The following is a 56,102-nucleotide window of genomic DNA, read 5'->3' as shown; positions in this document are numbered from 1 at the left end:
CGAAGGTGATTCCGACGTGGCGTTGGAGGCGGCGCAGCTCGTTCTGCATCTGCTCGCGCAGTTTCTTGTCGAGCGCGCTGAGCGGTTCGTCCAGCAGCAGCACCTTGGGTTTCAGGATCAGGGCGCGGGCCAGGGCCACCCGTTGGCGCTGCCCGCCGGACAGGGCATGGGCGGCGCGGGCGCCGTAGCCCCCGAGGCCCACCATGTCGAGCGCCTCTTCCACCATGACCTGGCGGGCCTGCTTGCTCAGGTCGCTGCGGCGGCGCAGTCCGAAGGCGACGTTCTCGGCCACGCTGAGGTGGGGAAAGATCGCATAGCTTTGGAACACCATGTTGGTGGGCCGCTTGTTGGCCGGAACGCCCGACATGTCCTGGCCCGAAAGCAGGAGGGTTCCTTCGGAGATGTCCTCGAACCCGGCGATGGTGCGCAGCAGGGTCGTCTTGCCGCAGCCCGAGGGGCCGAGCAGCGAGAAGAATTCGCCTTCGCCGATGTCGAGGTCGATGCCGCGCAGGGCGTGGTAGGTGCCATAGTATTTCTGCACCGCGCGTAGGGAAACGATGGGCGGTGGTGGCGAGGTGTCTTTCACAAAAAGCCTCCGGTGTCTTTGCCGCCCGCGCGTGCGATGCCGCGACGGCGGGCGATTTCGGCGATGGTGAGCAGGATCACCGACAGCGCCACGAGGATCGTGCCCAGGGCCATGACCACCGGGATCTTCTGGGGAAACCTGAGTTGCCCCCAGAGATAGACCGGCAGGGTGGGTTCGGTGCCGGTGAGGAAGAAGGCGATGATGAACTCATCAAGGCTGATCGTGAAGGAGATAAGCAGCGCCGAGATGATGCCGGGCATGACAAGGGGCAGGGTGATCAGCCGGAAGGTGGACCAGCGGGTTTCGCCGAGGTCGAAGGCGGCTTCTTCCAGCGAGGCATCGAGGTTGCCGAAGGCCGAGTTCAGGATCGCGATGCAGAAGGGGGTGCAGATCAGCGTATGCCCCAGGATCACCGTCCAGCCCCCCAGCGGCAGGCCAAGGGCCAGCAGCACCACCAGCAGCGAAACGGCAACGATGATTTCCGGCAGCACCAGCGGCAGCATGATGAAGCCGAGCATGGGCGCCTTGCCCGGAAAGCTGTATTTCGCCCCGGCACGCGCCGCGCAGATGCCCAGCGTGGTCGACAGCAGCGCCGTGGTGACGGCGATGATCAGCGAGGTCTGTACCGATTTCACCAGGGCGGGGGTGTTGGGGATCTCGGTGAACCACTGGGTCGTGAAGCCCGAAAGCGGAAAGGCGATGATCGTGCTGTCGTTGAAGGCGAAGATCGGCAGCAGCACGATGGGCGCATAGAGGAACACGAGGTAGAGAACGGCATAGCCGCGCAGCCAGGTCATGTCTTGCGCCCTTTCAGCCAGCGGCGGTTGAGGAAGATGAAGATCAGCGACAGGACCGTGACGATTCCCATGGCGATCACGGCCAGCGTCGCGCCCATGGGGGCATTGTTCAGCTTCAGGAACTGGGTCTGGATCATGTTCGCGATCATCAGCCCGTTCGGCCCGCCCACGAGGCGCGGTGTGACGTAATCGCCGATGGTGGGGATGAAGACGATCAGGGTGGCGGCCACCACCCCAGGCACCGCAAGGGGCAGGGTGACGCGCAGGAAGGTCATCACGGTGTTTTCGCCCAGGTCGCGCGAGGCTTCGAGAAGCGAGCGGTCGATCTTTTCGAGGCTGACAAAGATCGGCAGGATCGCGAAAGGCGCGAAGGCATGGGCCAGGGTGATGACCACGGCATTGGCGTTGTAGAGGATGAAGGTCAGCGGCTCGTCTATCACCCCGAGCCCGAGCAGCGAGGAATTCAGCACGCCGTTGTAGCCCAGGATCACCTTCCACAGGAAAACCCGGATCAGGTAGCTGGTCCAGAAGGGAATCGTGATCAGGAAGATCCAGAGGCTCTTGCGGCTGGGCGCGACATGGAAGGACACGAAATAGGCGATGGGAAAGGCCAGCACCACCGTCGCCAGTGTCACCGCCCCGGCGATCAGCACCGAGCGCAGCAGAAGTTGCGCATAGAGCGGTTCGCTGAACGCCTCGCGGTAATTGTTCAGGGTCGGGGTATAGTCGATCGTCAGGAAATCCTGCGACCAGAAGCTGAAGGCGAAGATCGCCAGCAGCGGCACGGCCAGCAGCAGGAGTGCATAGAGCGCGGGCGGAGCGATGAGCGTCAGCCCTCGCGCGGTTTCAGAATTGCGAAACACCGGTCCTGCGTCCCCCCGCCGTGTTGTCCATTGGCGATGCTTCAACGACTGGGGGAAAAGTGCAACCGGAATCCTTCGGCGGGGCCGCGAAGCCGGGGGGTCAGGCGCCGGGTTGCGCGCCGGCAGTGCGGTTCGCCTCGGACATGAGCGCGATGAGGATCTCGACGTGGCGGGCGACACTGTAGGTGGCATCGCCCTGCCTGCGGCGCGCCTCGCAATCGGCCTCGCGCGACAGGAGGGGGGGCAGCGGATCGGCATCGGGCCCGGTATCGGGCAGGATGCGCGACAGGGTGCGGGTACGGTTGTAATCGGCCAGGCCGAAGCGCGCCGCCCGGATCAGAAGTCGCGGCCGGCGCAGGGCGGAAAGGGGAAGGTGGCTGGGCTGTGTCATCGGTGCGCTCCGTGGAATATGGCAAATCCGTGGCGCAAGATTGGCACAACCGTGACGTGTGTTGCGCGAATGGCGCAAAGGCCGCGCGGTGGGCTACGCAATCGTTTACGTTTTGGTAGCAATCTCCAACCTGCCGGCCGTTTGTTAACGATCTGATAACAAATGCAACCAAGGGTTGTTCGCGTCGGGGCAGAAGCTGTGGATAACTCAGCGCCCGACGGCCGGTCTAACGAGGGGACGCAACGATGTTTTCAGTATCGCCGACTGCGACGGCGCCGACATGGGTACCGGATGAGGTGAGGCTCTACCTGGCCCATACCGAGCACGGAACCTCGATCCGTGCCCTGGCGCGGGCGGCGGGGTGCCATGCCTCGACCGTGATGCGCCAGATCCGGCGATACGAACAACGCCGTGACGATCCTCTGATCGACCATGCCCTGCGCCGTCTCGGCGCCATGGGCATCGGGCAGCGCCTGCCCGATCAACCGACCGGAGATAGCATGATCCATCCCAGAACCGACCGTTCGACCCCTGTGCCGGACGATGCCCTGATCGAGAAGGAAGCCCTGCGAATCCTGCGACGGCTGGCCGAACCGGGCGCTTGCATGGCTGTGGCCACCGGCATGGAAAATGCCGTTGTGGTGCGCGAAGGCGCCGATGGGCAGACCGTGCGCACCGCCGTGGTACAGCGCACCGTGGCCGAAGCGCTGGCCCTGCGCGACTGGATCGCGGCGGGGCAGGCGGGCAAGATCGCGCGCTATCAGCTGACCCTGGCGGGGCGCGCCGCGCTGAAACGTCTGCTGGATGCGCGCGAGGAACTGGCGGTGCCGGCGCCATCGCGCGGGCGGGCGCGCTATGGTGCGGCGGAAAGCCCCCTGATGGTTCTGGCGCGCCGGCGCGGCAAGGACGGCGCGCCCTTCCTGAGCGAGGCCCTCCTGGCGGCGGGCGAACGGTTGCGCGAGGATTTCGAACTGGCCCAGATGGGCGGGCGCGACAGCCGGAACTGGGATCTGATCGTCGCCCAGGGCACCGAGGAGACGGCGGGCGATCCGCGCGGCACCGGCCCCGAGGCGGCGCGTCTGCGCGTGGCGGCGGCGCTGGCCGAACTGGGTCCGGGCCTGGGCGACGTGGTGCTGCGCTGTTGCTGCCGCCTTGAAGGGATGGAGACGGTCGAGCGGCGCATGGGCTGGGCGGCGCGGTCAGGCAAGATCGTGCTGCGGATCGGGCTGCAGCGCCTGCGCCGCCACTTCGATGAGACAGGCGGAAAGTGGTCGCCGCTGATTGGTTGAAGCGGTGAGAGGGTGCGTGTGCGCCGCCCCGGGCGATGCCCGGTCGGCGCGGGGGGAAAGGGGGGCTGTCTGCCCCCCTTCTTGCCTTCGGCAATTCAACCCCCCGAGGATATTTGAAGACCAAAGATGGCAGGGGCCTTGCGGGGGCTGCAACCCGGTCATGCAGAGGATCAGGGGATTGGACTTGGACAATGCGATCCTGTAGGGCTGTGGCAACCGACGATGAGGTTCCCATGGCTCGCGATCTGAAGATTCCCGAACAGCGCCACCCCGAAAAGGCGCGCCGTCCCGACAATGCCCAACCCAAGAAGCCCGCGTGGATCAGGGTGAAGGCGCCCGGCGGCGAGGGATACAGCAAGACCCGCAACATCATGCGCGAGCATAATCTCGTCACCGTCTGCGAAGAGGCGGGATGCCCCAACGTCGGCGAGTGTTGGTCGCAGGGCCACGCCACAATGATGATCATGGGCGAGGTCTGCACCCGGGCCTGCACCTTTTGCAACATCGCGACGGGCAAACCGCCCGAGGCGCTTGACGTGTTCGAGCCGGGGCGCGTGGCCGACGCGGTGAAGAAACTTGGATTGAACCATGTCGTGATCACCAGCGTCGATCGCGACGACGTGGAGGATGGCGGGGCCGAGCATTTTGCCCAGACCATCCGCGCCGTGCGCCGCCAGTCTCCGAAGACCACGATCGAGATCCTGACGCCCGATTTCATCCGCTGTGCGCCCGATGCCCTTGAAAAGGTCGTGGCGGCCAAGCCTGATGTCTTCAACCACAATCTGGAAACGGTTCCGGGGCTCTACCCCGAAGTGCGCCCCGGCGCGCGCTATTTCCATTCGCTGCGCCTTCTGCAGCGGGTCAAGGAACTGGACCCCGAGATATTCACAAAGTCGGGGATCATGGTGGGCCTTGGCGAGGATGCCCAGGCCGTGCGCCAGGTGATGGACGACATGCGCGCCGCCGACGTGGATTTCGTGACCATCGGCCAGTACCTGCAACCCACCCCAAAGCACCACCGCGTCGATCGCTTCGTCACGCCCGAGGAATTCGCCAGCTATGACAAGGCCGCCTGGGGCAAGGGGTTCCTGATGGTGTCGGCAACGCCGCTCACCCGCTCAAGCTATCATGCGGGCGATGATTTCCGCCGCCTGCGCGAGGCCCGGCTGGCCAAGCTCGCCGCGCTCTGACCTTCCTCTTTCTTGCCTGAAATACTCCGGGGGTGAATGGCCTGCAGGGCCAGAGGGGGCAGCGCCCCCTTTGCCCGCCCGCCGCAGGCGCATTCACGGGATCGGGGCCACGGCCTTCAGGTACATCGCGATCGACTCGCGGTCGCCCTGGGGCAGCTTCGACAGCTTTTCGATGACCGCCACCATATGCCCGCCCGCCGTGTCGAACTCGGGGGTGAAGCCGCTGGTCAGGTACTCCACGATTTCCGCCTCCGACCAGTCCAATGCGCCGGGCGTGATGTTGGGTGCGCGGCCCTTGCCATCGGGGTTGGGCGCGCCGGCCAGCCAGCGCGATGCGTCGGGCCCGCCCAGGATGTTGCGCGGGGTATGGCAGGCGCCGCAGTGGGCCAATGCCTCGACCAGGTAGCGGCCCCGCGCCAGTTCGGGCTTCAAGGTGCCGCGCACCGCCCAGTCCGGGGAAACGAAGAGCATCTTCCAGCCCCCGAGACTGCGCCGGATGTTGAAGGGAAAACCCACCTCGTGGGGCTGCGATGGCGTGTCGGCGGCGGGCAAGGTGCGCAAATAGGCGATGAGATTCAGGATATCCGCTGTCTCGGCCTTGCCGTAGGCATCATAGGGGAAGGCCGGGTAATAATGCTCACCCTCGGGCGAGATGCCCCGCTGGATCGCGTTGACCAGTTCGATGTCGCTCCAGTTGCCGATGCCCTGGATCGGGTCGGACGAGATGTTGGGCGCGATGAAGGTGCCGAAATCCGAGGGAAAGCGCATTCCCCCCGCCAAAACCGGCGGCCCGTCTTCGGCCGACCCCTCGGGCGCCTCGTGGCACGAGGCACAGCCCGCCGCCAGGAATACCTGTTCTCCGGCCTCGGCATCGGCGCTCATCCCGGACAGGGCCTCTTGCGGCAGGGGGTCGGGGCGGGTGACGTACCAGAACACGGCCAGACCGACGAGGCCGATGGCAATTGTCCAGCGCAGGAACGGCGGCATGGGAATCCTCTTTGCTTGTTCCCGTTCAGCCTAGCCGAGGGTTGGCCATATCGCACGGCATTTGTGCCACGCTATGGCCGACGCCAGTTGCGCGGTTCCACCGACAGGGCATCGGGCCAACCGACCCAGCGTTCGATGGCGAAAAGCAGGGCGCAGACCACGATGACGCCCACCACCAGTTTCACCTTGCCCCATGAGGGCGGATTTCGTGCCCACCGGGACATGCGCAACAGCCAGTGAAGGTTCATCTTTCCTTTTCCTTTCGGTGGCGCCTGTGACACCCTGCACCGGCGACATTCCCATGAACAACCCGAGTCCGCCATGCCCCCCCTGATTGCTTCGCTTATCCTCATGCTGGCCTTTGCGGCCGGGGCCGCCCCGGCGCAGGAGGATTACGATTCGGGCCGGGCCACCTATCTTGCGGGCAATCACGCCGCTGCTCTGGCGATTCTGGAGCCCCTGGCGCGCAGTGGCCATGCCGGGGCGCGCAACATCCTGGCCGATGCCTATGACGAAGGCAACGGCGTGGAAAAGGACCACCAGCGCGCGTTGGAGCTTTACCAGGCCGCGGCGGCACAGGGATTCGCGCGCGCCTCCTACAACCTCGGCGTCCTGCTGAGCGAGGGGCGGCCGGGCATTCCGGCCGACATCGCCCAGGCCATCGTGCATTACGAAGAGGCCATGGCGCGGGATTACCCGGCCGCCTTCAACAATCGCGGTGTGCTGCATGCGATGGGGCAGGGCGGGCCCGTCGATCCGCAGGCAGCGGTGGCGATGTACCGGCGCGCCCATGAGCTGGGCGATCTGAACGGCACCGACAACCTGGCCGACATGCTGCGCCGGGGCGAAGGCATCGAGCAGGACGTGCAGGCCGCGCTGGCCCTGTGGCAGGGCGGCGCCGAGCGGGGCCATGCGCCATCGGTCCTGAACCTTGGGGCGATGTATGCCAATGGCATCGGCGTGGCCGAAGACCCGGCCGCCGCTTACGCGCTTTACCTGCTGGCGGCGCAGGGGGGCGTGTTGCAGGCGGGGCGCAACCTGTTCGCCATCCACGCCGACCTGGAAAGCCCGCACCACGACGGGGAAACCGCCCTGGCCTGGTGTCTCTGGGCGCTGGACCGCGCCCCCGAGGCCCAGCAAGGCGAGATCGAGCAGGAGTGCAAGGCCACACAAGCCACCCTGTCGCCCGAATCGGCCGAAAGGGCACGGATGCGGGCGCGCAGGCTCACTCGGTAAAGCGCACCTTGCCGATGAAGGGCAGGTTGCGGTTGCGCTGCGCATAGTCGATGCCATAGCCGACGACGAATTCGTCGGGAATTTCAAAGCCCGTCCATGTGGCGCGCACGTCAACCTCGCGGCGCGACGGCTTGTCGAGAAGGGCGATGGTTTCCAACCTGTTGGGGTTACGGGTTTTCAGAAGCTGGATGACATGGTGCAGGGTAAAGCCGGTGTCGACGATGTCCTCGACCACCAGAACATCGCGCCCGGCAATCTCGCCGCGCAGGTCCTTGAGGATGCGCACTTCGCGGCTGCTTTCCATCGCGTCGCCATAGCTTGAGGCCTCGAGAAAATCGACCTCGACGTTCAGGTCCAACTCGCGCACCAGGTCGGCGATGAACACGAAAGACCCGCGCAACAGCCCCACGACCACCAGTTTCTCGGTGCCGCGATAATGGCGCTGAATCGCGCGCGACAGTTCCTCGATCCGGGCGGCGATTGCCTTGGCCGAGATCATTTCGTCAATCACATAAGGCGCCTGCGCCATGTCTTCCCCTTGATTTCCGTGCGTTCATGGCCGACATGACCCCGAACGCCCCAAAGCTAGATAAGCCATGCCGACACATCACGAAACCCGCAAGCTGCCTTATACCGCCGATCAGATGTTCGATCTGGTGGCGGACGTCGGGCGTTATCCCGAATTCCTGCCCTGGTGTGCCGCCGCGCGGCTGCGCGGATCGCGCCCGGTGGCAGGTGGGGGCGAGGTGCTTGAGGCCGATCTTGTCATATCCTTCAAGGTGTTCCGCGAAACCTTCGGGTCGCGCGTCACGCTGTGGCCAGAGGACATGAAGATCGACACCGAATATCTGGATGGCCCTTTCAAGCACATGAAAAGCAACTGGGCATTCCGCCCCGCCGAAGGCGGTTGCGAGGTTGAGTTCTTCGTGGATTTCGAGTTTAAAAACAGGGTGTTGCAGGCCGCGGCGGGCATGTTCTTCAACGATGCAATGCAACGCATCGTGCGCGCGTTCGAGCGGCGGGCGGCCGATCTCTACGGTTGAGGTGAAGCCTTCGCTTCGATCTGTATCTTATTGACAAGGCGTGGAAATGTCCCGCGCTGGCTTTGCGGCGACAATTAACCACAAGTTTGAATTGAACTGTCCCGGTCGGCCCCGCCCATGCCATCATGGGCGCACAGGTTTTCATGCAGGGCATCCGCGATGGCATTCAGGCATTCGACCGAAGGGCGTGACACGACGACGCGCATCCTGTTTCGCCACCAGCCCGGCAAAGGCGATGTGATCGAGGGGCAATGTTCGGAAATCCGCCGTGATTCCGCCGTTCACCGGCAGGTACGGGCGGCTGCTTCGGGCTATGAAAGGTCACGCGGCATCATGTCGGCGCCGCGCCGTTCAGACTTGCGGGCCGGGCTTTGACGGCATCTGCCGCACCGCGTCGATCAGAAGTTGCAGCGCCTGCGCCACGGCGGCGCGGCGCACATGGGGGCGGCCGATGGCGCCGAAATCATGGGTGACGCTGTTCACGCCGTGCCCGGTGGCCAGGCCAAAACAGACGCGGCCTTCGGGCTTGTGATCCGATCCGCCCGGCCCGGCGATGCCGGTGACCGAAACCGCGCAATCGGCCTGCGAATGCGCCAGCGCCCCCTGCGCCATTTCGCGCGCCACCTCCTCGCTGACGGCACCATGGGCGGTGAGGGTCGTTTCGGCCACGCCCAGAAGCTGGATCTTCGCGGCATTGGTATAGGTGATGAACCCACGTTCGAAGACAGCCGAAGACCCGGCGATGTCGGTGATCGCGGCGCCCACCATGCCCCCGGTGCAGCTTTCGGCGGTGGCGACCATCACGCCACGTTCCTGCGCCAGGGCAAGAAGGGTTTCGGCTCGGTTCACATCGGCACCAGGTGAAACAGCGCGGCAAAGGCCACAACGCCGACGGCGGCGAAAAGCCCGGCAATCACATCGTCCAGCATCACCCCCATGGCATCGTCGCGCCGGTCGGCCCATCCCACCAGCCAGGGCTTGGCGATGTCGAACAGCCGGAACAGCAGGAAGGCGGCGACCCAGCCGGGCCAGAGCCGTTCGGGCGCAATACCCATCATGCCCGCGCCATAGGCCACCGGCAGCAGCGCGACCCACTGGCCCACCACCTCGTCCACCACGATTTCGGACGGGTCGTGATTCTCACGCCCGCGGGTCTGTTCGACCGTGGCCCAGTATCCGGCGGCAAAGACGACGACAGCGGCAATCACCAGCCCCGGCCAACCTGCTAGGATGATGATTCCATAGGCCATCGGCAGGGCGGCGAGCGATCCCCAGGTGCCCGAGGCGGGGCGCAGGTGGCCCACGCCCATGACGGTGGCGATCAGGTGCGAAACGCTCATGCCGCCACCAGCGTCACGGTGGCCAGCGCGGCAATGCCTTCGCCCCGGCCCGTGAAGCCCAGACGCTCGGTCGTGGTGGCCTTCACCGAAACCCGGTCGGCGGCAAGCTCCATCAGCCCGGCCATCTGGGCGATCATCCTCTCGGCATGAGGGCCGATCTTGGGTGCCTCGCACATCAGCGTCAGATCGACGTTCGAGATGGAAAAGCCCCGTTCGCGCGCCAGCCGCACCGCGTGGCGCAGGAAGATTTCCGACGCGGCACCCTTCCATTGCGGATCGCTGGGGGGAAAGTGGCGCCCGATGTCGCCCGCCGCCAGCGCGCCATAGATCGCGTCGGTCACGGCATGCATTCCCACATCGGCGTCGGAATGGCCCAGCAGCGCGCGGTCATGCGGGATGGCAAGCCCGCACAGCACCACATGATCGCCCTCGCAGAAGGCGTGAACGTCAAAACCGTTGCCGGTGCGAATATCCATCGTCTGTTCCATCAATCGTTCGGCGCGGGCAAAATCGCCCGCCGTGGTTATCTTGAGGTTGCTCTCGTCACCCTCGACGATCTGCACCGCCAGGCCGGCGGCGCGGGCCACCTCGACATCGTCGGCGGCATCGCCCGGATGGTCAAGGTGGGCCGCCATGATCGCGTCATAGTGAAAGCCCTGGGGCGTCTGCGCCCGGAACAGCCCGGCACGGTCTCGGGTGCCGGTGACTTTGCCGTCCTCGCCCAGCCACAGCGCATCGGTGACGGGCAGGGCAGGGGCGGCGCCAGGCCCATGGTCAAGCGCGGCACAGATCCGCGCAATCAGGCCCTGCGACACCAGCGGGCGCGCCACATCGTGGATCAGCACCCGCGCCACGCCTTCGCCCTGCAACGCCCGCAGTCCGGCCAGAACGCTCTCGCGGCGGCTGCTGCCACCGGCGACGACGCGCACGTCTTCATGGGCGGCATAGCCGCGGGCCAGGTCCATGTCATCGGGGTGCAGCACCAGGGCGATCGGGCCGATCGCGGGCGCGGCGCGGAATGCATCCAGCGTCCAGGCCAGCACGACACGCCCCTTCAGCGGGCGCCATTGCTTGGGCACCGGCCCGCCAACCCGCGTCCCGCGGCCGGCGGCCACAATGACGGCGGCTGTGGTCATCTGCATGTCCCTCCAAGGCGCGATCCGTCTATGACAAGCAACGGAACATGACAACGAAAAGCGTTTCGCGCGTCAAAATGCCCAATTTTCGGGCATGTCGTGTTTTGCGCCCGATTTCTGCCGGTTTTGGCCGGGTGCCGGTTTGCCAGACGCCCGGGGTCGGGTTAGCAAGCGGGGCAACCGCACAACAATTGGGCATCTGCTTGGAAAACGTGATCTCACTCGACCCGCCGGTCCTTCTGGCGCCCATGGCCGGCATCACCGATCTGCCGTTCCGCCAGCTTGTCGCGTCCTTCGGCGCGGGCCTCGTGGTGAGCGAGATGGTGGCAAGCCAGGAAATGGTGCAGGCCAAGGCCGGGATGCGCGAAAAGGCCGAACTTGGGTTCGGTGTGGCGCGCACCGCGGTGCAACTGGCCGGGCGCGAGGCGCACTGGATGGCCGAGGCCGCCCGGATGGTCGAGGCGAACGGTGCGCGGATCATCGACATCAACATGGGCTGCCCGGCCAAAAGGGTGACAAGCGGGCTATCCGGTTCGGCCCTGATGCGCGATCCCGATCATGCGCTGAGCCTGATCGAGGCCGTCGTGGGCGCGGTGTCGGTGCCGGTGACGCTGAAGACGCGGCTGGGATGGGACGACGACATGCTGAATGCCCCCGAACTGGCCCGCCGGGCAGAGGAGGCAGGCATTGCCATGGTCACCATCCACGGGCGCACCCGTTGCCAGTTCTACAAGGGCGCGGCCGACTGGGCGGCGATCCGGGCGGTGCGCGATGCGGTTACCATCCCGGTCATTGCCAACGGCGATATCACCGACGGCGCAACGGCGGCCCGCGCGTTGCAGCTTTCGGGTGCGGCGGGCGTGATGGTGGGGCGGGGCGCGCAGGGGCGGCCCTGGGTGCTTTCGCAGATCGCGGCCCAACTGGCGGGCACGCCCCGCCCGGCGGCCCCCGAAGGCCAGGCGCTGGCCGACCTGGTGGCGGGCCATTACCAGGCGGTGCTGTCGTTCTACGGCGCGGGGCTTGGCGTGAAGGTTGCACGCAAGCATCTGGGCTGGTTCATGGATGGTGCCGCCACGCCGGCCCCCCTGCGCCGCGAGGTGCTGACCGCGAGCGATGCCGCGCAGGTCTTGCGCCTGCTGCCCGGGGCCTTCGATGGTTCGGGTGAAAGGGCGGCCGCATGAACGCGCTGTCCGATACGCTTTGGGCCTCGCTGCCGGTGCCGGCCTTCCTGCTTGATCCCGGCGATCTTCTGGCCGAGGTCAACCCCGCCGCCGAGCAGTTCCTCAACGCGTCGGCCCGCAGCATGCGCGGCGCCCCCGTCTTTGACCGGCTGGCCATCGACGCGCCCCTGGAAGAGGCGTTTTCGCGCGTACGCCGCGATCACGCCGCGCTGTTCATCAACAACGTCGACGTGGGCAGCGGGCAACGCCCGCCGATGCAGTGCAACATGCAGATCGCGCCGATGATCGGGATGCCCGGTTTCGTGCTGGTCATCTTCGAACCGCGCCAGATTGCCGATCGGTTGGGGCGGGCGCATTCGGTGAAAACCTCGGCCCGCTCGGCCATCGGCATGGCCGAGATGCTGGCCCATGAAATCAAGAACCCGCTGGCGGGCATCACCGGCGCGGCGCAACTACTGTCCATGGGGCTGTCGGGCCAGGACCTTGAGCTGACCGACCTGATCGTTGCCGAAAGCCGCCGCATCGTCGCGCTTCTCGAACAGGTCGAACAGTTCGGCAACCTGCGCCCGCCGGTGCGCAGCGCGATCAACGTTCACGATCTTCTGGACCGGGCGCGCCGCACGGCCATGGTGGGCTTTGCCGGGCACATGCGGATCGTCGAGGATTACGACCCCTCGCTGCCGCCCACCCATGTGGATGCCGACCAGTTGTTGCAGGTCTTCCTGAACCTTCTGCGCAACGCGACCGAGGCCGCCGGCCCGGCGGGCGGGCGGATCACCCTGCGCACCTTCTATGACGTGGCGCTGCGCCTGCGCCGCAAGGACGGCGCCACCGGTGCGCTGCCGTTGCAGGTGGAAATCATCGACGACGGCCCCGGCCTGCCACCCGACCTGGTGCAGGACGCCTTCGAACCCTTCGTTTCGGGGCGCGAGAACGGCACCGGCCTGGGGCTGGCCCTGGTCAGCAAGATCATCTCGGATCACGAGGGCTGGATCGCCGTCGACTCGGTTCCGGGGCGGACGGTGTTCCGGCTCTCGCTTCCGGTGGCCCCGAAGGAAGAAACCGCATGACGTGCCAACGACAGGAAAGACCGTAAGACCATGGATGGAACCGTACTTGTCGCCGACGATGACCGCACGATCCGCACCGTCCTGACCCAGGCGCTGACCCGGGCGGGGTGCAAGGTGCATGCGACATCCTCGATGGTCACGCTGATGCGCTGGGTCGAAGAGGGCAAGGGCGACCTTGTGATCTCGGATGTCATCATGCCCGACGGCAACGGGATCGAGGCGCTGCCGCAGATTGCCGAACTGCGCCCCGGCCTGCCGGTGATCGTGATCTCGGCGCAGAACACCATCATGACGGCGATCCAGGCGACCGAGGCCGACGCCTATGACTACCTGCCCAAGCCCTTCGATCTGCCCGATCTGATGAAACGCTCGGCCCGCGCGCTCGAGGCGCGGCGCCGCGCCCCGACACCCCGCCCCGAAGGCGAACCGTCGGGCGGTGACGACCTGCCTCTGGTGGGGCGGACCCCGGCCATGCAGGCGCTTTACCGTCTTGTGGCGCGGGTGATGAACACCGATCTGCCGGTGCTGATCACCGGCGAATCGGGGACGGGCAAATCGCTGATCGCGCGGGCCATCCACGATTTCTCGGATCGCCGGTCGCTGCCCTTCGTGGTGGCGGGGGCGGGCGATCTGGCGGGGATGGACGGCCCGGCCACGATCATCAGCCGCGCGCGGGGCGGTTCGATCCTGTTCGACGAGGTGGGCGACCTGACCGAAGAGGCCCAGGCGCGCATCGTGCGCATGCTGGACAGCCTGACCGACAACGCGCCGCGCATCATGGCCACCAGCCAGGGCAATCTGGCACAGCGGATGGAGGCGGGCGAGTTCCGCCAGGACCTGTTCTATCGGCTGGGCGGAGTGACGATCACCGTGCCCTCGCTGCGCGAACGGGTCGATGACATCCCGCTTCTGGCCACCCATTTCCTGGCCCGGGCCGAGCGTGAGGGCCTGCCCGCGCGGCGCATTTCCGAAAGCGCGATGGACCTGATCCGCGCCTACAGCTGGCCCGGCAACGTGCGCCAGCTGGAAAATACCCTGCGCCGGATCGTCGTGACCGGCACCGAAGAAGAGATCAGCCGCGCCGAGGCCGAGAATGTCCTGGCCCACCAGCCGGCGATGGAACCGCTGGCCGGAGGCGGGGCGGGCGAGAAGCTGTCAGGTTCGGTGGCCCGGCACCTGAAACGCTATTTCGACCTGCACGGCGGCGTCCTGCCGCCCCCCGGCCTTTACCAGCGCATCCTGCGCGAGGTGGAAGCGCCGCTGATCGAGATCGCGCTGGATGCATCGGGCGGAAATCAGGCGAAATGCGCCGATCTTTTGGGAATTAACCGCAATACACTTCGGAAAAAGATCACCGACCTCGATATTCGCGTGACACGGCGCCGCAAATTGATGTAAAACCGCAACAGAATGTGTGGCCATTCGGGAACAACCCCCGGAGAGAGACCACCAACAGAGCGGTACGTCGCGCAAAGCGACACATTGATTAGGGGGTCATCCCGTGACAGGGCGTGTTCGCACGGCAACCTGGGATCGTTTCGCGCGGCTGCGCCGTCAGCGCCGTGTCAAGAACCTGTCGACCTTCGGTCTGGTGGTTCTGGGCCCGGTTCTGGCCCTTTCGACGTTCCTTGTTCTCGGGCCCCTGGATCGCGGGGCCTCGGCGCTGTCGCTGCGCCTCGTGCTGCTGGCCGATCTTGTCTATGTCCTGGTGGTGGCCGCGCTGGTGCTGGGCGCGCTGGTGCGGATGGTGGCGGCGCGGCGGGCGCAATCGGCCGGGTCGCGCCTGCACCTGCGTCTGACCGGTGTCTTCGCGCTGATCGCGCTTATCCCGACGGTGACGGTGGCCATCTTCGCCGGTCTGACGGTGAACGTCGGGCTTGAGGGCTGGTTTTCCGACCGGGTACGCGAAGTGGTGGGCGCCTCGCTGGCCGCCGCCGAAGCCTATGAGGACGAACAGCGCCAGGACCTGCGCACCGATGCCGATGTGCTGGCCGAATTCCTGTCGTCCCTTCAGGGCGACAGTTTCCAGGTTTCGGACGGCGAACTGCGCCAGGTGCTGGGCCAGGCGCAGAACCGCATCCAGCGGGGCCTGCGCGAAGCCTTCGTGATCGACAACGGCGGCGAGATCCGGGCGCGGGGCGAAGGATCGTATCTTTTCGATTTCGAACGCCCTTCGGACGAGGATCTGGCCCGCGCGGCGGCCGGTGAGACGGTGATCATCGAAGACTGGGCGCAGAACGAATTCCGCGCCCTTGTGCGCCTTGGCGGCATCGGCAACCGGTTTCTGTACGTCAGCCGCGACGTGGATGGCGAGATCCTGTCGCTGCTGGACGACACCCAGAAAACCGTCCGCCTTTACAACCAGTTGGAAAGCGAACGTGGCCGCATCCTGTTTGAATTCGGGCTGCTGTACCTGGGCTTTGCGGTGATCCTGATCCTGGCGGCGATCTGGCTGGGCCTGTGGTTTGCCGAACGCCTGTCCGGCCCCGTCGGGCGGCTTGCCGGGGCGGCGCAGCGCGTGGGCGCCGGTGACCTTGACGTGCGCGTGCGCGAGGAAGAGGGCGACGACGAAATCGCCATGTTGGGGCGCCTGTTCAACCAGATGACCATGCGCCTGAAGGGCCAGCGCGACACGCTGCTGGAAACGAACGAACAGATCGACCGGCGGCGTCGGCTGTTCGATTCGGTGCTGTCCTCGGTGACGGCGGGCCTTGTGGGGCTTGATTCCAAGGGGCGCGTGACCTTTGTGAACCGCAGCGCCGAACGGTTGCTGCAACTGGACGAAACAACGGGCGCCAAGACATCGCTTGCCGTCGCGGTGCCCGAGTTCGGGCAGCTGTTCGACCGGTTGCGCGCCAACAAGCGGCTTGAGGTGGCGCAGGAGGAAATCAAGGTATCGCGCGGCGGCCAGTTGGAAAGCCTGCTTGTGCGCATGTCCACCCGCCGTTCGGAAGAGGGCAAGCTGGAAGGCTATGTCGTGGCCTTCGACGATGTGACCGATCTTGTCGCGGCACAGCGTCTGGCCGCCTGGGGCGACGTGGCGCGCCGGATTGCCCATGAAATCAAGAACCCCCTGACCCCGATCCAGCTGAGCGCCGAGCGGATCAAGCGCAAGTTCGCCCGCCAGCTGGACGACGAGAACGCCCAGACGCTGGAGCAATATACCGACGTCATCATCCGCCAGACCGGCGATCTGCGCCGGATCGTGGACGAATTCTCGAAGTTCGCGCGCATGCCCGAACCCGAACGCCGCACCCACGACATTGCCAAGCTGCTGCGCGATGCGGTGACGCTTCAGGATGCGCGCGATGCCGGTGTGACGTTGAAGGCCGACATTCCGACCGAACCCGTGATGGCCGAATTCGACGACACGATGATCGGGCAGGCGGTGACGAACCTTATAAAGAACGCCGGGGAAGCGATTGAAAGCCTTCAGAAAAAGGGCTGGCCCGAAGGGCAGGAGCCGGAAGTTCGCGTGGTGATGAGCGCCGATGCCGGCGAGGTGCATATCTCGATCTCGGACAATGGCATCGGCCTGCCCGAGGATCGCGCGCGCCTGTTCGAACCCTATGTGACCACGCGCTCGGAGGGGACCGGGCTGGGGCTGCCGATCGTCAAGAAGATCATCGAAGAGCACGGCGGCACCTTCACCCTGAGCGACGCGGCGCCTTTCGGCGACACCGCACACCGCGGGGCGCGGGCCGACATCACCTTGCCGCGCATGTTCGAGGCAGAGCCAACAGTTTTCAAAGATGTAAAGGTATGAGGAAGGGCAATTGTTATGGGTGACATTCTCATCGTCGACGACGAACGCGACATTCGCGAGCTGATCTCGGATATCCTGAAGGACGAAGGGTATTCAACGCGGCTGGCGGGCAACTCGGATCAATGCATGGCCGAGATTGCAAAGGAACTGCCCGCGCTGATGATCCTGGATATCTGGCTGAAGGACAGCCAGATGGACGGGATCGACATTCTCAAGGCCACCAAGCGCGATCATCCGGGCGTGCCGATCATCATCATCTCGGGGCATGGCAACGTGGAAATCGCCGTCGCCGCGATCAAGCAGGGCGCCTATGATTTCATCGAAAAGCCCTTCAACATCGACCAGCTGACGGTGGTGATCCGGCGCGCGATGGAAACATCGCGGCTGCGGCGCGAAAACTCGGAACTGAAACGGCGCGATGGCGCGGTGTCCGAGATGATCGGGTCAAGCTCGGCCTTCAAGGCATTGAAATCGAACCTTGAAAAGGTCACCAAGTCGAACGGTCGGGTGATGCTGACCGGCCCTGCGGGCAGCGGCAAGGAAGTGGCGGCGCGGTATATCCACGCCAATTCGAACCGGGCCGATGCGCCTTTCGTCTCGGTCAGTTCCGCCTCGATCGCGCCCGAACGGATGGAAGAGGTGCTGTTCGGACGCGAAAGCGCCGAGCGCGGCATCGAACCCGGCCTTCTGGAACAGGCGGACGGCGGCATCCTGTTCTTCGACGAAGTCGCGGACATGCCCCTTGGCACCCAATCCAAGATCCTGCGCGTGCTGGTGGATCAGTCCTTCACCCGGGTCGGTGGTGCGGACAAGGTGAAGGTTGACATGCGGGTCATCAGTTCGACCAATCGCGACCTGATGCAGGAGATCAAGCTGGGCCGCTTCCGCCAGGAATTGTTCCACCGCCTGGCCGTCGTGCCCATCGCCGTGCCGGCCCTGGACGAAAGGCGCGAGGATATTCCCGAACTGGCCGATTATTTCATCGCCGGGTTCAACAAGGTGCAGGGCCTGCCGCTGCGCAAGGTCAGCGAAGAGGCCGTCGCGCTGCTTCAGACCATGCTGTGGCCGGGCAACGTGCGCCAGTTGAAGAACGTGATCGAAAGGGTTCTGATCCTGGGCGGTGACAAGGGCGAAATCGCGGCCAGCGAGTTGCCGGGCACCGAACCGGCACCCGAAGAGGACGGGCGCGTCGTGCTGTCCGGCTCGCTTGCCACGCTGCCTCTGCGCGAGGCGCGCGAACTGTTCGAACGCGAGTATCTGCTGACCCAGATCAACCGCTTCGGTGGCAATATCTCGCGCACCGCCACCTTTGTCGGGATGGAGCGCAGTGCCCTGCACCGCAAGCTGAAATCGCTGAACGTGGTGACCAGCAACAAGCTGGGCAGCCGCATCGCCCATATCGAGGACGTGGACGGCTGAGCCATGACCTTCGTCAACGCCCGAACCCGCGTCGCCGGGCGTGATATCACGCTGGCCGACCACGGCCCCCGGCAGGACGACGGGCATCTGCCGCTGTTGCTGTTGCATGGCGGAATCATCGACCAGGCCGATTACAGCTGGTCGCGGGTTGCGGCACAACTGGCCGACAGGCGGCGGGTCATCGTGCCCGATCTGCCCGGTTATGGCGCCAGCGCGGGGTTCGACGGGGCCCATGACCTTGAGGATTTCGGCACCTGGCTGATCGGGTTTCTCGATGCGATGGGGCTGGCGCGGGTCGATCTGGCCGGGCTCTCCATGGGGGGCGGAATCGCGCTTTGGTGCGCGCTGAACCACCCCGAACGGATCGGGCGGCTGGTGCTGGTGGATGCCTACGGGCTGTCGGCGCGGGCCGGGATGCACCCCGTCGTGGCGCGGCTGGTACAGGGGCGGTCGGCGGGCCTGTTCTATCGCGCGGCGGCGCAAAGCCGGCTGTTTGCCCGGCTGGCCCTGCACCTGTCCTATGCGCGGCTGCGCCTTGCGCGGAGCGAAACCGATGATCTGATGCGCGCCGCGCAGGTCCAGAATCGGCGGCGCAGCTTTGACGGCTTCGCCCGCCGCGAGATTTCGCGCAGCGGCCTGCGCACCGATTACAGCGAAAGGGTGGGGCAGATCGCCCTGCCGACGCTGCTGATCCACGGGCGGCGCGATCCGCTGATCCCGCTGGCGGATGCGCGGCAGGCGGCCGACAGGATGCCCGACGCCCGGCTTGCCATCCTGCCCGGCGGCCATGTGCCCATGCGCCAGAACCACGACGCCTTCGTTGCCGCCCTGACCGATTTTCTGGATCGGCCCGGCAGGGGCGACGCGCCGTGGCGCGACAGAACCGGGCAGGGCGCATGACCCGGCAGGCGGGCCGGTTTGGCATTGCGTCCCCCGGGCGCTCTTGCGATGACTATGGCCTCGGAAGGGTTTCACCGAAGGCCGGGGCTGTCCACTGCGGACCCCCGGAAGGAGACGAGGCATGAAGGTTATCATCTGCGGCGCCGGTCAGGTCGGATGGCAGATCGCCAAGCATCTGTCGGGCGAACGCAACGACGTGACCGTGGTGGACAAGGACGTCGACCTGGTGCGCCGCGCCACCGACACGCTGGATGTGCAGGGCATTGCCGGTTTCGCCAGCTATCCCGACATTCTGGATCGGGCCGGGGCGCGCGATGCCGACATGGTGATCGCCGCCACCCACAGCGACGAGGTGAACATGGTCACCTGCCAGGTCGCCCATTCGGTTTTCGCCGTGCCCCGCAAGATCGCGCGGCTGCGGTCGCAAAGTTACCTGAACGCGATCTACTCGGATCTTTACCGGCGCGACCACATGCCGATCGACGTGGTGATTTCGCCCGAGCGCGAGGTGGCCGAGGCCGCCCTGCGCCGTCTGGCCGCCCCCGTCGCCTTTGATACCCAAAGTTTCCTTGGCGGGCAGACCCAGCTTCTGGGCATCGCGCTGGACGATGATTGCCCGGTTCTGAACACGCCGCTGCGCCAGTTGACCGACCTGTTTTCGACCCTGCGGGCGGTCGTGGTGGGGGTGCGGCGCAAGGGCGCCTTGTTCGCGCCCGATGCCGGCGATCAGCTGTTCGCCGACGACCAGATCTATGTCCTGTCCCACCGCGAGGACGTGAACCGCACGCTGGAAATCTTCGGCAAGAGTTTCGCCAAGCAGCACCGCGTCGTCATCATCGGCGGTGGCAACGTGGGGCTTTCCGTGGCCTCGACTCTGGAGAAGCGGACCGAGCGGGTGCGCGTGAAGGTGATCGAACGCTCGCGCCCCATCGCCGAACGCGCCGCCGACCTGCTGGAGCGTACCATCGTGCTGCATGGCGACGGATTGAACATGGAGCTTCTGAACGAGGCCAGCATCGGCAAGGCCGACGCGGTTCTGGCCGTCACCGACGATGACAAGGTGAACGTGCTGGCCGCGGTGCGGGCCAAGGCGGCGGGCTGCAAGATGGCCATCTGCCTTGTGAACGATCCGACGCTGCAATCCCTCATGGGGCCGCTGGACATCGACGCCTTCATCAACCCGCGCTCCACCACCGTGTCGTCGATCCTGCGCCACATCCGGCAGGGCCGGGTGCGCGGGGTCTATTCCATCGGCGACGCCGAGGCCGAGGTGATCGAGGCGCAGGTGCTGTCAACCTCGCCCATCGCGGGGCAACTGGTGCGCGACATCGAATTCCCCGAGGGCGTGCTGGTGGGCGCGGTCCAGAAGGGTGATACCGTGGTGACACCACGCGGCAGCACCCGGATCGAAGAGGGCGACCTGATCGTTCTGTTCGCCATGGCGGGCGATGTCCCCGAGGTCGAGCGGCTGTTCCAGGTCAGCATCGATTTCTTCTGATGGCCCAGTGATGCACGGCCTTCTGACACGCCTGCCACTGATCGTGGTCCTGATGGGCATCGCCACCCTGGCGATGATCGTGCCCGCCGTTCACGCCTATGCGGTGCGCGATCTGCATGTCGCGCGGGCCTTCTTCTATTCCTTCCTGCTGTTCGCGGTGATCATCGCGCTGATCGCCTTTGCTACCGACGGCATGGTGGTGCGGCGGCGGGCGCGGGGCTATCTCATCGCGCTTGTGGCGGCCTTCACCGTGGTGCCCGCGCTGATGGCGGTGCCCTTTTACGAAGCCTTGCAAAGCACAAGGTTCAGCAGCGCCTGGTTTGAAATGGTGTCCAGCATGACCACCACGGGCGCCACGCTTTACGAACCGGCGCGCCTGCCCGACTCGCTTCATCTGTGGCGGGCCATGGTGGGGTGGCTGGGGGGCTTGATGGTCTGGGTGACGGCGGTGGCGCTGATCGCCCCCATGAACCTCGGCGGGTTCGAGGTGCTGTCGGGCGGGGGAATCGGTGAAGGCACGAATCCCGCGGCGGCCCAGATCACCCGCGTTGCCGACGGTTCGCAGCGCCTGATGCGCTTTGGTGCGCGCCTTGCGCCGATCTATGGCGCGCTGACGCTCACGCTCTGGATCGGGCTTCTGGTGGCGGGGGAAACGCCGCTGGCGGCTGTTTGTCGCGCCATGTCGACCCTGGCCACCAGCGGCATCACCACGGGGCAGGGCGGCGATGGCGGCCTTGGCGGCGAGATGCTGATCTTCCTTTTCCTGTTCTTCGCGGTCTCGCGGCGGACCTTTTCGACCGAAGGCGCGGGTCACGGGCTTGACCGGTTGCGGCGCGATCCGGAAATCCAGATGGGGCTGTTCTGCGTCACCGCCCTGCCGCTGTTCCTGTTCCTGCGCCACTGGGCCGGGGCCTATGAAATTGACGGTTCCATCACGCTGGACCATGCGTTGCGCGCGCTTTGGGGGGCGGTCTTCACCACGCTATCGTTCCTGACCACCACGGGGTTCGAAAGCGCCGAGTGGGACACGGCGCGCTTCTGGTCGGGGCTGGAAACGCCGGGGCTGGTTCTCATGGGGCTGGCGCTGATCGGGGGCGGCGTGGCCACCACCGCGGGGGGCGTCAAGCTTTTGCGCATCTACGCGCTTTACAAGCACGGCGTGCGCGAGCTTGAGAAGTTGGTCCATCCCACCTCGGTCGGCGGGGCCGGCACCGTGGCGCGGCGCATCCGCCGGGAGGGTGCCTATGTCGCCTGGGTGTTCTTCATGCTGTTCGCCCTGTCGATCGCCCTGGTCATGCTGGCGCTGTCGCTGGTGGGGATCGGTTTTGAAAAGGCCACCATCCTGACCATCGCCGCGCTGTCGACCACCGGGCCGCTTGTCACCCTTGCGGCGGGCGAACCTATCGTGCTGGCGGAGCTGGGCGATGGCGCGCGGCTGATCTTCGCCGCGGCCATGGTGCTGGGCCGGATGGAAACCCTGGCGCTGATTGCGCTGCTGAACCCCGATTTCTGGCGGCGCTGACACGGGCTGAGCGCAACTTTGCCTCAACCGCCTATTTGCACTGGATTCTCGGCCGATCCCGCATCATATTGGCCTCGTTTGAAGTATGCCTGCCATCGGGGCGGGCCAAGAATAAAGGTTTGGACGGGGAAATGGCTGGCGACAGACAGAATTTGCAAGACGCTTTCTTGAATCACGTACGGAAGACCAAGGTTCCGGTCACCATTTTCCTGATCAACGGGGTCAAGCTTCAGGGTGTGATCACCTGGTTCGACAATTTCTGCGTGCTGCTGCGCCGCGACGGTCAGTCGCAACTGGTCTACAAGCATGCGATTTCGACGATCATGCCGGCCTCGCCGATCAACCTGTATGACGGTGAAGAATAATCATGGATGAAACGGCAGTCCAGGCCATGCGCGCCTGGGTACTGCACCCCGACATCAAGTCGGATCGTGAAAGGCGCGACCCCGAGGTGGCCCTGGACGAGGCTACCGCGCTGGCCGCCGCACTTCCCGATCTTGAGGTCGTGGGCAGCGAAGTCGTGCGGTTGCCCAAGGTGCAGCCCGGCATGCTGTTCGGCAAGGGCAAGATTGCCGAACTGAAGCAGCGCCTTCACGATGCCGAGGTCGGGCTTGTCCTGATCGACGGCCCGGTGTCGCCGGTGCAGCAACGCAACCTCGAGAAGGAATGGAAGGTCAAGCTTCTTGACCGGACCGGCCTGATCCTCGAGATTTTCAGCGACCGTGCCCGCACCCGCGAGGGTGTGTTGCAGGTGGAAATGGCGGCGCTGACCTATCAGCGCACGCGCCTGGTGCGGGCCTGGACCCACCTGGAGCGCCAGCGCGGCGGGCTTGGCTTTGTCGGTGGCCCCGGCGAAACCCAGATCGAGGCCGACCGCCGCGCTATCGACGAACAGCTGACGCGCCTCAAAAAGCAGCTGGCCAAGGTGGTGAAGACGCGCGAATTGCACCGCGCGGCGCGCGCCAAGGTGCCTTACCCGATCGTGGCGCTGGTGGGCTATACCAACGCCGGGAAATCGACGCTGTTCAACCGGATGACCGGTGCCAGCGTCATGGCCGAGGACATGCTGTTTGCCACCCTCGATCCGACGATGCGGGGGGTCGAACTGCCGTCGGGCAAGAAGGTGATCCTGTCTGATACCGTGGGCTTCATCTCGGACCTGCCGACCCAGCTTGTCGCCGCCTTCCGCGCCACCCTGGAAGAGGTGCTGGGCGCCGACCTGATCTGTCATGTGCGCGACATCGCCCATTCCAACACCGAGGAACAGGCCGAGGACGTGGGCGCCATCCTGAAGCAGCTTGGCGTCGATGGCGAGATTCCGCAGCTTGAACTGTGGAACAAGATCGACACGCTGGAACCCGACGCCCGCGAGGCGCTGGAAACCCTGGCGACACGGCAGGAGGATGTCCTGCCGGTATCGGCGCTGACCGGGGCGGGGTTGGATGCCTTTTATGACGCCATCGCCAATGCGCTTGACGACGAACGCAGCGAACGCAAGTTGACGCTGTCCTTCAGCGAGGGGCGCAAGCGTGCCTGGCTGCACGAACAGGGCGTGGTCGAGGACGAACAGCAGACCGACGAAGGCTTTGCCATCACGGTCATGTGGACCCCGCGCCAGGAACACCAGTTCCGCAACCTCTGAACCGGCAAGGCCACTGTCCCGCGCCGGAAAAGGGGGAGGTCAGCCCCCTTTGCGCCGTTCAAAGGCCAGGGGGGCAAGCCTGTCGTAAAGCTGCCCGATCCCGGCGCGGTCGACATTGGCAAAGGCAATGCGCAGCTGGTGTTTGCCCGAGGGGTCGTTTTCGGGCGTGAACATGGTGCCGGGCAGCAGAAGAACCCCGGCATCGTGTACCAGCCTTTGGGCCAGGGCATCCGAGGCTATGTCGAAAGGGTGTTCGACATAGGCGAAATAGGCGCCACACCCCAGCAGTTTCCAGCCGGGCAGCCGGGCGAACCCCTCTTCGATGGCGGCGCGCCGGTCAAGGATCTCGTCCCGCTCACCTGCCAGCCATTCATCCAGGTTCTGCATGCCCCAAAGGGCGGCATATTGGCCCAGCTGGTTGGGGCAGATCGTCACCGTATCGAGAAACTTCTCAACCTGGGCCAGCCGCGCCGCGCTGGCCGTCAGGGCGCCCACGCGATGGCCCGTCAACCGGTAGGCCTTGGAGAAGGAATAAAGCTGGATCAGCACCTCGTCCCAGTCGGGATCGGTGAACAGGTCATGGGGGGCGCCGCTGCGGCTGTCGAAATCGCGATAGGTTTCATCCAGGATCAGCGTCACACCGCGCGAGCGGGCCAGTTCGCCAAAGGCCCGCAGGGTTTCGGCGGGGTATTCGGCACCGCCCGGATTGTTGGGGGTGACCAGAACAATGGCCTTGGTGCGCGGGGTGATCAGTGCCGCACAGGCCGCGGCATCGGGGATCAGGCCGTCGCCGGCGCGCAGCGGCACGGTGGTTATCCCGCTCATGTCGAGCCACATTTTATGGTTGAAATACCAAGGGGTTGGGAGGATAACCTCATCCCCTTTGCCGGCAATGGTGGCGATTGCCGCCGCGAAGGCCTGGTTGCAACCCGAGGTGATGGCCACCTGTTCGGGCGCCACGTTGCCGCCATAGGCCGCGCTCCACCGTCCTGCCACCTCGGCGCGCAACTCGGGGAGGCCAAGAACGGGGCCGTAGAGGTGGGCTTGGGGGGTGTGCATGATGGTTTCGGCCATGGCGGCGCGCATCGCCTCGGGTGGAGGGGCGACGGGGGCGGCCTGGGAAACGTTGATCAGCGGACGATCCTGCGAGAAGCTGGCCTGGGCCAGCCAGCGGCGCGCCTCCATCACCGGCGGGGGAAATGTGCCGGCCATGTCGGAGTTCAGGATCAGGGGCATCGCGCGACCTTTCGTGTTGGGGCCGCGCGACCCTAGACCGGCATTGCGCCGGTGAAAAGCCTCAGGGAATGATGCGGTTGTATTTCGTGCCCTTCACCGTGGCCCCCGCAATCAGGCCCGCCTGACCGAAGATCACAGCGATGACCGGCGACAGCGATGTGGTGGTATCGGCCGAAAGGTTGCCGGCCTGATCGTTCACCGCATATTGCACGTCCGCCCCGGCGGACCAGCCGGGCGAGTTGCGGAAGTTGTAAAGCGCATCGTTGGTCATGAAGAACAGCACATGGGCATATTGCTGTGCCCCGATCTGCAACCCGACACTGGCCTGGGTGGCCGAATAATAGTCGATCGTGCTGCCCGCGACCTGCAGCGCGCCGCGCCCGTAGCTGCCGCCGATGCCAAGGCCCGCCTCGGTCACCAGGGGCATGACCAGCTGGCCCGCCGCCTTGTCGCGCAGATCCTGGGTGGCGGGATAGGTGGAATAGAGAAACCGAAGAGAGCTGGCCACGCGGGCATCAATGGTTTCGGCCCCGCGACTGCCAAGCCCGTTGGAACAGGCCGCGCCGAAGAATGCCGTCGATGCCGCACCGGCCAGAACCGCGCGCCGGGAATGAGTTTTCATGTGGGTTTCGCCCTTTTACTGCCGTATTCGCCTCGTGTGATGGCCTTATCTGGCCATTCACCTTAACATTAGGTGAAAAGTGCCCGCCTGTCACGCAGGGATGCCACCCTGCGCGGGGTTCCGCACTATCCGCGCAGGGCGCGGGCCATGGCGGGGGCGAAATAGGTCAGGATTCCGTCGCATCCCGCCCGCTTGAAGGCGATCAGCGATTCCGCCATGACCTGCGCGCCGTCGATCCAGCCCTTGGCCGCCGCCGCCTGGATCATCGCGTATTCGCCCGACACCTGGTAGGCATAGGTGGGCGCGCCGAACCTGTCCTTGGCGCGGCGGCAGATATCAAGATAGGGCAGGCCGGGTTTCACCATCACCATGTCGGCGCCCTCGCGCAGGTCGCGTTCGATCAGGCGCAGGGCCTCGTCGGAATTGGCCGGGTTCATCTGATATGTCTTCTTGTCACCGCTCAGCGCCCCCGTCGCGCCCACCGCATCGCGGAAGGGGCCATAGAAGGCGCTGGCGTATTTCGCGGCATAGGACATGATGGCGACATCCTGGAAACCGCATTCCTCAAGCGCCGCGCGCATGGCGCCGATCCGCCCGTCCATCATGTCCGAGGGGCCAAGGATGTCGGCGCCGGCCTCGGCCTGGGCCAGGGCCATGCGCACCAGCGCCTCGACGGTTTCGTCGTTCACGATCACGCCGTCGCGCACGATGCCGTCGTGGCCGTTCACGTTGTAGGGGTCAAGCGCGACGTCGGTCATGATGGCAAGCTGGGGCACGGCCGCCTTGATCGCGCGGATGGCCCGATTGGACAGGTTGTCGGGGTTCCAGGCCTCTTCGCACAGCTGGGTCTTCAGGGCCGGGTCGGTGTAGGGAAAGATGCAGATCGCCGGGATGCCCAGGTCGGCCGCCTCTTGCGCGGCCTCGACCAGAAGATCGACCGACAGACGATCGACCCCGGGCATCGAGGCGACCGGCGTGCGCTGGCCCGTGCCGTCGCGCACGAAGACCGGCCAGATCAGATCGCCGACGCTCAGCGTGTTCTCGCAGGACAGGGCGCGCAGCGCGGCCGAGGATTTCAGGCGGCGGAAGCGGGCGGCGGGATAGGGGGCGATTGTCATGGCGTTCTCGGGCTGATGCGTCTGGGGTAGCCTTGGGTGGCACGGATGGCGCGCCACCTCAAGCCTGCTGATCGCCGCGCCCGGCAATGCGGGCTGGCCATCGCTCGCCGCCATGGATAGTGTCGCGCCGAATTGCAACGCAGGAGCCGCGGTTTGGACTGGTACACGACCGTTTTTGAGCAGATCGACATGCGGTCGTTTTCCAACCTGTGGTACTGGATCGCCCTTGCCGCCGTATGGTCCACCACGTCACACTGGGTGCTTGGCGTGCCCTATGACATGGTGACGCGGGCGCGCCGGTTCGGCGGCCAGGCCGAAGCCGATCTTGACCGGATCGCGCGCATCAACGTGTCGCGGATGCTTTATATCGCGCAGGTGTCGGGGCTTGGCCTTGTGTCGCTGGTGTCGATGGTGCTGACGGCGCTGGTGCTTCTGGCGGTCTGGTACGGGGTCGAGTTCGCCCAGGCCGTGCTCTTGATGGCGCTGCCCCTGTCGCTGGTCTGGGCGCTGTCGTTCGGCACCGCCCGCCGGATCGAGCTTGAGGATGCCACTGGCGAAGCCCTGCAAAGGCGGCTGACCCGGCAACGCACCATCACTCAGTTGATCGGCATCCTGTCGATCTTCGTCACGGCCCTTTGGGGCATGTACAAGAACCTTGATGTCGGGCCTCTGGGCGGTTGACGCGCCGCAGCCCCCCCCTGGAAGAACCCGCCATGTCCGATCCTGCCCATATCACCGTCTCTGGCGCCCCCGAGGGGTTTGATGCCCGCCTGATCGCTGCCGAACTGGCCAAGGGCGAAGGGCCGGTCGTGCATGTGGCCCGCGACGACAAGAGGCTGGCGGCAACCCGCGCCGCGCTTGAGTTCTTCGCGCCCCAGGCCACGGTCATCACCTTTCCGGGGTGGGATTGCCTGCCCTATGACCGGGTGTCGCCCAACGCCGATATCTCGGCCACGCGAATGGCGACACTGGCGGCGCTGGCGCATGGGATGCCGGGCCGCTTCATCCTGCTGACCACGCTGAACGCGGCAACCCAGCGGGTTCCGGCGCGCGAGGTTCTGCGCGAGGCGGCCTTTTCGGCCCGCGTGGGCGGGCGCATCGACGAGGCGGGCCTGCGCGGTTTCCTGGTGCGCATGGGTTTTACCCAGGCGCCCACGGTGATGGAGCCGGGCGACTATGCGGTGCGCGGCGGTATCATCGACGTCTGGGCGCCGGGCGATCTGGGGCCTGTGCGGCTGGATCTCTTCGGCGACGTTCTGGATGGCGCGCGCCGGTTCGATCCGGCCACCCAGCGCACAACCGAAAAGCTGTCGGTGATCGACCTGGCCCCGGTTTCCGAGGTGATCCTGGACGAGGCGGCGATCACCCGCTTCCGCCAGAATTACCGGATCGAGTTCGGCGCGGCGGGCACCGACGACCCGCTTTACGAAGCGGTCAGCGCGGGGCGCAAGCACGCGGGCATCGAACACTGGCTGCCGTTCTTTCACGAACGTCTGGAAACGCTGTTCGACTACCTGCCCAACGCCACCTTCATGCTGGACGATCAAAGCACCGGCGCGCGGCTGGCCCGCTGGGACAGCATCGCCGATCAGTACGACAACCGCCGCGAGGCGATGACCAGCAAGAAGCGCGTGGATTCGGTTTACAAACCCGCGCCCCCGGGGCTGCTTTATCTTGACGATGCCGCCTGGACGAAGGCGCTTGCCGGGCGGCGCAGCCTGCAACTCAACCCGCTGCCCCAGGCCACCGGGCCCGGCGTGATCGACGCGGGCGGGCGGATCGGGCGCAACTTCTCGCCCGAGCGGCAACAGGAAAACATCAGCCTGTTCGAAGCCCTGGCCAACCATGTGCGCGCCCGCCACCAGAAGGACCAAGTTGTTGTCGCGTCTTACTCCGAAGGGGCGCGCGAACGTCTGACCGGCCTGCTGGAGGATGAAGGGCTGGGCGGTGCCACCCCGATCGAGGATTTCCGCGACATCCCCGACGGGCGGGGCGGGCTGTTCCTTGTGGTCTGGGCGCTGGAACACGGGTTCGAGGGCAAGGGCCTGACCGTGATTTCCGAACAGGATGTGCTGGGCGACCGTCTGATCCGGTCGACCAAGCGCAAGAAGCGGGCCGAGAATTTCCTGACCGAAACCCAAAGCCTGTCGCCCGGCGATCTGATCGTGCATGTGGACCACGGCGTCGGTGTCTACCGCGGGCTTGAGGTGGTCAAGGCGCTGGGGGCCGATCACGAATGCATCCTGCTGGAATATGCAGGGGGTGACCGGCTGTACTTGCCGGTGGAAAACGTCGAACTGCTGTCGCGCTATGGCCACGACGAAGGCCTGCTCGACAAACTGGGGGGCGGGGCCTGGCAGGCGAAGAAAGCCCGCCTCAAACAGCGCATCCGCGATATCGCCGACCGCCTGATCCGGGTGGCCGCCGAACGCCTGTTGCGCCGCGCCCCCATCATGGAGCCGCCCGACGGCATGTGGGATGCCTTCTCGGCGCGCTTCCCCTACCAGGAAACCGACGATCAGCAGAGCGCCATCGACGACGTGCTGACCGACCTGGCCGCCGGATCGCCCATGGACCGGCTGATCTGCGGCGATGTCGGTTTCGGCAAGACCGAGGTGGCCATGCGCGCCGCCTTCGTGGCCGCGATGAACGGCCATCAGGTGGCGGTGATCGCGCCGACAACCCTGCTGGCGCGCCAGCATTTCAAGGGCTTTGCCGAACGCTTCCGTGGCTTCCCGGTCGAGGTGCGGCAGCTGTCGCGCTTCGTGTCCACCCGCGATGCGGCGCTGACCCGGCAGGGGATTGCCGATGGCACGGTCGATATCGTCGTCGGCACCCATGCGCTTCTGGCCAAGTCGATCAAGTTCAAGAACCTTGGCCTGCTGGTGATCGACGAGGAACAGCACTTCGGCGTCAACCACAAGGAACGCCTGAAACAGATGCGCACCGATGTACATGTCCTCACCCTGACCGCCACGCCGATTCCGCGCACCCTGCAACTGTCGCTGACCGGCGTGCGCGACCTGTCGATCATCGGCACCCCGCCGGTCGACCGACTGGCGATCCGCACCTATGTTTCGGAGTTCGACGCCATCACCCTGCGCGAGGCGCTGCTGCGCGAACATTACCGGGGCGGGCAGAGCTTTGTCGTTGTCCCGCGCATCGCCGATCTGCCCGAGATGGAACAGTTCCTGCGCGATCACGTCCCCGAGGTCAGCTATATCACCGCCAATGGCCAGATGGCGTCGGGTGAGCTGGATGACCGCATGAACGCCTTCTACGATGGCAAATACGACGTGCTTCTGGCCACCACCATCGTTGAATCCGGCCTCGACATTCCCACGGCAAACACGATGATCGTGCATCGCGCCGATATGTTCGGGCTGGCGCAGCTCTACCAGATCCGCGGCCGGGTGGGGCGGTCCAAGACCCGCGCCTATGCCTATCTGACGACGAAACCGCGCACGAAACTGACCCCCACCGCCGAAAAGCGCCTGCGCGTTCTGGGCAGTCTCGATTCGCTGGGTGCAGGGTTCACGCTGGCGTCGCAGGATCTGGACATTCGCGGCGCGGGCAACCTGGTGGGCGAGGAGCAGTCGGGCCAGGTGCGCGAGGTGGGGTATGAACTTTACCAGTCGATGCTGGAAGAGGCGATCTCCAAGATCAAGCGTGGTGAGCTTGAGGGCCTGACCGACGACGATGGCCAATGGGCGCCGCAGATCAACCTGGGCGTGCCGGTCCTGATCCCCGAGGATTACGTCCCCGACCTCGACGTGCGCCTGGGCCTCTATCGCCGGTTGTCGGGCCTGACCTCGAAGGTCGAGCTTGAGGGCTTCGCCGCCGAATTGATCGACCGCTTCGGCAAGCTCCCGCGCGAGGTGAACACCCTGCTTCTGGTGGTGCGCATCAAGGCCGAATGCAAGAAGGCCGGCATTGCCAAGCTGGACGCCGGGCCGAAGGGCGCGACGATCCAGTTCCACAACGACAGGTTCGCCAACCCCGCGGGCCTGGTCGAGTTCATCGGCGAACAGAAGGGCCAGGCGAAAGTGAAGGACAACAAGATCATCGTCCTGCGCGACTGGGCCAAGACAGGCGACAAGATCAAGGGCGCCTTCGCCATCGCCCAGGATCTGGCAAGGCATGTGAAGGCGGCGGGTTAGGCGAAGTGGCATGCCCAGGCCGCAGGGCCGCGCCGCCCGTTGGTGGGGTGAACGGTGCTTTCATCTTTGGTCCTTCAAATATCCCCGCCGGAGGCTCCCGCAGGTGCAACCCGATCAGCCGTTGGAATTGCGCGTAAACCGCCCCGCGTCCTCGGCGGCGCGGCGGATGGCGTGGGATTTGTTGACCGTTTCCTCGTACTCCGCCTGGGGGTCGCTGTCATAGACAACGCCGCCTCCGGCCTGGATGTAGAGGGTTTCGTCCTTCAGGACGGCGGTGCGCAGGGCGATGCACATGTCCATGTCGCCCCCGGCGCTGAAATACCCGAGGCCGCCGCCGTAGACGCCGCGCTTTTCCGGCTCCAGCTCGTCGATGATCTCCATCGCGCGCACCTTGGGCGCGCCTGAAACCGTGCCTGCGGGCATCCCGGCGAAGAAGGCCGAGAGGGCGTCCTGATCCTCGCGCAATTCGCCCACCACGTTGCTGACGATGTGCATGACGTGGGAATATTTCTCGATGATGAACTGTTCGGTGGGGCGCACGGTGCCGATTTTCGCCACCCGGCCCACGTCGTTGCGGCCCAGATCCAGCAGCATCAGGTGTTCGGCCAGTTCCTTCTTGTCGGCCAGCAGGTCGGCCTCGTTGGCGCGGTCCTGTTCGGGGGTGGCGCCGCGGGGGCGGGTTCCGGCAATCGGGCGGATGGTGATTTCACCGCCGAAGACCCGCACGAGGATTTCCGGCGAGGCGCCGATCACCTGGAAGCCGCCGAAGTTGAAATAGAACATGAAGGGCGACGGGTTGGTGCGCCTGAGCGAGCGGTAGAGCGAGAAGGGCGGCAGGGTGAAGGGCACCTGCCAGCGTTGAGAGGGCACCACCTGGAAGATGTCGCCCTGGCGGATATAGTCCTTGGCCTTCTCGACCGCCTCCAGATAGGCGGCATGGGTGAAATTCGACACCAGCTCGGGCGCGGCGAATTCGTCGCCCAGGTCGCGGGATTCGCCCTTGGGCGCGCGTTCCAGGTCGCGCACCGCGTCCATCACCCGCTCGGCCGCCTGGGCATAGGCGGCGCGCGCCGACAGCCCGCTGTTGGCCCATGCGGGGGAAACCACCGTCACCTCGCCCTTGACCCCGTCCAGCACCGCCACGACCGAGGGGCGCATCATCACCGCATCGGGCAGGCCCAGGGGGTCGGGGTTCACGTTGGGCAGGTGTTCCACCAGCCGGATCATGTCATACCCGAGGTAGCCGAACAGGCCGGCGGCGGCAGCGGGCAGATCGTCGGGCAGGGCGATGCGGCTTTCGGCGATCAGCGCGCGCAGGGTCTCCAGCGGCGCGCCCTCAAGGTCGCTCCAGGCATCGGGGTCGAAGCGGGCCTCGCGATTGATGCGGCTGGTTTCGCCGTGGCATTGCCAGATCAGGTCGGGTTTCAGGCCGATGATCGAATAGCGCCCGCGCACCTCGCCGCCCGTCACCGATTCCAGGACGAAGGTATCGGCGCGTGCCTCGCCCAGTTTCAGCATCAGCGAGACCGGCGTGTCGAGGTCGGCCGCCAGGCGGGCATAGACCACCTGGTTCTCGCCGCGTGCAAAGCCTTCGGCGAAGGCGTCGAATGTGGGCGTCAGTTGCATGTCGGGCCTACGGGAATTGTGCGTGAACGGCGTTGATGGCGGTCTGGTTCAGCTCGATCCCGGCGCGGTTCTCGATGGCCAGGGTGAAGGCGTCGATCATGTCCTGGGCATAGCTTTGCGAGGTCTGCTGGCGGAACCCTTCGAGGATGGTCTTTGCCTCGGGGGCTTCGGGGTCGGGCGTGCCAATGGCATCGAGGCGCACCACGAAGGCGCCGGTGTCGTCGCTGACCACGCGCACCTCGCCCGGCTCCATGTCGAAGACGGCGGTGACCAGGGATTGCGGCGTGTCCTCGATGAAGGCATCGCGCAGCACGTCGGTCTGGGTCACGGTTTCGACGGGCCCCGAGAACATGCCCTGGCCACCTTCGATCGCCTCTTTCATAGCTTCGGCCTGGGCGGTCAGCGCCTTGGCGGTTTCCGCGGTTTCCCAGGCGCCGATCACGGCCACCTTCACGTCTTCGAAGGGTTGCAGGGTGGGGGGCACGATTTCATCCAGCCGCAGGGCGAAGATGCCGCCATCGGCCAGTTGCTCGATCTCGGGGAAGTCCCCGGTTTCGGCGGCCTCGGCGGCGGCGCGGAATTCCTCGTAGCGGGTGATGGGGTCGTCGCTGTCGTCGCTCAGCAGAACCTCGCCCAGTTGCAGCGGCGTTTCCTTGGCTACATCCTCAAGCGTGGCGCCGCCGGCCAGAAGATCGTCGACCGGTTCGATCTGTTCGCTGACAAGGCGGCGGGCCGCGCCGTCTGCGAATTCGGCCAGCAGGTCTTCGCGGGCCTCTTCAAAGGTGGTTTCATGGGCGGCAAGGATACCGTTGACGCGGATCAGCGCCGGGCCAAGATCGGTTTCCACCGGCCCGGCCACGCCGGGACCGTCCAGCGCGAACACGGCATCGGCGGCGCGGCCAAGCTGATCGCGCGACAGATCGCCAAGGTCGATGTCGGCCAGTTCCAGCCCGCGTTCCTCGACCAGGGTGTCAAAATCGGTTTCCTCGGCCTCGATGGCGGCTTTTGCCTCGGCGGCTTCCTCTTCGGTGCCGAAGACCAGGCGTTCGACCAGGCGGCGCTCGGGCTGGACATATTCGTCGATCCGCTCGTCATAGAGCGCGCGCAGGGCGTCCTCGTCCACCTCTACATCGTCCACCACCATCTGCGGGCTCAGCCAGGCATAGGTGATGCGGCGGCGTTCAGGCAGGGTGAACATGTCGTGGTTTTCGTCGTAGAAGGCCTGAAGCGCGGCATCGTCGGGTTCGCCAAGGGGCGTTTCCAGGTCATCGGCGCGCAGGGGGATATAGGTGAAATCGCGGGTTTCGCGCGCGAAGGTATAAAGCGTATCGCTCAGCACCTCGGGCGTGCCGGCCCCGGCGACCACGGCCCCTTGCAGCAGGCTGCGGGCGGTGTCGTGGCGGATGCCTGCCTCGAACTCGGCCACGGTCTGGCCATTGCGGCGCAGGGCGCTTTCATAGGCGTCACGGTCGAACCCGCCGGACAGCGACTGAAAGGCGGGAACGCGCAGAACCTCGCGGCGCACGGCCTCGTCCCCGACGGAAAGGCCCAGGCTGTCGGCCTCGTCCTCAAGCGCGGCGGTGGCCACCACCTGTTGCAGGACGGCACGGTCCAGCCCGAAGGCCTGTGCCTCGGCCAGGGTAAAGCGGCGGCCGGTCTGTGCTTCGAGGGTGCGCAGTTCCTGTTGCAGTGCCTGGGCATAGCGGTCGACCGGAATTTTGGTATCGCCCACCTTGCCGATGCTGCGCACCGTGCCGCCAAAGCCGCCCGCGCCGAAACCGGCAAGTCCGACGATCAAAAGCAAGACGATGATCCAGACGAAGATGTTGGATGTCTTGCGTGCCGCGCTCTTGGCCATGGTGCCCCCTGCTGTTTTCACCCCCGGTCAAACCGGCGTCGGTGATACCTATGACAGGTGCTGCATGGGGGCAAGACGGGCCAACGGCCTATTGAAGGCGCCAGGGCAGGTGTCGGGGCGCAAATGGGGCTGCGCGGGATCACCGCCTTGCCCTTCGCGGCGATTGGCGCAACCTTGGGGGCGCAAGGAAGGGACGCACAGCATGACCATCGCCATGGACGCCACCGCGCTGCGGGAGTTTCTGGACACCGAGTTTTCGCAGGTGAGCGAGGATTTCGCCGTTGAATCGGTAACGTCGGACGGCCTGATCCTGCGCCTGCGGGTGGCCGAACGCCACCTGCGCCCAGGCGGCACCGTGTCGGGGCCGACCATGTTCGCGCTGGCCGATGTGGCGATCTACCTGGCGATCCTGTCGCGGATCGGGCCGAAGGCGCTGACCGTGACAACGAATTGCGCGATCGATTTCATGCGCAAGCCCGCCGCGGGGGGCGATCTTCTGGCCGAGGCGCGGCTCTTGAAGCTGGGGCGGGCCCTGGCGGTGGGGGATGTGCTGATCCGCTCGGTCGGGGTTGAACCGCCCGTGGCGCGCGCCAGCCTGACCTATTCGATTCCCCCGAAAACCTAGCTGGCCGCCCGGCGCACCATCCCGAACAGATCGCGCGGATCGTCCGGATCGGCCAGAAGGTCCAGCCGCTGGAACAGGCCGGTCTGCGCGACCTTGCCGCGCACATAGGCGAGGGCCGAGAAATCCTCGATGGCGAAGCCGACCGAATCGAAGAGGGTGATCTGATCGGCACTACGCCGCCCCTGGGCCGCGCCGGTCATCACCTGCCAGAGTTCCGTCACCGGATGGTCGGGGTCCAACTGCTGAATTTCGCCCTCGATCCGTGTCTGCGGCGGGTATTCCACGAAGATGTCCGACCGGGTCAGGATATCGCGGTGCAGTTCGGTCTTGCCCGGGCAGTCGCCGCCGATGGCGTTGATATGCACGCCTGCGCCGATCATGTTGTCGGTCAGGATCGTGGCATATTGCTTGTCGGCGGTGACGGTGGTGACGATCTGCGCGCCCTCGATCGCCTCTTGCGCGCTGGCGCAGCGAACCAGGGTCAGCCCGCTGTCTGCGAGGTTCGCCATGGCCTTGTCGGTGGCCTTGCCTTCGATATCGTATAAGCGCACGGTGTCGATTCCGCAGACCGCCTTGAAGGCCAGCGCCTGGAATTCGCTTTGCGCGCCATTGCCGATCATCGCCATGCAGCGGGCGTTCTTCGGGGCCAGGTGGCGGGCGGCAAGTGCGCTCATGGCGGCGGTGCGCAGGGCGGTGAGGATCGTCATCTCGCTCAGCAGAACGGGATAGCCGGTTGCCACCTCGGCCAACAGCCCGAAGGCGGTGACGGTTTGCAAGCCGTCCTTCATGTTCTTGGGGTGGCCGTTGACGTATTTGAACCCGTAGACATCGCCATCCGAGGTGGGCATCAGCTCGATCACGCCCTCGGCCGAATGCGAGGCGACGCGCGGCGTCTTGTCGAAACTCTCCCAGCGGCGGAAATCGGCCTCGATCGCATCGGCCAGATCGCAGAGCATCCGCTCCAGCCCGATGTGGTGGATCAGCTGCATCATGTGATCGACGGAAACGAAGGGCACATAGGCCAGGGGCGAAGGTTGGGTCATGCAAAGCTCCGTGTGGGGCGGTCGAACACCCGGCGCCCCAGAAGCGAGGCGGCCAGATCGACCATCAGGGCGGCGGTGCGCCCGCGTTCATCCAGAAAGGGGTTCAGTTCCACCATGTCGAGCGAGGTGACGCGCCCGGATTCGTGCAGCATCTCCATCACCAGATGCGCCTCGCGGAAGGTGGCGCCGCCCGGAACGGTGGTGCCCACGGCTGGCGCGACCGAGGGATCAAGGAAATCAACATCCAGTGACACATGCAGCATTCCGTCGGCGGCACGCACCCTTTCCAGAAAGGGGCGCAGGGCGGCGGCGATGCCGGTCTCGTCGATCTCGCGCATGTCGTGAACCTCGATCCGGCTGTCCAGAAGCGCGGCATGTTCCGCCGGATCGACCGAGCGGATGCCGATCATGCAGACATTCTCATCGGGCACCGCGGCGGGCAGGGGCGGGAAGGCGTCAAACCCGTCGCGCCCGGTGGCATAGGCCACGGGGGTGCCGTGCAGGTTGCCGCTGGTGGTGGTCAGGGGCGTGTGAAAATCGCTGTGCGCATCCAGCCACAGAACGAACTGCGGACGCCCCAGTTTCGCCGCATGGGCGGCAACGCCCGAAACGGTGCCAAGGGCCAGCGCATGATCGCCGCCCAGGAAGACCGGCAAACCCTCGCCCATGGCCGCCTCGGCCGCCTTGGCCAGCGCCTTGGTCCAGGCGACGGTTTCGGGCAGGGCGATCAGGTGGTCGGGCGCTCCGGGTTGCGCGGTGACGGGGCCGGGGGCGCAGTTGCCGCGATCCTCGACCGTGTGGCCCAGGCTGCCGGCCGCCTCGGCCAGGCCGGCGACGCGAAAGGCATCGGGCCCCATGAGGCAGCCGCGCCGCGCCTTGCCGCAATCCAGCGGTGCACCGATCAGGATCACATGGCTCATCTTTCGTCCTTCCCTTTGATTGGCGCGATGATCCGCCCGGAGTGCGCCATGAAACAGCGCAATATTTGCGCAAAACGGCAAGACATGGACCGATCCGGCGACTATGGTTGCCGATATGGATGATACCGACACTGCCCTTCTGGCGGCCCTGCGCCGCGATGCCCGAACGCCGCTGGCCGAACTGGCCAAGCAGCTGGGCAGATCCCGCGCCACCCTGCGCGCCCGGATCGAACGGATGCAGGCCGACGGCACGATTCGCGGCTTTACCGTGCTGACGCGTGAAGACGTGGCGCGCTCACCCGTGCGGGGGTTGATGATGCTGGGGATCGAGGGGGCAGGGACCAGCCGCCTGATCCACCGCCTGCAAGGCTTCGTGCCGGTGCGCGCGGTCCATTCCACCAACGGCAAGTGGGACCTGATCGTCGAACTGGGCGCCGCCACGCTCGAGGAACTGGATCAGACCCTGTTCGCCATCCGCGAACTGCCCGGCATCACGTCAAGCGAAACGAACCTTCTCTTGTCCACCCGCGCCGGTTAGCCTGCCCCCAGGGCGCCGCCGCAAAAGGCCGCGCATATAGAAAGGGAGCCCCGAATGAGCTGGAACCCGACGCTGGATCCCCATTGCCCCACCGGTGACGGTGTCGATGCCATCGAAACCCTGATCGTGTCCCGTGCGCGCGATGTGGCCGGTTTCGCGGTGCGCCGCGCGCTGCCGGCGCCCCGGCGGCAGATGGTCGGCCCCTTCATCTTCTTCGACCAGATGGGCCCGGCCGAACTGCTGCCCAACCGCGGGCTTGATATCCGCCCCCATCCCCATATCGGCCTTGGCACGGTCAGCTACCTCTTCTCGGGGCGGATGCATCACCGCGACAGTCTGGGCACCGACGCCTGGATCGAACCGGGCGCGGTGAACTGGATGGTGGCAGGCCACGGCATCACCCATTCCGAACGCAACGACGACGCGACCCGCACCGCGCCGATGCGGTTCTTCGGCATCCAGACCTGGGTGGCGCTCCCGAAAGATCACGAGGACCGCCCGGCATCGTTCCAACATGCCGCCAGGGCCGATCTGCCAATGCTCGAGGGCGAGGGCAAGCGCGTGCGCCTGGTGCTCGGCTCGGCCTTCGGTGAAACCGCGCCGGTCGACACCCCGTCACGCCTTTTCTACATGGACGCGGTCCTGCAACCCGGGGCAAAGATCCCGCTGCCCGACGATCACGAGGACCGCGGCGCCTTCGTGGTATCGGGATCGGTGCAGGTGGCGGGCGATACCTTCGAGGCGGGGCGGATGATGGTTTTCCGCCCCGGCGACCGGCTGTCGATGACAGCGGGGCCCCAGGGGGCGCGGCTGATGCTGCTCGGGGGTGACACGCTTGAGGGTCCACGGCATATCTGGTGGAACTTCGTCGCATCATCACGCGACCGTATCGAAGAGGCGAAAGAGGCATGGCGCAAGGGCGATTGGCAGAACGGGCGGTTCCAGCTGCCGGTGGGCGACACGGACGAACACATTCCGCTGCCGGGGACATGATCCTTGCCCCGGCGACGCCCGGTGATCTTGACGCGATCCGCGCCCTGCACCAGGCCAGCTGGGCCAGCGCTTATCGCGGCATGGTCCCGGACGAAGCCCTGGGTGCGCCGCTGGAAGACCACATGGCGCGCACCTGGGCCAGCCTGCCCGAGGGCGTGACCCTGGCGCGCGACAAAGACCGCCTCCTGGGCTTCGTCCGCCTGAAACCCAACAAGGGCTGGCCCTATGTCGACAACCTGCATGTCGCCCCCGACCTGCGGGGCGGCGGCGTGGGTCGGGCGCTGATGGGCGCAATGGCCGATCAGGCCGACGGGCGGCTGTGGCTGACGGTGCTGGCCGACAACCTGGGCGCGCGGTGCTTCTATGGCCGCCTCGGCGGGGTCGAGGGCGCGCGGATGACCGAAACGCTGCTGGGCCGGCCGGTCACCACCTTTCCCGTGATCTGGAACCATCTCGGCGCCCTGAGACGGGCCAGCCGATAAAATGCAAAAAACCGCGCCAGGGCGCTTGACGCCCCCCGCGCCATATTCTATCCCCCACGCACTGCGCGGTTGTAGCTCAGCTGGTTAGAGTACCGGCCTGTCACGCCGGGGGTCGCGGGTTCGAGCCCCGTCAACCGCGCCACTTATCCACCTCTCTTTTTCATCGATATTTCATCCGGTTGATGGCTTTTGCCTCCATCGGATAAATTTCATAATTCGGTGATCTTCCTGCTTGACGCCCCCCTGCGAACCGCCTATTCCGCAGCCTACGCGCGGTTGTAGCTCAGTTGGTTAGAGTACCGGCCTGTCACGCCGGGGGTCGCGGGTTCGAGCCCCGTCAACCGCGCCATTTTCCACCGGAAAAACAAAGAGGCTGCGCCCGATCGCATCGGCGCAGCCTCTGTTTTTGTTCCGCCAAAAGAAAAAAGGCCCTCGCGGACCTTTTGCCTCCGGCGGGGATATTTACGGACCAAAGATGCCTGGGGATCCGATCCCATCTTTGGTCTTCAAATATCCCCGCCGGAGGCATCGCCCGAAGGGCGATATCGGGCGCGCCGCAGGCGCGCCCGGATCGGCGGCGTCAGCCGTCGAAATCGACCCGTTCCATGATCCGCAGCGCTTCGGCGCGGTTGTTCGCGATCTCGGTCAGGGCGGTGGTGTCCGGCGTGATCTCGCCCCAGCCGACCACCAGGTCGTCGGCGGGGGTGTTCGGGTCGGCCGGGTATTCATAGACCTGACCGGCATAGATCGCCTGGGCCTCGGGCGAGGCGAGGTACTCCATGAACTTCAGGGCATCTTCGCGGTTGGGCGCATTTGCGGCCATGGCGACGCCCGAGATGTTGACGTGGGTGCCCGAACCATCTGCGAAGTCGGGGAACTCGATGCGCACCGAATTGGCCCATTCCGCCTGTTCGGGATCGTTCAGCATGGCGCCCATGTAATAGGTGTTGCCCAGGGCGATGTCGCATTCGCCGGCCCAGATCGCCTTGACCTGCGCGCGGTCGTTGCCTTCGGGCTTGCGGGCCAGGTTGTCCTTGACGCCCTGGGCCCAGGTCTCGGCGGCCTCGACGCCGTCATGGGCGATCACCGCGGCCAGCAGGCCGATGTTATAGACATGGGTGCCCGAGCGGGTGCAGATGCGGCCCTTCCATTTCGGATCGGCCAGGTCCTCGTAGGTGGTCACCTCGCCCTCGGCCACGCGCTCCTTGCTGGCATAGACGATGCGGGCGCGGTAGGTGACGCCGAACCACTGGTTGTCGGCATCGCGCAGGGTTTCGGGGATGTGGGTGGACAGGATGTCCGACTCGACGGCCTGGGTCACGCCGGCATCCTTGGCCTCGGACAGGCGCGAGATGTCGACGGTCAGGATGATGTCGGCGGGGGAACGCGCGCCCTCGGCCTTCAGCCGCTCGACCAGGCCCTTGTCGATATAGGCGGCGTTGGTCTTGATCCCGGTCTTTTCGGTGAATCCGTCCAGCAGCGGCTGGATCAGCTCGGGCTGGCGGTGGGAATAGATGTTCACATCGGCCAGGGCGGGGGCGGCCAGGGCGATGAGGGAAGTGGCAAGGGTGAATCTGCGAACGGTCATGGAAGCCTCCTGTTTGACGTTGGCCCCCATAAATCCGACAAAAACACTTGGGTCAATATCCGACTGTTCTGATCGGTTATTTTTCCGCGGCTCTCTCCGCAGTCTTCGCCGCATCCCAAAGCGCATCCATTTCCGCAAGGCTTGCCTCTTGCGGGCGGCGCCCCTGTGCTTGCAGCGCCGCTTCGATGCTGGCGAAACGGCGGGTGAACTTGGCGTTGGTGCCGCGCAGGGCGGCCTCGGGGTCGATGTTCAGGTGGCGCGCCAGGTTGGCCATGACGAAGAGAAGATCGCCCATCTCATCGGCCATCTCGTCCGGGCCCATGGTTTCGCGCGCGGCGACCAGTTCGCCCGCTTCCTCGACCAGCTTATCCAGCACTTGAGCGGTTTCAGGCCAATCGAACCCCACCCGGGCGGCGCGATTCTGCAGCTTGACCGCCCGCATCAGCGCCGGCAGGCCAAGGGCGACGCCGTCCAGCACGCCACGCTCGGCCCGGGCGGCGCGCTCGCGGGCCTTCTGGGCCTCCCAGTCGCGGGTCTGCTGTTCGGCGGACTTGTCGCGCGATTCGTCATCGAAGACATGGGGATGGCGCGCGATCATCTTGTCGGCGATGGCATTCACGATGTCATCGAAGGTGAAATGCCCGGCTTCGGCGGCCATCTGCCCGTGATAGACGGCCTGGAACAGAAGATCGCCCAATTCCCCCTTCAGATCGTCCATGTCGCGGCGCGCGACGGCATCGGCCACTTCATAGGCTTCCTCGATGGTATAGGGGGCGATGCTGTCGAAATCCTGTTCGATGTCCCAGGGGCAACCCCTGTTGGGGTCGCGCAGCCGGCGCATGATTTCCACGAGGCGCGTGATGTCGCGGGGGTGGGTGTGGATCGGATCGGATGATTTGGCCATTTACGCCGCCCTGTTTCTCTGGAACGCTGAGGATCTTGCAGGTTTGGGAATGGGAGGTATCATGCCGGTCGTCAACCGTATCGCGGATTTCGCGCAGGACATGAAAACCTGGCGCCAATGGCTGCACCGTAACCCCGAACTGGGGTTCGACCTGCCGAAGACCGCCGGTTTTGTCGCCGAAAAGCTGCGCGCGTTCGGGGTGGACGAAATTCACGAGGGAATCGCGCAGAGCGGCATCGTGGCCATCATCGAGGGTCAGGGGGCCGGGCCCACCATCGGGCTGCGCGCCGACATGGACGCGCTGCCGATCCACGAGGAGACGGGGGCGGAACATGCCAGCCAGACGCCGGGCGTCATGCATGCCTGCGGCCATGACGGGCATACCACCATGCTTCTGGGCGCGGCGCGCTACCTTGCCGAAACCCGCAATTTCGCCGGGCGGGTGGCGCTGATCTTCCAGCCTGCCGAAGAGGATGGCGGCGGCGGCGAGGCCATGGTGCAGGCCGGGATCATGGAGCGGTTCGCCATCGCCCGGGTCTTTGCCATGCACAACGCGCCCGAATTCGCCGCCGGGGAATTCTTCTGCACGCCGGGGCCGATCATGGCGGCGGTGGATGAATTCACCGTGACGGTGCAGGGCAAAGGCGGGCATGCGGCCTATCCCCATGACTGCACCGACCCGATCCCGCCGCTTCTGGCCATGGTGCAGGGCTTTGGCACCATCGTGTCGCGCAATCACAAGCCGATCGACGATCTGGTGGTTTCGGTCACGCAGATCCACACCGGCACCGCCAACAACGTGGTGCCGGCGCGGGCGGTGTTTTCGGGCACCGTGCGCACCTTCGATCCGAAGGTTCAGGAGATGGTGATCGCGCGGATGGAGGAGCTGGTGCAGGGCACCGCTGCCGCCTATGGCGTGACGGCCGAGTTTGTCTACGAGCGCGGCTATCCCGCGACGGTGAACGATCCGGGTTCGGTGGATTTCGCGCTGGGGGTGGCCGCCGAGGTCGTGGGCGCGGCCCGGGTCGATGGCGCGGTCGAGCGGATGATGGGGGCCGAGGATTTCTCCTACATGCTGAACGCGCGGCCCGGTGCCTATCTGTTCCTGGGGCAGGGCGAGGGGGCCTTCTGTCACCACCCGGCCTATGATTTCAATGACGAGGTGGCGCCGGTGGGGGCTTCGTTCCTTGCGCGCCTTGTGGAGCGTGCGCAGCCCGTGGGATAGCGCCCCCCGAAGCGTCGCCCACCCACCCGCCCCGACGCTTCGGGGGGCGCCGGTGGCTTTGCGATGATGGGTGGCGCGGTTCGCGAGGGCGGGTGCCTGCGGCGCGAGTATTTTTTGGCAAGAAAGAGACGGAGGAGCCCATGGCCCTGGAAGATGCGAAGACCGAGGTGGATGTGGCCTTCAGCCGCGAGGCGCGGCGCGGGCTGGCCTTTGAGAATGCCTTTGGCGGGGCGACATCGTTCTTGCGGCGGCGCTACAGCAAGGATCTGGCGGGGGTGGATCTGTGCATCACCGGGGTGCCGTTCGATCAGGCGGTGACGCACCGCCCCGGCACCCGGTTCGGGCCGCGGGCGATCCGCGAGGCGAGCACGCTTCAGGCTTTCGATCCGCCCTATGGCTGGGGCTATGACCCGCTGAGCGAATTCGCGGTGGTGGATCACGGCGACATGGCCTTCGACTATGCCGATACCGGCAGTTTTCCGACACTGGTGGAGGCGCATATCGCGCGGATCCTGGAGGCCGGGCCGGGGGTGATCACCCTTGGGGGCGATCATTTCATCACGCTGCCCATCTTGCGGGCCTTTGCGGCGAAATACGGGCCCATGTCGGTGATCCAGTTCGATGCGCACAGCGATCTCTGGGCCGATGACGACATGGGGCGGATCGACCATGGCACCTTCATGTACAAGGCGGTGAAGCTGGGTCTGGTGGACCCGGCGCGCTCGGTCCAGGTGGGTATTCGAACCGAATGCCCCGACTATCTGGGCATGAACGTGATCGACGCTGCCGAGGCCCACCGCATCGGCCCGGCGGCCGTGGCGGAAAAGGTGCGCAGCATCGTTGGCGACGCGCCAACATACCTGACCTTCGACATTGACGGGCTGGACCCGGCCTTTGCGCCCGGCACCGGCACACCGGTCTGGGGCGGGCTGAGCAGTTGGCAGGTGGCGGCGGTGATGCGCGGGCTGGCGGGGATCAACCTTGTAGGCGGGGATGTCGTGGAGGTTTCGCCGCCCTATGACACCACCGGGGCCACGGCCATCGCGGGGGCCCATGTGGCAACCGAGTTGATCTGTCTCTGGGGCTGGACGCGGCGGCGCTGAGGCGCGAGCAAGGCATCGCGCATTTTACAGGGAAGAAGCAGGGGCAGGGAGTGGGACGCATGGGCATCTACGCGATCGTTTTGATATTGCTGGCGGTGATCGGGCTGGCCGCCTGGGTGCGGCTGGTGCCGGTTGACCCCGGGCGTTGGCATGTGGACCCCATGGAGGCCGAAGCACCCGGCGCCGGTGGTTGGCTGGTGCGCTCCGAGGGGGGTGATACCGCCTGGCCCGCGTTCGATGTGACTGGCGAGACCCTGCTGACAGCCTTCGACGCCGTGGCCATGGCCGAGCCGCGCACGGAAAGGATTGCCGGCAGTGTCGGCGAGGGGCGGATCACCTACATCACCCGCTCGGCCCTTTGGGGGTTTCCCGATTTCGCCACTGTCACCACGGTGCCCGACGGCCAAGGCGCGACGCTGGCGGTCCTGTCGCGCCTGCGGTTCGGCAAGTCAGATATGGGCGTCAACCGCGCCCGGATCGAAAGGTGGCTTGAGGCTTTGCGGCAGAGGCTGGCCCTGGTCGAACCGGGATGACAGGCAGCCTTCGGAGATTTCGCGCCACATCGGCACGTTCAGCGACATCTGGCATTGGGCGGTGAACATCCGGCCGTTCACGTTCAGGCAGATGCTTTGGCCCAGTTCGACCCGCCCGCCCTTGCTGTCGGTGCAATAGCAGTCGATCACCCGCCCGCCCGGGCCCTTGACATCCGCAAGGGCGGGACATGCGACCAGTGACAGGGCGATGATCCTGAGCATGGTGGATCATACCACGGTTATGTGCCCTTGACCAAATCCTTCCGTTGGGCGATGGCAGGCCATGGTTCCTCTCGACAGACTTGCCCAGATCACCGAACGCTTTGAATACCTCGAGGCCGCCATGGCCCAGGGGTCGGGCGATGTTGCCGCCCTGGGGCGCGAATACGCCGAATTGCGCCCGGTGGTCGAACAGATCGCCAGCTATCGCGCCCTTCTTGACGAACTGGCCGAGGCCGAGGCGATGCTGAGCGACCCCGAGATGCGCGCCCTGGCGGAGGATGAGCTTGCCCGCCTGAAGGAGCGCCGCCCGGCGCTGGAGGATGCGCTTCGCCTGGCGCTTCTGCCCAAGGACGCCGCCGATGCGCGTCCCGCGATCCTGGAAATCCGGCCCGGCACGGGGGGCGACGAGGCGTCGCTTTTCGCGGGCGATCTGTTGCGCATGTACCAGCGTTTTGCCGAAACCCAGGGCTGGCAGTTCGATATCGTGACCGAACAGCAGACCGAGCTTGGCGGCATCAAGGAGGTGATCGTCAACGTGCGCGGGGCGGGCGTGTTCGCGCGGTTGAAATACGAATCCGGTGTGCACCGGGTTCAGCGCGTGCCCAGCACCGAATCGGGCGGGCGCATCCATACCTCGGCGGCGACTGTCGCGGTTCTGCCCGAAGCGGCCGAGGTGGATGTGCGGATCGATCCCTCGGACATCCGAATCGACACCATGCGCGCCAGCGGGGCAGGGGGGCAGCATGTGAACACCACCGATTCGGCGGTGCGCATCACCCATGTTCCCACGGGAATCGTGGTGGTCAGCGCCGAGAAATCCCAGCATCGCAACCGCGAGATCGCCATGGGCGTGTTGCGGGCGCGCCTTTTCGATGCCGAGCGTCAGAGGGTCGACAGCGAACGCAGCGCCGACCGCAAGAGCCAGGTGGGCAGCGGTGACCGAAGCGAGCGTATCCGCACCTACAACTTTCCGCAGGGCCGCATGACGGACCACCGGATCAATCTGACGTTGTACAAGCTTGACCAGGTGATGCAGGGCGACCTGGGCGAGGTGATCGACGCGCTGACCGCCGACGACCAGGCGCGCAAGCTGGCCGAATTCGAGACATGAGCGAGCCGCGCGTGGCCGACCTGTTGCGCCGCGCCGTCGAGGTTCTGCGCGACGGTGGCATCGACAATGCCGCGGGCGATGCGCGCCACCTGGTGGCGGCGGCGCTGGGGCTGCGGCGCGACCGCCTGACCCTGCACATGGGCGATCCCACAGGCGGCGCTGCGGCGGCGCTGGAGCCGATGCTGGCGCGGCGGGTGGCGGGCATGCCGGTGTCGCGCATCCTGGAAAGGCGGGCGTTCTACGGGCGCGACTTCATCGTCGGCCCCGATGTTCTTGACCCGCGGCCCGAGACGGAAATCATTGTTGAACAGTCGCTTGTCGGTCGCTTTTCATCCGTTCTGGACCTTGGCACCGGGTCGGGCTGCATTCTGGTGTCGCTGCTGGCCGAACGGCCCGCCGCCCGTGGAACGGGGGTGGACATCAGCGAGGGCGCGCTGGCCGTGGCGCGGCGGAACGCGGCGCAGGTCGGGGTGGAGGCACGGGCGACCTTCCTTCGTTCGGACTGGTGGGAAGGGGTGAACGGGCAATACGATCTGATCGTATCGAACCCGCCCTATATCGCCGAAAGCGAAATGCCCGATCTTGCGCGCGAGGTGCGTGATCACGACCCCCACATCGCGCTGAGCGATGGCGCCGACGGGCTGAACGCCTATCGCGCCATTGCCGCCGGGCTGCACCGCCACCTGGCACCCGGAGGTCGCGTTCTGGTTGAAATCGGGCCGACTCAGGGCGCGGCAGTTCAGGCCCTGTTCGCCGCTGCCGGGCTGACCGGGATCCGCTGCCTGCCCGATCTGGACGGGCGCGACAGGGTGATCGCGGCCAGCGCGCCACAACAGGCGTAAATCCGATTTTCAACCCGGATTTCTGCATATTTCACTTGCTATCCGGCAGGTGGCGTGGTTTCAAAAGGGTGCAAAGGCTGGGACGCGGTTGCGTCCCCCTTGCCGATCGCCCGTAATATCGCAATCGACCCGGTATCGCCTGTCATGGGGGGCGGAACTCACCAACGGTCAGCCCAATGTGCGGGCGCGAAGAGAAGAATTCCCAGATACAAGGCTGGAATCAGGCAATATGAGATCTTCCAAGTCCCGTTCGCGGAACAAGAACAACCGCAACAACAACCGTTCCGGGGTGAACATCGTCAACCGCGTGTTCGACAGTTCCGGCCCCGAGGGGAAGGTGCGCGGTACGCCGCAACAGATTATCGACAAGTACAACCAGCTGGCCCGCGATGCGCAGCTGAGCAATGACCGCGTGGCGGCCGAGAATTTCCAGCAGCACGCCGAACATTACCTGCGGTTGCTGAGCGAGGCGCAGCGCGAGATCGACGCGCGCCGCGACCAGGACGCCGCCCAGCAGGCACAGCGCGACCGCCAGAACCAGCAGAACAACCAGAATAACAATAACAACAATCAGCAGCCGAACCAGAATCAGAACCCGCAACCCGGCCCCGACGCCGGGCAGGGCGATGCCAAGCCGCAAGAGCCCAAGGCCCAGGACGATCAGCAGCCCGCGCCCGAGGCCCCGTCGAAAGAGGAAAAGCCCGCCCGCACCCGCCGCGCGCGTGCACCCAAGGCCGAACCGCGCGCCAGCCGTGAGAAACAGCAGGACGATGTGATCGACACGGGGTCGGACAACGATTCGGGGCTTGTGGAGACGCCGGAAAGCAAGCCCGCCAAGCCGCGCCGCAGCCGCGCCAAGCCAAAGCCGAAGGACGAAAGCGAAACCCCGGCCGGCAATTCCGAAACCGCGGAATAGGCTTTACATTTCAAAAGGACGGGCGGCGCCTGCAAGGATGCAGCGCCGCCCGTTTTCGTTTCAGGTGCTGTAAAGCGGCGCCTTGCCCTGGGCGGTGTGAACCTCGTTCACAGTGTCGCGCTCAAGGCCCAGCCGTTCGGCCAGTGCGTGCAGGTACTGCGCCTCGGCCCGGTTGTCCGGCTCGATCGCCATGACCGAGGCGGTATAGATTTCCAGCTCAAGACCGGCGGGCACGTCGCGGGCTAGGGCCTCGACATCGACGGGCGCGTTCATCGCCGCCTCGACAAAGGCCTGGTCGGCGGCTTCGCTGTCGCCCAGAACCTCCCACAGGGCGCGGCGCTCGGTTTCGTCGATCTCGCCGTCGGCCTTGGCGGCCATGACCATCGCGCGGATCACGAGGCCGGCCTCGGCCTCTTCGGGCACGTCGGGTTTCGCGGTGGAATCCAGCAGGCCCTGCATCCGGGTGCTGTCACCGCCCGTCTCACCCGGGGCTGAACCGCCTGCCAGGCCGCCCAGAATGCCGCCGATGCCTCCGGCCGCCATGCCGCCCGCGGCACCGCCGCTGCCGCCAAGGCCCAGCTGACCCAGCATGCCGCCCAGGCCGCCGCCCGACCCGCTGCCCGACGAACCGCCCAGCAACCCACCAAGCCCCTGGCCCGATCCCTTCTGTTCGGCCAGCTTGCGCTTGACCCCCTCCATCCCGCCGGCGCGGGTGAAGGCCTGTGCGCCCTTGGCGGCGACAAAGGCAATGGCAAGTTTGGTCATCATGCTTTTCAGCGACATCTGGCTCTCCTCATCTGATGTTCCCGCTAGAGGTAGGAACGCCGCGTGCGGTTTCCTAGACCAGATCGGGTTCGCGGCTGAGCCGGCGCGCCAGCGAGGCGACGGTCAGCCCCTGCACGATGATCGAGAAGATCACGACCATGTAGGTGCAGGTCAGGATAAGCGGTTTCCATTCGCCCTCGGGCAGCGACAGCGCCAGCGCGACCGAGATGCCGCCCTTCAGCCCGCCCCATGTCATGATCCGCACTACCCCGTGATCGAAGCTGCGGAAGGGGCGCAGAAGCGCGATGGGAATGGCCACCGCCGCCAGCCGCCCCGCCAGCGCCAGAACGATGCTGGCGATCCCGGTCAGCAGGGCATCGTTTCCGAAGGCCACGGCAAAAACCTCGAACCCGATCATCAGGAACAGCACGGCATTCAGGATTTCGTCGATCAGCTTCCAGAAGCCATCGACATAGCGGCGGGTTTCCTCGCTCATCCCGTATCTGGTGCCCACGTCGCCGATCAGCAGCCCGGCACAGACCGCCATGATGGGCGCGCTGACATGCAGATACACGGCCAGTTCGTAGCCGCCGAAGGCCAGCCCCAGCGTCAGCAGCACTTCGAGCGAATAGTCGTCGATCCTGCGCATGACACGGAAGGTCAGCCAGCCCAGGACGATGCCCAGAACCGCGCCGCCGCCCGCCTCTTTCAGGAACAGCAGGGCAACCTCGCCCACTTCGTCGGCCTGGTGCGCGTCACCGGGAAAGGCAAGGCCGACAAGGATCAGGAAAACGACGTATCCCACGCCATCGTTGAACAGGGATTCACCCGCGATCTTGGTTTCCAGCGATTTCTGCAGATCGGCCTCTCGCAGCACGCCCAGAACCGCCACCGGATCTGTGGGCGAGATCAGCGAACCGAAGACCAGCGCAAGCAAAAGCGGCATGCCCGTCAGCCAGCTGAAGCCGACACCGACAACCAGCGTGGACAGCAGCACCCCGATCGTCGCCATCAGCACCACGGGCAGCCACTGGTCACGCAGATCGCCCAGCTTGACATGCAGCGCCCCGGCGAAAAGCAGCAGCCCCAGCATCCCTTCCAGCAGGGCATCGGAAAAATCGATACCGGTCACGATGCGCCGCACTTCGTCGGCCATGCCAAGATGGGGCAGCAGCAGGTCCAGGCCCAGAATGCCGAACGAGGCCAGAAGCGACACCACCAGGATGCCGATGGCGGCGGGAAGGCGCAGATAGAGGTAATTGATCGCGCCAAAGACCCCGGCCAGCACGATCATGAGCGAGGTGATCTGAAGTAGGTTCATCGGCAAGGGTCCTTTGGGCAATCTGTCGGCGTCACCATGGGGCAGGCAGCCCGCCACGGCAATTGCCAAGGGCGTGCCAAAGGGTAAGGTTGGGCAAAAGCCACAGTGAAAGGGCAGGACCAATGCCGAATATCGACCGCAACTCGGAAGGTGTGTTCATCATCGCCGCCACGCCATTTGACGAAAAGGGCGCGCTGGACCTGGCCAGCACCGACCGGATGGTGGATTTCTATCTTGAAAGCGGCGTTTCGGGCATGACCATCCTTGGCATCATGGGCGAAGCGCCGAAGATGGCTCCGGACGAGGCCGAGCGTTTCGCCCGCCATGTTCTGGACCGCGTCGCGGGCCGGGTGCCGGTGATCGTGGGCGTTTCGGCGGCCGGGCTGAACAACATGGAGCGGCTGGCGAAAACCGTGATGGGGGCCGGGGCGGGCGGTGTCATGGTCGCCCCGCAACCGGGCCTTGTGACCGAGGCGAAGGTGCAGGGCTATATGGCGGCGGTCGCTGCGACGCTGGGCGATGACATTCCGATCTGTTTCCAGGATTATCCGCAGACCACCGGCGTTCAGGTGTCGGTGGAAACCATCCTGTGGATCGCGCGCAACCTGCCCCAGGTGGTGATGCTGAAGCACGAGGATTGGCCGGGGCTGACCAAGCTGTCCCGCGTGCGCGAGGAAACCGGCGTGGGCGAGGTGCCGCGCCTGTCGATCCTCACGGGCAATTCGGCGCTGTTCCTGCCGCAAGAGATGCAGCGCGGCGCCGACGGGGCGATGACGGGCTTTGCCTATCCCGAAATGCTGGTGCAGGTGGTGGCGCGCCACAAGGCGGGCGATGTGGACGGCGCCGAGGATCTGTTCGATGCCTATCTGCCCATGGTGCGCTATGAACAACAGCTGGGCTTGGGGCTGGCCATCCGGAAAGAGGTGCTTCGGCGGCGCGGCGTGCTGGCCAGCGCCAAGGTGCGCGCGCCCGGCCCGGCGCTGACACCGCGCGATCACGAGGAGATTTCCCGCCTCATGACGCGGCTTGAGAAACGACTGGCGGAGCTTTCGTGATGTTCGATCTTGTCATCTCCGGGGGCACCGTTGCCACCGCCGCCGATACCTTCCGCGCCGACATCGGCATCACGGACGGGCGCATCGCCGCCTTGGGCGAGGGGTTGGAAGGCGCCGACAGCATCGACGCGGGGGGCAGGCTGGTCCTGCCCGGCGGGATCGAGGCGCATTGCCACATAGCCCAGGAAAGCGCCACCGGAGGGATGACCAGCGACGATTACCGTTCGGGAAGCATCAGCGCGGCCTTCGGCGGCAATTCCTGCTTTATCCCCTTCGCGGCCCAGCATCGCGGCAAGGGCGTGACCGAAACGCTGGATCTTTACGACAGTCGGGCAATGGGCGCGTCGGTAATCGACTGGTCCTATCATCTGATCGTGGCCGACCCGACCGAAACCGTCTTGCGCGATGAACTGCCCGCAGCCTTTGCGCGGGGGATCACCAGTTTCAAGGTCTTCATGACCTATGACCTGATGCGCGTGGACGATGCGCAATTCCTCGACATCCTCACCGTGGCGAAAACCCATGGCGCGCTGACCATGGTGCATGCCGAAAACAGCGGCATGATTGCCTGGATGACCAGGCGGTTGCTGGAGGCGGGCCATACCGCGCCCCGCTATCACGCGCCCAGTCACCCGGCCCTGGCGGAAAGCGAGGCGATCAACCGCGCGATTTCCCTGGCGCGGCTGGTGGATGCGCCCTTGCTGATCGTCCATGTCTCAACCCCCGAGGGCGCGGGGCTTGTCCATGACGCCCGGCTGGCGGGGGCAAAGATATTCGGCGAAACCTGCCCGCAGTACCTGTTCCTCACCCGCGACGACCTGGACCGCCCGGGGATGGAGGGGGCCAAGTTCATGTGCTCGCCCCCGCTACGCGACACGGCCACGCAAGAGGCGCTTTGGCGCCATATCCAGGGCGGCACGTTCAGCCTCTGGTCGTCCGACCATTCGCCCTACCGGTTCGACGATACCGGCAAGCTGGCCAAGGGGACGGACGCGCATTTCGGCCAGATCGCCAACGGAATGCCGGGAATCGGGCTGCGCCTGCCGCTGCTGTTTTCCGAAGGGGTGAACAAGGGGCGGATCACCCTGCAACAGTTCGTGGCACTCTCGGCCAGCAACGCCGCGCGCCTCTACGGCCTGCCGCAAAAAGGCAGCATCGCCATTGGGATGGACGCCGACATTGCCATCTGGAACCCGCAGGAAACCCGCACCGTCACGGTGAAGGATCAACACGACAACATGGATTATACCCCCTTCGAGGGGCGCAAGCTGACCGGTTGGCCCACCACCGTGCTGACCCGCGGGCGTCGGGTGGTCGAGGATGGCCGCCTGATCGCCACCCCCGGCGACGGGCGCTTCGTGGCGCGCGAAAGGATCGACCTGACGGGCCATCCGGGCGCAACCGTTCCCGAACTGGACCCCGCCACGAATTTCGGCGTGAAGGTCGCGCCATGAGCGGGCCGATCGTCGTCATCAACCCCAATTCCAACCGGGCCGTCACCGAAGGGCTGGACCGCGCCCTTGATGGGTTCCGGTTTGCCGATGGCCCGCCGATCGAATGCCTGACCCTGCCCGAGGGGCCCTTCGGCATCGAAAGCCAGGTGCAATCCGACCAGGTGGTGCAGCCGCTGGTGGCGCTGGTGCAATCGCGCCCCGATGCTGCGGCCTTCGTCATCGCCTGCTATTCCGACCCCGGGCTTGCCGCCTGCCGCGAAGTGGCCAAGGTGCCGGTCTTTGGCATCCAGGAAAGCGGCATCCTGGCCGCCATGGGGCGGGGCGACATGGTGGGGGTGATTTCGCTGTCGCAAGCCTCGGTCGTGCGGCATCGCGCCTATATGCGGCGGATGGGGGTCAGCCTGCGGATTTCCTGGGATCTGGCGGTCGATCTTTCGGTGGCCGAATCCGCCGGGGGCGAGGGCGCCTTCCTGACCCTTCTGACCGCCGGTCACCACCTGATCGACGATGGCGCCGACGTCATCGTGCTGGGCTGTGCGGGCATGGCGCGCCACCGGGCGCAGTTACAAACCGATCTGGGTGTGCCGGTGATCGACCCGACACAGGCGGCCGTCGCCCAGGCGCTGGGGGCCATTCTGGGCTGAGCGTGGCCCCGCGCGCCCGCCCCACGGCAGGCGGGGGGGCGGTGAATGTGTTGCCGCGTTGCAGCAATCTGCGCGATGGCTTGCGCATGGCGGGATTCTGCGCAAAACCTCAAGCCAAAGCGCTTGCGATATGCGCGCCAGTCGACAACAAGACACCGACGGTTACCGCTAACAAGGCGCCGCGGCCCCCGATCTTCGAAAGGATTCCACTTGTCCGCCACTGATAAATCCGCTGATTTTGCCGATGCCATCGCGCGTCATCTGACCTATTCGCTGGGCAAGGACCCCGCCCATGCACAGATCACCGACTGGCGTATCGCCCTGTCGCTGAGCGTGCGCGACCGGATCGTCGATCCCTGGTTTGCCAGCACCCGCGCCACCTATGCCGGGCAGCACAAGCGTGTTTATTACCTGTCGATGGAATTCCTGATCGGGCGGTTGCTTGAGGATGCTGTGGTGAACCTGGGCCTGATGGATGTGGCCGACGCGGCCCTGCGCGCCTACGGGGTCGACCTGCCGACGGTTCTGGCCGATGAACCCGACGCCGCCCTTGGCAACGGCGGGCTGGGCCGGTTGGCGGCCTGTTTCCTTGAATCGCTCTCGACCATCGGGTGTCCGGCCTATGGCTATGGCATCCGGTATGAACACGGGCTGTTCAAGCAGAGCTTTGACGATGGCCGCCAGAAAGAGGCGCCCGAGGACTGGCTTCAACAGACCCACGCCTGGGAATTCGAGCGGCCGGAATCCGCCTATACCATTGGGTTCGGCGGCAAGGTGCAGGGCCAGGTCTGGACGCCCGAAGAAACCGTGATCGCCAAGGCCCACGACACGCCGATCGTCGGCTGGAAGGGGCGTTGGGCCAATACCCTGCGCCTGTGGGAGGCCAAGCCGACCAAGCTGTTCGATCTCGACCGGTTCAACGCCGGCGACTACTATGGCGCGGCCGAGCCCGAGGCGCTGGCGCGCACCATTTCCCGCGTGCTTTATCCCGATGACACCACGCCCGAGGGCAAGCGTCTGCGCCTGAAGCAGGAGTTCTTCTTTACCGCCGCCTCCCTGCGCGACATCCTGCGCCGGTTCAAATCGGAATGCGACGACCTGACCCAACTGCCCAACCGCGTGGCGATTCAGTTGAACGATACGCATCCCGCCATCGCGGGGCCCGAACTTGTCCGCCTGCTGCATGACGAGAACGGGATGGAGTTGGAAACCGCCATCGACGTGGCGCGCAACTGTCTGAGCTATACCAACCACACCCTGCTGCCCGAGGCGCTGGAGCGTTGGAGCGTGGGATTGATGGGCGACCTACTGCCGCGCCACATGCAGATCATCGAACGCATCGACGCCCAGCACCAGGCGGCGCGCCCGAACCGCAGCTTTTCCATCGTCGAGGATGGCGATGTGAAGATGGGTGAACTTTCCTTCATCATGGGCCACAGGGTGAATGGCGTCGCCGCGCTGCACACCGGGTTGATGAAGGAAACCGTGTTCAAGGAACTGCACGAACTGCACCCCGAGCGGATCGTGAACCAGACCAACGGCGTGACTCCGCGCCGCTGGGTGCTGTCGGCCAATCCGGGGCTTTCGGGGCTGATCACGGGGGCCATCGGTGAAGGCTGGGTCGATGACCTTGAGCAGTTGAAGAATCTGGAACCGCTGGCGGACGACGCGGGCTTTGTCGCTGACTACGCCGCCGTCAAGCGGGCCAACAAGGACGAACTGTCCAACTGGTGCGCCGAAACCCAGGGCATCGCCATCGACCCCGAGGCCATGTTCGACGTGCAGATCAAGCGCATCCACGAATACAAGCGCCAGCACCTGAACATCCTCGAAGCCATCGCCCTGTGGCAGGAGATCCGCGACAACCCCAACGGCGACTGGACGCCGCGGGTGAAGATCTTTGGCGGCAAGGCGGCGCCGGGATATGTCTTTGCCAAGCAGATCATCCATCTTATCAACAACGTGGCGCAGGTTCTCAATGCCGATCCGGTCACGTCGAAGTGGCTGAAGGTGGTCTATCCGCCCAACTACAACGTCACCCTGGCCGAACGGCTTATCCCGGCCTCGGACCTGTCGGAACAGATCTCGACCGCCGGCAAGGAGGCCAGCGGCACCGGCAACATGAAATTCGCCCTGAACGGCGCGCTGACCGTCGGCACGCTGGATGGCGCCAACGTGGAAATCCGCGAACATGTGGGGGCCGACAACTTCTTCCTCTTTGGCATGACCGCCGAAGAGGTGGTGGCCCGGCGCGAGGTCGAGAACCACGCCGCCAAGGCGATTGCAGCCGATCCGCGTCTGGCCCGCGCCGCCAAGGCGATCTCGGACGGGGAATTCAGCAAGGACGATCCGACGCTGTTCCATGCCATCACCGACAACCTGGCCGGGCACGATTACTTTGTCGTGGCCAGCGATTTCACCGACTACTGGCGCGCCCAACGCGAAGTCGATGCCGCCTACCGCGACCGCGAGCACTGGATGCGGATGGCGCTGCTGAACACGGCGCGGTCGGGGTGGTTCTCGTCCGACCGGACGATCCGCGGCTACATGGCCGATGTCTGGGATGCAAAGGCGGTGCAGGCCGGGGCATAAATCCCCGGCCCGGGGGAACGGACGGCGCTGCGAAGGGTTGTTCGGTTTGTGAAATGACTTACCGTGTGAGACATGAAAACACCAAAACCCAAGGCCAAGACCCCCGCCAGACCTGCCGCCAAGGCGCCGCTTGAAAAGAAGGCGCCGGCCCATGGCATAGGGCGCGACATGGCGCAGGACCTACATGACGGGCGCCATGACGACCCCTTTGCCGTTCTGGGCTCCCAGAAGCGCGGGCGCGCCACCTGGGTGACCACCGTCGATCACGGCGCGGTTTCCATGGCGGCGCGGATCGGGGGCAAGGATTATCCGCTGGACCGGGTTTTCGACGATCTGAACGTGTTCTCCGGCAAGGTGCCGGGGGGCAAGCCCTATACCCTGGTGGGGCGCGACAAGTCTGGCACCGAATGGGAGATGCAGGACGCCTATCGCTTCGGCCCGGTCATGGGCGAGATGGATGAATACCTTCTGGGCGAGGGCACCCATCAACGCATCTGGACCGTTCTGGGCGCCCATGTGATGGAACACGAGGGCACCGAGGGGACGCATTTCGCCGTCTGGGCGCCGAACGCGCGGCGCGTCAGCCTGGTGGGCGGCTTCAACCACTGGGACGGGCGGCGCCACCTGATGCGCCGGCGTGGTGCGACAGGCGTGTGGGAGATTTTCGTCCCCGGCGTCGGCGACAAGGAAGTCTACAAGTACGAGATCACCGGCCCCGACGGCACGCTGCAGCCGCTGAAGGCCGATCCG

The 56,102-nt window shown here is 65.7% G+C and carries 54 protein-coding genes and 2 tRNA genes (2 of these 56 cut by a window edge); 34 read left to right on the top strand and 22 right to left on the bottom strand.

Annotated features, from left to right (window positions below):
• The 4 genes from H7828_RS09960 to H7828_RS09945 all read right to left on the bottom strand — a co-directional run.
• Positions 1–586, bottom strand: the 5' portion of a protein-coding gene (locus H7828_RS09960; RefSeq protein WP_226780880.1) for an ABC transporter ATP-binding protein. 509 nt of this gene lie to the left of the window's left edge; only the first 586 of its 1,095 coding nucleotides appear in the window; it begins with the start codon at positions 584–586; the stop codon falls past the left edge of the window.
• A complete protein-coding gene (locus H7828_RS09955) occupies positions 583–1,383 on the bottom strand; it encodes an ABC transporter permease (RefSeq protein WP_226780879.1) in 801 nt (266 codons plus the stop codon). The genes H7828_RS09960 and H7828_RS09955 overlap by 4 nt, the downstream gene beginning before the upstream one ends.
• Positions 1,380–2,246: an ABC transporter permease gene (locus H7828_RS09950; RefSeq protein WP_226780878.1), complete on the bottom strand. Its 867-nt coding sequence runs from the start codon at positions 2,244–2,246 to the stop codon at positions 1,380–1,382. The genes H7828_RS09955 and H7828_RS09950 overlap by 4 nt, the downstream gene beginning before the upstream one ends.
• Positions 2,247–2,346: 100 nt before the next feature.
• A complete protein-coding gene (locus H7828_RS09945; RefSeq protein ID WP_226780877.1) occupies positions 2,347–2,637 on the bottom strand; it encodes a DUF6477 family protein in 291 nt (96 codons plus the stop codon).
• A 245-nt stretch (positions 2,638–2,882) separates the two neighbouring features.
• Here H7828_RS09945 and H7828_RS09940 point away from each other — a divergent pair, with 245 nt between their 5' ends.
• Positions 2,883–3,926 carry a DUF6456 domain-containing protein gene (locus H7828_RS09940; protein WP_226780876.1) on the top strand — a complete coding sequence of 348 codons (1,044 nt, stop codon included), beginning with the start codon at positions 2,883–2,885 and terminating at the stop codon, positions 3,924–3,926.
• Positions 3,927–4,159: 233 nt separating this feature from the next.
• Positions 4,160–5,116 (top strand): lipoyl synthase, encoded by a 957-nt coding sequence (gene lipA, locus H7828_RS09935; RefSeq protein ID WP_226780875.1) that lies wholly within the window; start codon positions 4,160–4,162, stop codon positions 5,114–5,116.
• Positions 5,117–5,209: 93 nt separating this feature from the next.
• Here the strand turns inward: lipA and H7828_RS09930 are convergent, their stop codons facing one another.
• The gene (locus H7828_RS09930) at positions 5,210–6,103 is read right to left on the bottom strand and encodes a cytochrome c (protein WP_226780874.1); all 894 of its coding nucleotides are present in this window, start codon (positions 6,101–6,103) and stop codon (positions 5,210–5,212) included.
• Between the two features lie 71 nt (positions 6,104–6,174).
• Positions 6,175–6,351, bottom strand: a complete 177-nt coding sequence (locus tag H7828_RS09925) for a hypothetical protein (protein WP_226780873.1) — start codon at positions 6,349–6,351, stop codon at positions 6,175–6,177.
• A 73-nt stretch (positions 6,352–6,424) separates the two neighbouring features.
• Here H7828_RS09925 and H7828_RS09920 point away from each other — a divergent pair, with 73 nt between their 5' ends.
• A complete protein-coding gene (locus H7828_RS09920) occupies positions 6,425–7,339 on the top strand; it encodes a tetratricopeptide repeat protein (RefSeq protein WP_226780872.1) in 915 nt (304 codons plus the stop codon).
• Here H7828_RS09920 and hpt read toward each other — a convergent pair.
• The gene (gene hpt, locus H7828_RS09915) at positions 7,329–7,868 is read right to left on the bottom strand and encodes a hypoxanthine phosphoribosyltransferase (protein ID WP_226780871.1); all 540 of its coding nucleotides are present in this window, start codon (positions 7,866–7,868) and stop codon (positions 7,329–7,331) included. The two genes, H7828_RS09920 and hpt, sit on opposite strands and share 11 nt — an antisense overlap.
• 67 nt (positions 7,869–7,935) lie before the next feature.
• Between hpt and H7828_RS09910 the strand changes: the two genes are divergently transcribed.
• Together H7828_RS09910 and H7828_RS09905 are read left to right on the top strand one after the other, a co-directional pair.
• Positions 7,936–8,382 (top strand): type II toxin-antitoxin system RatA family toxin, encoded by a 447-nt coding sequence (locus tag H7828_RS09910; protein ID WP_226780870.1) that lies wholly within the window; start codon positions 7,936–7,938, stop codon positions 8,380–8,382.
• Between the two features lie 159 nt (positions 8,383–8,541).
• Positions 8,542–8,757 carry a hypothetical protein gene (locus H7828_RS09905; RefSeq protein WP_226780869.1) on the top strand — a complete coding sequence of 72 codons (216 nt, stop codon included), beginning with the start codon at positions 8,542–8,544 and terminating at the stop codon, positions 8,755–8,757.
• Here H7828_RS09905 and H7828_RS09900 read toward each other — a convergent pair.
• From H7828_RS09900 to H7828_RS09890, 3 genes are read right to left on the bottom strand one after another with little or no spacing between them, the layout of a single operon-like run.
• Positions 8,734–9,231, bottom strand: a complete 498-nt coding sequence (locus H7828_RS09900) for a CinA family protein (protein WP_226780868.1) — start codon at positions 9,229–9,231, stop codon at positions 8,734–8,736. The genes H7828_RS09905 and H7828_RS09900 overlap by 24 nt on opposite strands.
• Positions 9,228–9,722, bottom strand: coding sequence for a phosphatidylglycerophosphatase A family protein (locus H7828_RS09895; RefSeq protein WP_226780867.1), 495 nt, complete (start codon positions 9,720–9,722; stop codon positions 9,228–9,230). The genes H7828_RS09900 and H7828_RS09895 overlap by 4 nt, the downstream gene beginning before the upstream one ends.
• Positions 9,719–10,858 (bottom strand): bifunctional 2-C-methyl-D-erythritol 4-phosphate cytidylyltransferase/2-C-methyl-D-erythritol 2,4-cyclodiphosphate synthase, encoded by a 1,140-nt coding sequence (locus tag H7828_RS09890; RefSeq protein ID WP_226780866.1) that lies wholly within the window; start codon positions 10,856–10,858, stop codon positions 9,719–9,721. The genes H7828_RS09895 and H7828_RS09890 overlap by 4 nt, the downstream gene beginning before the upstream one ends.
• Positions 10,859–11,070: 212 nt before the next feature.
• Here H7828_RS09890 and dusB point away from each other — a divergent pair, with 212 nt between their 5' ends.
• The 10 genes from dusB to hflX all read left to right on the top strand — a co-directional run bounded on the left by dusB (position 11,071) and on the right by hflX (position 23,856).
• A complete protein-coding gene (gene dusB, locus H7828_RS09885; protein ID WP_226780865.1) occupies positions 11,071–12,039 on the top strand; it encodes a tRNA dihydrouridine synthase DusB in 969 nt (322 codons plus the stop codon).
• Positions 12,036–13,109, top strand: coding sequence for a two-component system sensor histidine kinase NtrB (locus tag H7828_RS09880; protein ID WP_226780864.1), 1,074 nt, complete (start codon positions 12,036–12,038; stop codon positions 13,107–13,109). The genes dusB and H7828_RS09880 overlap by 4 nt, the downstream gene beginning before the upstream one ends.
• A gap of 30 nt (positions 13,110–13,139) precedes the next feature.
• The gene (locus H7828_RS09875) at positions 13,140–14,507 is read left to right on the top strand and encodes a response regulator (RefSeq protein ID WP_226780863.1); all 1,368 of its coding nucleotides are present in this window, start codon (positions 13,140–13,142) and stop codon (positions 14,505–14,507) included.
• 103 nt (positions 14,508–14,610) lie between these two features.
• On the top strand, positions 14,611–16,875 hold the full coding sequence (locus H7828_RS09870; RefSeq protein WP_226780862.1) for a sensor histidine kinase NtrY-like: 2,265 nt from the start codon (positions 14,611–14,613) through the stop codon (positions 16,873–16,875).
• A gap of 15 nt (positions 16,876–16,890) precedes the next feature.
• Positions 16,891–18,294, top strand: coding sequence for a nitrogen assimilation response regulator NtrX (gene ntrX, locus H7828_RS09865; protein WP_226780861.1), 1,404 nt, complete (start codon positions 16,891–16,893; stop codon positions 18,292–18,294).
• A gap of 3 nt (positions 18,295–18,297) precedes the next feature.
• Positions 18,298–19,194: an alpha/beta fold hydrolase gene (locus tag H7828_RS09860; protein ID WP_226780860.1), complete on the top strand. Its 897-nt coding sequence runs from the start codon at positions 18,298–18,300 to the stop codon at positions 19,192–19,194.
• Between the two features lie 121 nt (positions 19,195–19,315).
• Positions 19,316–20,692, top strand: a complete 1,377-nt coding sequence (trkA, locus tag H7828_RS09855; RefSeq protein ID WP_226780859.1) for a Trk system potassium transporter TrkA — start codon at positions 19,316–19,318, stop codon at positions 20,690–20,692.
• 10 nt (positions 20,693–20,702) lie between these two features.
• Positions 20,703–22,214, top strand: coding sequence for a potassium transporter TrkG (locus H7828_RS09850; RefSeq protein WP_226780858.1), 1,512 nt, complete (start codon positions 20,703–20,705; stop codon positions 22,212–22,214).
• Between the two features lie 131 nt (positions 22,215–22,345).
• A complete protein-coding gene (hfq, locus tag H7828_RS09845; protein WP_102107186.1) occupies positions 22,346–22,579 on the top strand; it encodes an RNA chaperone Hfq in 234 nt (77 codons plus the stop codon).
• 2 nt (positions 22,580–22,581) lie between these two features.
• Positions 22,582–23,856 (top strand): GTPase HflX, encoded by a 1,275-nt coding sequence (gene hflX / locus H7828_RS09840; RefSeq protein WP_226780857.1) that lies wholly within the window; start codon positions 22,582–22,584, stop codon positions 23,854–23,856.
• Between the two features lie 39 nt (positions 23,857–23,895).
• On the opposite strand, the gene H7828_RS09835 is transcribed toward hflX, so the two are convergent.
• The 3 genes from H7828_RS09835 to hemB all read right to left on the bottom strand — a co-directional run bounded on the left by H7828_RS09835 (position 23,896) and on the right by hemB (position 26,832).
• Positions 23,896–25,092 (bottom strand): aminotransferase, encoded by a 1,197-nt coding sequence (locus H7828_RS09835; protein ID WP_226780856.1) that lies wholly within the window; start codon positions 25,090–25,092, stop codon positions 23,896–23,898.
• Between the two features lie 61 nt (positions 25,093–25,153).
• Entirely contained in the window at positions 25,154–25,714 is a 561-nt protein-coding gene (locus H7828_RS09830; RefSeq protein ID WP_226780855.1) for a lipid-binding SYLF domain-containing protein, read from the bottom strand.
• A gap of 125 nt (positions 25,715–25,839) precedes the next feature.
• Complete coding sequence (gene hemB, locus H7828_RS09825; protein WP_226781115.1) at positions 25,840–26,832, bottom strand: porphobilinogen synthase; 993 nt, start codon at positions 26,830–26,832, stop codon at positions 25,840–25,842.
• Between the two features lie 153 nt (positions 26,833–26,985).
• Here hemB and H7828_RS09820 point away from each other — a divergent pair, with 153 nt between their 5' ends.
• The gene (locus tag H7828_RS09820; RefSeq protein WP_226780854.1) at positions 26,986–27,513 is read left to right on the top strand and encodes a component of SufBCD complex; all 528 of its coding nucleotides are present in this window, start codon (positions 26,986–26,988) and stop codon (positions 27,511–27,513) included.
• A gap of 32 nt (positions 27,514–27,545) precedes the next feature.
• Positions 27,546–30,992 carry a transcription-repair coupling factor gene (mfd, locus tag H7828_RS09815; protein ID WP_226780853.1) on the top strand — a complete coding sequence of 1,149 codons (3,447 nt, stop codon included), beginning with the start codon at positions 27,546–27,548 and terminating at the stop codon, positions 30,990–30,992.
• Positions 30,993–31,106: 114 nt separating this feature from the next.
• On the opposite strand, the gene trpE is transcribed toward mfd, so the two are convergent.
• The gene (gene trpE, locus H7828_RS09810) at positions 31,107–32,618 is read right to left on the bottom strand and encodes an anthranilate synthase component I (protein ID WP_226780852.1); all 1,512 of its coding nucleotides are present in this window, start codon (positions 32,616–32,618) and stop codon (positions 31,107–31,109) included.
• A gap of 7 nt (positions 32,619–32,625) precedes the next feature.
• Positions 32,626–34,476, bottom strand: coding sequence for a peptidylprolyl isomerase (locus H7828_RS09805; protein ID WP_226780851.1), 1,851 nt, complete (start codon positions 34,474–34,476; stop codon positions 32,626–32,628).
• A 202-nt stretch (positions 34,477–34,678) separates the two neighbouring features.
• Here H7828_RS09805 and H7828_RS09800 point away from each other — a divergent pair, with 202 nt between their 5' ends.
• Positions 34,679–35,101 carry a PaaI family thioesterase gene (locus H7828_RS09800; RefSeq protein WP_226780850.1) on the top strand — a complete coding sequence of 141 codons (423 nt, stop codon included), beginning with the start codon at positions 34,679–34,681 and terminating at the stop codon, positions 35,099–35,101.
• On the opposite strand, the gene H7828_RS09795 is transcribed toward H7828_RS09800, so the two are convergent.
• Together H7828_RS09795 and rocF are read right to left on the bottom strand one after the other, a co-directional pair.
• The gene (locus tag H7828_RS09795; protein ID WP_226780849.1) at positions 35,098–36,144 is read right to left on the bottom strand and encodes an ornithine cyclodeaminase; all 1,047 of its coding nucleotides are present in this window, start codon (positions 36,142–36,144) and stop codon (positions 35,098–35,100) included. The two genes, H7828_RS09800 and H7828_RS09795, sit on opposite strands and share 4 nt — an antisense overlap.
• The gene (gene rocF / locus H7828_RS09790) at positions 36,141–37,064 is read right to left on the bottom strand and encodes an arginase (protein ID WP_226780848.1); all 924 of its coding nucleotides are present in this window, start codon (positions 37,062–37,064) and stop codon (positions 36,141–36,143) included. The genes H7828_RS09795 and rocF overlap by 4 nt, the downstream gene beginning before the upstream one ends.
• Before the next feature lie 115 nt (positions 37,065–37,179).
• On the opposite strand from rocF, the gene H7828_RS09785 reads away from it, so the two are divergent.
• From H7828_RS09785 to H7828_RS09765, 5 genes are all read left to right on the top strand, one after another.
• Positions 37,180–37,602, top strand: coding sequence for an Lrp/AsnC family transcriptional regulator (locus tag H7828_RS09785; protein ID WP_226780847.1), 423 nt, complete (start codon positions 37,180–37,182; stop codon positions 37,600–37,602).
• A gap of 54 nt (positions 37,603–37,656) precedes the next feature.
• Entirely contained in the window at positions 37,657–38,595 is a 939-nt protein-coding gene (locus H7828_RS09780; RefSeq protein WP_226780846.1) for a pirin family protein, read from the top strand.
• Complete coding sequence (locus H7828_RS09775) at positions 38,592–39,077, top strand: GNAT family N-acetyltransferase (RefSeq protein WP_226780845.1); 486 nt, start codon at positions 38,592–38,594, stop codon at positions 39,075–39,077. Before H7828_RS09780 ends, H7828_RS09775 begins: the two co-directional genes overlap by 4 nt.
• A 65-nt stretch (positions 39,078–39,142) precedes the next feature.
• A tRNA-Asp gene (locus H7828_RS09770) sits at positions 39,143–39,219 on the top strand.
• Between the two features lie 130 nt (positions 39,220–39,349).
• A tRNA-Asp gene (locus H7828_RS09765) sits at positions 39,350–39,426 on the top strand.
• Positions 39,427–39,657: 231 nt separating this feature from the next.
• Here the strand turns inward: H7828_RS09765 and H7828_RS09760 are convergent.
• Positions 39,658–40,665: a Fe(3+) ABC transporter substrate-binding protein gene (locus tag H7828_RS09760; RefSeq protein ID WP_226780844.1), complete on the bottom strand. Its 1,008-nt coding sequence runs from the start codon at positions 40,663–40,665 to the stop codon at positions 39,658–39,660.
• 76 nt (positions 40,666–40,741) lie between these two features.
• Positions 40,742–41,569, bottom strand: coding sequence for a nucleoside triphosphate pyrophosphohydrolase (gene mazG, locus H7828_RS09755; protein WP_226780843.1), 828 nt, complete (start codon positions 41,567–41,569; stop codon positions 40,742–40,744).
• Positions 41,570–41,630: 61 nt separating this feature from the next.
• Here mazG and H7828_RS09750 point away from each other — a divergent pair, with 61 nt between their 5' ends.
• The 3 genes from H7828_RS09750 to H7828_RS09740 all read left to right on the top strand — a co-directional run bounded on the left by H7828_RS09750 (position 41,631) and on the right by H7828_RS09740 (position 44,430).
• The gene (locus H7828_RS09750) at positions 41,631–42,794 is read left to right on the top strand and encodes a M20 aminoacylase family protein (protein WP_226780842.1); all 1,164 of its coding nucleotides are present in this window, start codon (positions 41,631–41,633) and stop codon (positions 42,792–42,794) included.
• Between the two features lie 140 nt (positions 42,795–42,934).
• Positions 42,935–43,897, top strand: coding sequence for an agmatinase (speB, locus tag H7828_RS09745; protein WP_226780841.1), 963 nt, complete (start codon positions 42,935–42,937; stop codon positions 43,895–43,897).
• A gap of 59 nt (positions 43,898–43,956) precedes the next feature.
• Complete coding sequence (locus H7828_RS09740; protein ID WP_226780840.1) at positions 43,957–44,430, top strand: DUF1499 domain-containing protein; 474 nt, start codon at positions 43,957–43,959, stop codon at positions 44,428–44,430.
• Here H7828_RS09740 and H7828_RS09735 read toward each other — a convergent pair.
• Positions 44,347–44,652: a hypothetical protein gene (locus H7828_RS09735; RefSeq protein WP_226780839.1), complete on the bottom strand. Its 306-nt coding sequence runs from the start codon at positions 44,650–44,652 to the stop codon at positions 44,347–44,349. The two genes, H7828_RS09740 and H7828_RS09735, sit on opposite strands and share 84 nt — an antisense overlap.
• 61 nt (positions 44,653–44,713) lie before the next feature.
• Here H7828_RS09735 and prfA point away from each other — a divergent pair, with 61 nt between their 5' ends.
• The 3 genes from prfA (at position 44,714) to H7828_RS09720 (ending at position 47,521) form a co-directional block, all read left to right on the top strand.
• Entirely contained in the window at positions 44,714–45,763 is a 1,050-nt protein-coding gene (gene prfA / locus H7828_RS09730; RefSeq protein WP_226780838.1) for a peptide chain release factor 1, read from the top strand.
• Positions 45,760–46,605: a peptide chain release factor N(5)-glutamine methyltransferase gene (prmC, locus tag H7828_RS09725; protein ID WP_226780837.1), complete on the top strand. Its 846-nt coding sequence runs from the start codon at positions 45,760–45,762 to the stop codon at positions 46,603–46,605. The genes prfA and prmC overlap by 4 nt, the downstream gene beginning before the upstream one ends.
• Positions 46,606–46,834: 229 nt before the next feature.
• A complete protein-coding gene (locus H7828_RS09720; RefSeq protein WP_226780836.1) occupies positions 46,835–47,521 on the top strand; it encodes a DUF4167 domain-containing protein in 687 nt (228 codons plus the stop codon).
• A 60-nt stretch (positions 47,522–47,581) separates the two neighbouring features.
• Here H7828_RS09720 and H7828_RS09715 read toward each other — a convergent pair whose 3' ends face one another.
• Both H7828_RS09715 and H7828_RS09710 read right to left on the bottom strand, forming a co-directional pair.
• A complete protein-coding gene (locus H7828_RS09715; protein WP_226780835.1) occupies positions 47,582–48,304 on the bottom strand; it encodes a DUF533 domain-containing protein in 723 nt (240 codons plus the stop codon).
• Positions 48,305–48,359: 55 nt separating this feature from the next.
• Positions 48,360–49,607 (bottom strand): cation:proton antiporter, encoded by a 1,248-nt coding sequence (locus H7828_RS09710; RefSeq protein ID WP_226780834.1) that lies wholly within the window; start codon positions 49,605–49,607, stop codon positions 48,360–48,362.
• 122 nt (positions 49,608–49,729) lie between these two features.
• Here H7828_RS09710 and H7828_RS09705 point away from each other — a divergent pair, with 122 nt between their 5' ends.
• The 5 genes from H7828_RS09705 to glgB all read left to right on the top strand — a co-directional run.
• Entirely contained in the window at positions 49,730–50,662 is a 933-nt protein-coding gene (locus H7828_RS09705; RefSeq protein ID WP_226780833.1) for a dihydrodipicolinate synthase family protein, read from the top strand.
• Positions 50,659–52,116, top strand: coding sequence for a dihydropyrimidinase (gene hydA, locus H7828_RS09700; protein ID WP_226780832.1), 1,458 nt, complete (start codon positions 50,659–50,661; stop codon positions 52,114–52,116). Before H7828_RS09705 ends, hydA begins: the two co-directional genes overlap by 4 nt.
• Positions 52,113–52,760: an aspartate/glutamate racemase family protein gene (locus H7828_RS09695; RefSeq protein WP_226780831.1), complete on the top strand. Its 648-nt coding sequence runs from the start codon at positions 52,113–52,115 to the stop codon at positions 52,758–52,760. The genes hydA and H7828_RS09695 overlap by 4 nt, the downstream gene beginning before the upstream one ends.
• A gap of 210 nt (positions 52,761–52,970) precedes the next feature.
• Positions 52,971–55,352, top strand: coding sequence for a glycogen/starch/alpha-glucan phosphorylase (locus tag H7828_RS09690; protein ID WP_226780830.1), 2,382 nt, complete (start codon positions 52,971–52,973; stop codon positions 55,350–55,352).
• A gap of 168 nt (positions 55,353–55,520) precedes the next feature.
• On the top strand, positions 55,521–56,102 hold the beginning of the coding sequence (gene glgB / locus H7828_RS09685; RefSeq protein ID WP_226781114.1) for a 1,4-alpha-glucan branching protein GlgB. The gene runs 1,578 nt beyond the window's last position; 582 of the gene's 2,160 nt are visible here — the first part of the coding sequence; its start codon is at positions 55,521–55,523; its stop codon lies off the right edge, out of view.

The organism is Oceaniglobus trochenteri, assembly GCF_020529025.1.
GTDB classification, from domain to species: domain Bacteria; phylum Pseudomonadota; class Alphaproteobacteria; order Rhodobacterales; family Rhodobacteraceae; genus Oceaniglobus; species Oceaniglobus trochenteri.
The sequence above is the reverse complement of the archived record's forward strand: the minus strand, read 5'-3'. Positions and strand labels throughout refer to the sequence as shown.

Bases quoted from the DNA above. Each gene is read 5' to 3' on its own strand.
- prfA (WP_226780838.1), top strand. From the start codon at position 44,714: ATGGTTCCTCTCGACAGACTTGCCCAGATCACCGAACGCTTTGAATAC.
- H7828_RS09750 (WP_226780842.1), top strand. From the start codon at position 41,631: ATGCCGGTCGTCAACCGTATCGCGGATTTCGCGCAGGACATGAAAACC.
- trkA (WP_226780859.1), top strand. From the start codon at position 19,316: ATGAAGGTTATCATCTGCGGCGCCGGTCAGGTCGGATGGCAGATCGCC.
- hfq (WP_102107186.1), top strand. From the start codon at position 22,346: ATGGCTGGCGACAGACAGAATTTGCAAGACGCTTTCTTGAATCACGTA.
- H7828_RS09860 (WP_226780860.1), top strand. From the start codon at position 18,298: ATGACCTTCGTCAACGCCCGAACCCGCGTCGCCGGGCGTGATATCACG.
- H7828_RS09835 (WP_226780856.1), bottom strand. From the start codon at position 25,092: ATGCCCCTGATCCTGAACTCCGACATGGCCGGCACATTTCCCCCGCCG.
- H7828_RS09715 (WP_226780835.1), bottom strand. From the start codon at position 48,304: ATGTCGCTGAAAAGCATGATGACCAAACTTGCCATTGCCTTTGTCGCC.
- H7828_RS09740 (WP_226780840.1), top strand. From the start codon at position 43,957: ATGGGCATCTACGCGATCGTTTTGATATTGCTGGCGGTGATCGGGCTG.
- H7828_RS09850 (WP_226780858.1), top strand. From the start codon at position 20,703: ATGCACGGCCTTCTGACACGCCTGCCACTGATCGTGGTCCTGATGGGC.
- H7828_RS09695 (WP_226780831.1), top strand. From the start codon at position 52,113: ATGAGCGGGCCGATCGTCGTCATCAACCCCAATTCCAACCGGGCCGTC.
- mazG (WP_226780843.1), bottom strand. From the start codon at position 41,569: ATGGCCAAATCATCCGATCCGATCCACACCCACCCCCGCGACATCACG.
- H7828_RS09705 (WP_226780833.1), top strand. From the start codon at position 49,730: ATGCCGAATATCGACCGCAACTCGGAAGGTGTGTTCATCATCGCCGCC.
- H7828_RS09735 (WP_226780839.1), bottom strand. From the start codon at position 44,652: ATGCTCAGGATCATCGCCCTGTCACTGGTCGCATGTCCCGCCCTTGCG.
- H7828_RS09895 (WP_226780867.1), bottom strand. From the start codon at position 9,722: ATGAGCGTTTCGCACCTGATCGCCACCGTCATGGGCGTGGGCCACCTG.
- H7828_RS09945 (WP_226780877.1), bottom strand. From the start codon at position 2,637: ATGACACAGCCCAGCCACCTTCCCCTTTCCGCCCTGCGCCGGCCGCGA.
- speB (WP_226780841.1), top strand. From the start codon at position 42,935: ATGGCCCTGGAAGATGCGAAGACCGAGGTGGATGTGGCCTTCAGCCGC.
- H7828_RS09720 (WP_226780836.1), top strand. From the start codon at position 46,835: ATGAGATCTTCCAAGTCCCGTTCGCGGAACAAGAACAACCGCAACAAC.
- H7828_RS09930 (WP_226780874.1), bottom strand. From the start codon at position 6,103: ATGCCGCCGTTCCTGCGCTGGACAATTGCCATCGGCCTCGTCGGTCTG.
- H7828_RS09760 (WP_226780844.1), bottom strand. From the start codon at position 40,665: ATGACCGTTCGCAGATTCACCCTTGCCACTTCCCTCATCGCCCTGGCC.
- H7828_RS09830 (WP_226780855.1), bottom strand. From the start codon at position 25,714: ATGAAAACTCATTCCCGGCGCGCGGTTCTGGCCGGTGCGGCATCGACG.
- hemB (WP_226781115.1), bottom strand. From the start codon at position 26,832: ATGACAATCGCCCCCTATCCCGCCGCCCGCTTCCGCCGCCTGAAATCC.
- H7828_RS09710 (WP_226780834.1), bottom strand. From the start codon at position 49,607: ATGAACCTACTTCAGATCACCTCGCTCATGATCGTGCTGGCCGGGGTC.
- H7828_RS09800 (WP_226780850.1), top strand. From the start codon at position 34,679: ATGACCATCGCCATGGACGCCACCGCGCTGCGGGAGTTTCTGGACACC.
- H7828_RS09880 (WP_226780864.1), top strand. From the start codon at position 12,036: ATGAACGCGCTGTCCGATACGCTTTGGGCCTCGCTGCCGGTGCCGGCC.
- hpt (WP_226780871.1), bottom strand. From the start codon at position 7,868: ATGGCGCAGGCGCCTTATGTGATTGACGAAATGATCTCGGCCAAGGCA.
- H7828_RS09925 (WP_226780873.1), bottom strand. From the start codon at position 6,351: ATGAACCTTCACTGGCTGTTGCGCATGTCCCGGTGGGCACGAAATCCG.
- H7828_RS09805 (WP_226780851.1), bottom strand. From the start codon at position 34,476: ATGGCCAAGAGCGCGGCACGCAAGACATCCAACATCTTCGTCTGGATC.
- hflX (WP_226780857.1), top strand. From the start codon at position 22,582: ATGGATGAAACGGCAGTCCAGGCCATGCGCGCCTGGGTACTGCACCCC.
- H7828_RS09795 (WP_226780849.1), bottom strand. From the start codon at position 36,144: ATGACCCAACCTTCGCCCCTGGCCTATGTGCCCTTCGTTTCCGTCGAT.
- H7828_RS09785 (WP_226780847.1), top strand. From the start codon at position 37,180: ATGGATGATACCGACACTGCCCTTCTGGCGGCCCTGCGCCGCGATGCC.
- H7828_RS09920 (WP_226780872.1), top strand. From the start codon at position 6,425: ATGCCCCCCCTGATTGCTTCGCTTATCCTCATGCTGGCCTTTGCGGCC.
- H7828_RS09940 (WP_226780876.1), top strand. From the start codon at position 2,883: ATGTTTTCAGTATCGCCGACTGCGACGGCGCCGACATGGGTACCGGAT.
- H7828_RS09875 (WP_226780863.1), top strand. From the start codon at position 13,140: ATGGATGGAACCGTACTTGTCGCCGACGATGACCGCACGATCCGCACC.
- trpE (WP_226780852.1), bottom strand. From the start codon at position 32,618: ATGCAACTGACGCCCACATTCGACGCCTTCGCCGAAGGCTTTGCACGC.
- H7828_RS09910 (WP_226780870.1), top strand. From the start codon at position 7,936: ATGCCGACACATCACGAAACCCGCAAGCTGCCTTATACCGCCGATCAG.
- rocF (WP_226780848.1), bottom strand. From the start codon at position 37,064: ATGAGCCATGTGATCCTGATCGGTGCACCGCTGGATTGCGGCAAGGCG.
- H7828_RS09905 (WP_226780869.1), top strand. From the start codon at position 8,542: ATGGCATTCAGGCATTCGACCGAAGGGCGTGACACGACGACGCGCATC.
- H7828_RS09955 (WP_226780879.1), bottom strand. From the start codon at position 1,383: ATGACCTGGCTGCGCGGCTATGCCGTTCTCTACCTCGTGTTCCTCTAT.
- lipA (WP_226780875.1), top strand. From the start codon at position 4,160: ATGGCTCGCGATCTGAAGATTCCCGAACAGCGCCACCCCGAAAAGGCG.
- prmC (WP_226780837.1), top strand. From the start codon at position 45,760: ATGAGCGAGCCGCGCGTGGCCGACCTGTTGCGCCGCGCCGTCGAGGTT.
- H7828_RS09775 (WP_226780845.1), top strand. From the start codon at position 38,592: ATGATCCTTGCCCCGGCGACGCCCGGTGATCTTGACGCGATCCGCGCC.
- ntrX (WP_226780861.1), top strand. From the start codon at position 16,891: ATGGGTGACATTCTCATCGTCGACGACGAACGCGACATTCGCGAGCTG.
- mfd (WP_226780853.1), top strand. From the start codon at position 27,546: ATGTCCGATCCTGCCCATATCACCGTCTCTGGCGCCCCCGAGGGGTTT.
- H7828_RS09890 (WP_226780866.1), bottom strand. From the start codon at position 10,858: ATGACCACAGCCGCCGTCATTGTGGCCGCCGGCCGCGGGACGCGGGTT.
- H7828_RS09780 (WP_226780846.1), top strand. From the start codon at position 37,657: ATGAGCTGGAACCCGACGCTGGATCCCCATTGCCCCACCGGTGACGGT.